The 56,326-nt window shown below is 71.6% G+C and carries 54 protein-coding genes and 1 pseudogene (3 of these 55 cut by a window edge); 31 read left to right on the forward strand and 24 right to left on the reverse strand.

Features of this window, described 5'->3' with window-relative positions:
- Nucleotides 1–10: the final stretch of a hypothetical protein gene (locus tag SNA_RS40850; protein ID WP_078970431.1), read on the forward strand. 200 nt of this gene lie to the left of the window's left edge; 10 of the gene's 210 nt are visible here — the last part of the coding sequence; its start codon lies off the left edge, out of view; it ends in the stop codon at nt 8–10.
- Nucleotides 1–518 carry the 3' portion of a DUF6879 family protein gene (locus SNA_RS35395; RefSeq protein ID WP_030067466.1) on the forward strand. It extends 7 nt beyond the left edge of the window, so the window shows 518 of its 525 coding nt (coding positions 8–525); its start codon lies off the left edge, out of view; the stop codon is at nt 516–518. The genes SNA_RS40850 and SNA_RS35395 overlap by 17 nt, the downstream gene beginning before the upstream one ends.
- On the forward strand, nt 508–1,341 hold the full coding sequence (locus SNA_RS35400; RefSeq protein ID WP_030067467.1) for a helix-turn-helix domain-containing protein: 834 nt from the start codon (nt 508–510) through the stop codon (nt 1,339–1,341). The genes SNA_RS35395 and SNA_RS35400 overlap by 11 nt, the downstream gene beginning before the upstream one ends.
- A gap of 185 nt (nt 1,342–1,526) precedes the next feature.
- Nucleotides 1,527–1,760: a DUF397 domain-containing protein gene (locus SNA_RS40855; protein WP_078970432.1), complete on the forward strand. Its 234-nt coding sequence runs from the start codon at nt 1,527–1,529 to the stop codon at nt 1,758–1,760.
- An 81-nt stretch (nt 1,761–1,841) separates the two neighbouring features.
- Nucleotides 1,842–2,324: a hypothetical protein gene (locus SNA_RS40860; RefSeq protein ID WP_030067468.1), complete on the forward strand. Its 483-nt coding sequence runs from the start codon at nt 1,842–1,844 to the stop codon at nt 2,322–2,324.
- Between the two features lie 292 nt (nt 2,325–2,616).
- On the opposite strand, the gene SNA_RS35410 is transcribed toward SNA_RS40860, so the two are convergent.
- The gene (locus SNA_RS35410; protein ID WP_030067469.1) at nt 2,617–2,826 is read right to left on the reverse strand and encodes a DUF397 domain-containing protein; all 210 of its coding nucleotides are present in this window, start codon (nt 2,824–2,826) and stop codon (nt 2,617–2,619) included.
- Nucleotides 2,827–2,845: 19 nt separating this feature from the next.
- A complete protein-coding gene (locus SNA_RS35415; RefSeq protein ID WP_044368536.1) occupies nt 2,846–3,706 on the reverse strand; it encodes a helix-turn-helix domain-containing protein in 861 nt (286 codons plus the stop codon).
- A gap of 187 nt (nt 3,707–3,893) precedes the next feature.
- Here SNA_RS35415 and SNA_RS35420 point away from each other — a divergent pair, with 187 nt between their 5' ends.
- Nucleotides 3,894–4,361, forward strand: coding sequence for an ATP-binding protein (locus SNA_RS35420; RefSeq protein WP_241779974.1), 468 nt, complete (start codon nt 3,894–3,896; stop codon nt 4,359–4,361).
- Nucleotides 4,362–5,269: 908 nt separating this feature from the next.
- Here SNA_RS35420 and SNA_RS35425 read toward each other — a convergent pair.
- Together SNA_RS35425 and SNA_RS35430 are read right to left on the reverse strand one after the other, a co-directional pair.
- Entirely contained in the window at nt 5,270–5,905 is a 636-nt protein-coding gene (locus SNA_RS35425) for a MerR family transcriptional regulator (RefSeq protein ID WP_044368537.1), read from the reverse strand.
- 77 nt (nt 5,906–5,982) lie between these two features.
- Nucleotides 5,983–6,423, reverse strand: coding sequence for a hypothetical protein (locus tag SNA_RS35430; RefSeq protein ID WP_037791156.1), 441 nt, complete (start codon nt 6,421–6,423; stop codon nt 5,983–5,985).
- Between the two features lie 377 nt (nt 6,424–6,800).
- On the opposite strand from SNA_RS35430, the gene SNA_RS35435 reads away from it, so the two are divergent.
- Nucleotides 6,801–7,034, forward strand: coding sequence for a hypothetical protein (locus SNA_RS35435; RefSeq protein ID WP_044368538.1), 234 nt, complete (start codon nt 6,801–6,803; stop codon nt 7,032–7,034).
- A 238-nt stretch (nt 7,035–7,272) separates the two neighbouring features.
- Here the strand turns inward: SNA_RS35435 and SNA_RS35440 are convergent, their stop codons facing one another.
- Together SNA_RS35440 and SNA_RS45100 are read right to left on the reverse strand one after the other, a co-directional pair.
- Nucleotides 7,273–10,230: an FAD-binding and (Fe-S)-binding domain-containing protein gene (locus SNA_RS35440; RefSeq protein WP_030067476.1), complete on the reverse strand. Its 2,958-nt coding sequence runs from the start codon at nt 10,228–10,230 to the stop codon at nt 7,273–7,275.
- Entirely contained in the window at nt 10,182–10,541 is a 360-nt protein-coding gene (locus SNA_RS45100; RefSeq protein WP_338059854.1) for an FAD-binding protein, read from the reverse strand. Before SNA_RS45100 ends, SNA_RS35440 begins: the two co-directional genes overlap by 49 nt.
- Between SNA_RS45100 and SNA_RS45105 the strand changes: the two genes are divergently transcribed.
- Nucleotides 10,476–10,799 carry a hypothetical protein gene (locus tag SNA_RS45105; RefSeq protein ID WP_044368539.1) on the forward strand — a complete coding sequence of 108 codons (324 nt, stop codon included), beginning with the start codon at nt 10,476–10,478 and terminating at the stop codon, nt 10,797–10,799. The two genes, SNA_RS45100 and SNA_RS45105, sit on opposite strands and share 66 nt — an antisense overlap.
- Nucleotides 10,800–10,913: 114 nt before the next feature.
- A complete protein-coding gene (serC, locus tag SNA_RS35450; RefSeq protein ID WP_030067478.1) occupies nt 10,914–12,032 on the forward strand; it encodes a phosphoserine transaminase in 1,119 nt (372 codons plus the stop codon).
- A 424-nt stretch (nt 12,033–12,456) separates the two neighbouring features.
- On the opposite strand, the gene SNA_RS35455 is transcribed toward serC, so the two are convergent.
- On the reverse strand, nt 12,457–13,662 hold the full coding sequence (locus tag SNA_RS35455) for an RNA-guided endonuclease InsQ/TnpB family protein (protein WP_030067479.1): 1,206 nt from the start codon (nt 13,660–13,662) through the stop codon (nt 12,457–12,459).
- 153 nt (nt 13,663–13,815) lie between these two features.
- On the opposite strand from SNA_RS35455, the gene SNA_RS35460 reads away from it, so the two are divergent.
- Nucleotides 13,816–14,253: a PPOX class F420-dependent oxidoreductase gene (locus tag SNA_RS35460; RefSeq protein WP_030067480.1), complete on the forward strand. Its 438-nt coding sequence runs from the start codon at nt 13,816–13,818 to the stop codon at nt 14,251–14,253.
- 28 nt (nt 14,254–14,281) lie between these two features.
- Here the strand turns inward: SNA_RS35460 and SNA_RS35465 are convergent, their stop codons facing one another.
- On the reverse strand, nt 14,282–15,304 hold the full coding sequence (locus SNA_RS35465; RefSeq protein WP_030067481.1) for a hypothetical protein: 1,023 nt from the start codon (nt 15,302–15,304) through the stop codon (nt 14,282–14,284).
- A 111-nt stretch (nt 15,305–15,415) separates the two neighbouring features.
- Here SNA_RS35465 and SNA_RS35470 point away from each other — a divergent pair, with 111 nt between their 5' ends.
- The 3 genes and pseudogenes from SNA_RS35470 to SNA_RS40880 all read left to right on the forward strand — a co-directional run.
- Nucleotides 15,416–16,159: a GDSL-type esterase/lipase family protein gene (locus SNA_RS35470; RefSeq protein WP_241779975.1), complete on the forward strand. Its 744-nt coding sequence runs from the start codon at nt 15,416–15,418 to the stop codon at nt 16,157–16,159.
- Nucleotides 16,160–16,193: 34 nt separating this feature from the next.
- A complete protein-coding gene (locus tag SNA_RS35475; RefSeq protein WP_030067483.1) occupies nt 16,194–17,192 on the forward strand; it encodes an aldo/keto reductase in 999 nt (332 codons plus the stop codon).
- Between the two features lie 46 nt (nt 17,193–17,238).
- Nucleotides 17,239–17,579, forward strand: a pseudogene (locus SNA_RS40880) (zinc-binding dehydrogenase); the annotation flags it as partial.
- A 172-nt stretch (nt 17,580–17,751) separates the two neighbouring features.
- Here the strand turns inward: SNA_RS40880 and thpR are convergent.
- The 3 genes from thpR to SNA_RS35490 are packed head-to-tail and all read right to left on the reverse strand — an operon-like array spanning nt 17,752 to nt 20,360.
- On the reverse strand, nt 17,752–18,327 hold the full coding sequence (gene thpR / locus SNA_RS35480; protein ID WP_044368542.1) for an RNA 2',3'-cyclic phosphodiesterase: 576 nt from the start codon (nt 18,325–18,327) through the stop codon (nt 17,752–17,754).
- A 51-nt stretch (nt 18,328–18,378) separates the two neighbouring features.
- A complete protein-coding gene (locus SNA_RS35485) occupies nt 18,379–19,899 on the reverse strand; it encodes an MFS transporter (RefSeq protein ID WP_078970434.1) in 1,521 nt (506 codons plus the stop codon).
- A gap of 29 nt (nt 19,900–19,928) precedes the next feature.
- Nucleotides 19,929–20,360, reverse strand: a complete 432-nt coding sequence (locus SNA_RS35490) for a MarR family winged helix-turn-helix transcriptional regulator (protein ID WP_030067487.1) — start codon at nt 20,358–20,360, stop codon at nt 19,929–19,931.
- A 152-nt stretch (nt 20,361–20,512) separates the two neighbouring features.
- On the opposite strand from SNA_RS35490, the gene SNA_RS35495 reads away from it, so the two are divergent.
- The gene (locus SNA_RS35495; RefSeq protein ID WP_030067488.1) at nt 20,513–20,701 is read left to right on the forward strand and encodes a ribbon-helix-helix protein, CopG family; all 189 of its coding nucleotides are present in this window, start codon (nt 20,513–20,515) and stop codon (nt 20,699–20,701) included.
- 42 nt (nt 20,702–20,743) lie between these two features.
- Here SNA_RS35495 and SNA_RS35500 read toward each other — a convergent pair whose 3' ends face one another.
- Nucleotides 20,744–22,216: an NCS2 family permease gene (locus SNA_RS35500; RefSeq protein WP_044368543.1), complete on the reverse strand. Its 1,473-nt coding sequence runs from the start codon at nt 22,214–22,216 to the stop codon at nt 20,744–20,746.
- A 289-nt stretch (nt 22,217–22,505) separates the two neighbouring features.
- On the opposite strand from SNA_RS35500, the gene SNA_RS35505 reads away from it, so the two are divergent.
- From SNA_RS35505 to SNA_RS35515, 3 genes are all read left to right on the forward strand, one after another.
- The gene (locus SNA_RS35505; protein ID WP_030067490.1) at nt 22,506–22,781 is read left to right on the forward strand and encodes a DUF2530 domain-containing protein; all 276 of its coding nucleotides are present in this window, start codon (nt 22,506–22,508) and stop codon (nt 22,779–22,781) included.
- A 74-nt stretch (nt 22,782–22,855) separates the two neighbouring features.
- Nucleotides 22,856–25,261, forward strand: coding sequence for a cation-translocating P-type ATPase (locus SNA_RS35510; protein ID WP_030067491.1), 2,406 nt, complete (start codon nt 22,856–22,858; stop codon nt 25,259–25,261).
- Between the two features lie 42 nt (nt 25,262–25,303).
- Complete coding sequence (locus tag SNA_RS35515; RefSeq protein WP_044368545.1) at nt 25,304–25,483, forward strand: hypothetical protein; 180 nt, start codon at nt 25,304–25,306, stop codon at nt 25,481–25,483.
- Nucleotides 25,484–25,789: 306 nt separating this feature from the next.
- Here the strand turns inward: SNA_RS35515 and SNA_RS35520 are convergent, their stop codons facing one another.
- Both SNA_RS35520 and SNA_RS35525 read right to left on the reverse strand, forming a co-directional pair.
- Nucleotides 25,790–29,080 carry a sacsin N-terminal ATP-binding-like domain-containing protein gene (locus SNA_RS35520; RefSeq protein ID WP_078970435.1) on the reverse strand — a complete coding sequence of 1,097 codons (3,291 nt, stop codon included), beginning with the start codon at nt 29,078–29,080 and terminating at the stop codon, nt 25,790–25,792.
- Between the two features lie 479 nt (nt 29,081–29,559).
- On the reverse strand, nt 29,560–30,462 hold the full coding sequence (locus SNA_RS35525; protein ID WP_044368549.1) for a DUF3027 domain-containing protein: 903 nt from the start codon (nt 30,460–30,462) through the stop codon (nt 29,560–29,562).
- 366 nt (nt 30,463–30,828) lie between these two features.
- Here SNA_RS35525 and SNA_RS35530 point away from each other — a divergent pair, with 366 nt between their 5' ends.
- The 4 genes from SNA_RS35530 (at nt 30,829) to SNA_RS35545 (ending at nt 34,467) form a co-directional block, all read left to right on the forward strand.
- Nucleotides 30,829–32,205 carry an MFS transporter gene (locus SNA_RS35530; RefSeq protein ID WP_044368552.1) on the forward strand — a complete coding sequence of 459 codons (1,377 nt, stop codon included), beginning with the start codon at nt 30,829–30,831 and terminating at the stop codon, nt 32,203–32,205.
- A gap of 125 nt (nt 32,206–32,330) precedes the next feature.
- The gene (locus tag SNA_RS35535; protein ID WP_030073633.1) at nt 32,331–32,840 is read left to right on the forward strand and encodes a hypothetical protein; all 510 of its coding nucleotides are present in this window, start codon (nt 32,331–32,333) and stop codon (nt 32,838–32,840) included.
- A complete protein-coding gene (locus tag SNA_RS35540; protein ID WP_044368629.1) occupies nt 32,837–33,610 on the forward strand; it encodes a futalosine hydrolase in 774 nt (257 codons plus the stop codon). Before SNA_RS35535 ends, SNA_RS35540 begins: the two co-directional genes overlap by 4 nt.
- Nucleotides 33,607–34,467 (forward strand): 1,4-dihydroxy-6-naphtoate synthase, encoded by an 861-nt coding sequence (locus SNA_RS35545; protein ID WP_030073637.1) that lies wholly within the window; start codon nt 33,607–33,609, stop codon nt 34,465–34,467. The genes SNA_RS35540 and SNA_RS35545 overlap by 4 nt, the downstream gene beginning before the upstream one ends.
- 4 nt (nt 34,468–34,471) lie before the next feature.
- Here SNA_RS35545 and SNA_RS44895 read toward each other — a convergent pair whose 3' ends face one another.
- A complete protein-coding gene (locus tag SNA_RS44895) occupies nt 34,472–34,855 on the reverse strand; it encodes a cold-shock protein (protein WP_030073639.1) in 384 nt (127 codons plus the stop codon).
- 221 nt (nt 34,856–35,076) lie between these two features.
- Between SNA_RS44895 and SNA_RS35555 the strand changes: the two genes are divergently transcribed.
- Entirely contained in the window at nt 35,077–35,343 is a 267-nt protein-coding gene (locus tag SNA_RS35555) for a hypothetical protein (protein WP_030073641.1), read from the forward strand.
- Here SNA_RS35555 and SNA_RS35560 read toward each other — a convergent pair.
- Together SNA_RS35560 and SNA_RS35565 are read right to left on the reverse strand one after the other, a co-directional pair.
- Nucleotides 35,292–35,933: an HAD family hydrolase gene (locus SNA_RS35560; protein ID WP_030073645.1), complete on the reverse strand. Its 642-nt coding sequence runs from the start codon at nt 35,931–35,933 to the stop codon at nt 35,292–35,294. The two genes, SNA_RS35555 and SNA_RS35560, sit on opposite strands and share 52 nt — an antisense overlap.
- Nucleotides 35,934–36,358: 425 nt before the next feature.
- A complete protein-coding gene (locus SNA_RS35565; RefSeq protein WP_030073963.1) occupies nt 36,359–37,426 on the reverse strand; it encodes a hypothetical protein in 1,068 nt (355 codons plus the stop codon).
- A 175-nt stretch (nt 37,427–37,601) separates the two neighbouring features.
- Here SNA_RS35565 and SNA_RS35570 point away from each other — a divergent pair, with 175 nt between their 5' ends.
- Entirely contained in the window at nt 37,602–40,118 is a 2,517-nt protein-coding gene (locus tag SNA_RS35570; protein WP_044368555.1) for a helicase C-terminal domain-containing protein, read from the forward strand.
- 153 nt (nt 40,119–40,271) lie between these two features.
- Nucleotides 40,272–41,924, forward strand: coding sequence for a DNA repair helicase XPB (locus SNA_RS35575; protein WP_030072108.1), 1,653 nt, complete (start codon nt 40,272–40,274; stop codon nt 41,922–41,924).
- 96 nt (nt 41,925–42,020) lie between these two features.
- Here the strand turns inward: SNA_RS35575 and SNA_RS35580 are convergent, their stop codons facing one another.
- Nucleotides 42,021–43,307, reverse strand: a complete 1,287-nt coding sequence (locus SNA_RS35580; protein WP_052809028.1) for a glycosyltransferase 87 family protein — start codon at nt 43,305–43,307, stop codon at nt 42,021–42,023.
- 175 nt (nt 43,308–43,482) lie between these two features.
- Nucleotides 43,483–43,692 carry a hypothetical protein gene (locus SNA_RS35585; RefSeq protein WP_030072104.1) on the reverse strand — a complete coding sequence of 70 codons (210 nt, stop codon included), beginning with the start codon at nt 43,690–43,692 and terminating at the stop codon, nt 43,483–43,485.
- Between the two features lie 409 nt (nt 43,693–44,101).
- Here SNA_RS35585 and SNA_RS35590 point away from each other — a divergent pair, with 409 nt between their 5' ends.
- Complete coding sequence (locus SNA_RS35590; RefSeq protein ID WP_030072102.1) at nt 44,102–46,192, forward strand: HelD family protein; 2,091 nt, start codon at nt 44,102–44,104, stop codon at nt 46,190–46,192.
- 101 nt (nt 46,193–46,293) lie between these two features.
- On the opposite strand, the gene SNA_RS35595 is transcribed toward SNA_RS35590, so the two are convergent.
- Nucleotides 46,294–47,037 carry a copper homeostasis protein CutC gene (locus SNA_RS35595; RefSeq protein ID WP_044368557.1) on the reverse strand — a complete coding sequence of 248 codons (744 nt, stop codon included), beginning with the start codon at nt 47,035–47,037 and terminating at the stop codon, nt 46,294–46,296.
- 272 nt (nt 47,038–47,309) lie between these two features.
- Between SNA_RS35595 and SNA_RS35600 the strand changes: the two genes are divergently transcribed.
- From SNA_RS35600 to SNA_RS35615, 4 genes are all read left to right on the forward strand, one after another.
- A complete protein-coding gene (locus SNA_RS35600) occupies nt 47,310–47,777 on the forward strand; it encodes a hypothetical protein (protein ID WP_044368559.1) in 468 nt (155 codons plus the stop codon).
- Complete coding sequence (locus SNA_RS35605; RefSeq protein ID WP_044368561.1) at nt 47,774–48,523, forward strand: hypothetical protein; 750 nt, start codon at nt 47,774–47,776, stop codon at nt 48,521–48,523. The genes SNA_RS35600 and SNA_RS35605 overlap by 4 nt, the downstream gene beginning before the upstream one ends.
- Before the next feature lie 160 nt (nt 48,524–48,683).
- Nucleotides 48,684–49,637, forward strand: coding sequence for a transporter substrate-binding domain-containing protein (locus SNA_RS35610; RefSeq protein WP_051877524.1), 954 nt, complete (start codon nt 48,684–48,686; stop codon nt 49,635–49,637).
- Nucleotides 49,638–49,904: 267 nt separating this feature from the next.
- Complete coding sequence (locus SNA_RS35615; protein ID WP_030072094.1) at nt 49,905–50,582, forward strand: HD domain-containing protein; 678 nt, start codon at nt 49,905–49,907, stop codon at nt 50,580–50,582.
- A gap of 130 nt (nt 50,583–50,712) precedes the next feature.
- On the opposite strand, the gene SNA_RS41840 is transcribed toward SNA_RS35615, so the two are convergent.
- Nucleotides 50,713–51,141, reverse strand: a complete 429-nt coding sequence (locus SNA_RS41840; RefSeq protein ID WP_157880186.1) for a hypothetical protein — start codon at nt 51,139–51,141, stop codon at nt 50,713–50,715.
- Between the two features lie 185 nt (nt 51,142–51,326).
- Here SNA_RS41840 and SNA_RS35625 point away from each other — a divergent pair, with 185 nt between their 5' ends.
- Nucleotides 51,327–52,556, forward strand: a complete 1,230-nt coding sequence (locus SNA_RS35625) for a Cmx/CmrA family chloramphenicol efflux MFS transporter (protein WP_044368634.1) — start codon at nt 51,327–51,329, stop codon at nt 52,554–52,556.
- A gap of 20 nt (nt 52,557–52,576) precedes the next feature.
- Here SNA_RS35625 and SNA_RS35630 read toward each other — a convergent pair whose 3' ends face one another.
- On the reverse strand, nt 52,577–54,784 hold the full coding sequence (locus SNA_RS35630) for an MMPL family transporter (protein ID WP_030072088.1): 2,208 nt from the start codon (nt 54,782–54,784) through the stop codon (nt 52,577–52,579).
- Between the two features lie 168 nt (nt 54,785–54,952).
- Between SNA_RS35630 and SNA_RS35635 the strand changes: the two genes are divergently transcribed.
- Nucleotides 54,953–55,678, forward strand: coding sequence for a TetR/AcrR family transcriptional regulator (locus tag SNA_RS35635; protein ID WP_420823543.1), 726 nt, complete (start codon nt 54,953–54,955; stop codon nt 55,676–55,678).
- A gap of 27 nt (nt 55,679–55,705) precedes the next feature.
- On the opposite strand, the gene SNA_RS35640 is transcribed toward SNA_RS35635, so the two are convergent.
- Together SNA_RS35640 and SNA_RS35645 are read right to left on the reverse strand one after the other, a co-directional pair.
- The gene (locus tag SNA_RS35640; protein ID WP_030072084.1) at nt 55,706–55,972 is read right to left on the reverse strand and encodes a DUF4031 domain-containing protein; all 267 of its coding nucleotides are present in this window, start codon (nt 55,970–55,972) and stop codon (nt 55,706–55,708) included.
- A gap of 1 nt (nt 55,973) precedes the next feature.
- Nucleotides 55,974–56,326, reverse strand: the 3' portion of a protein-coding gene (locus SNA_RS35645) for a hypothetical protein (RefSeq protein ID WP_420823544.1). The gene runs 10 nt beyond the window's last position; only the last 353 of its 363 coding nucleotides appear in the window; the start codon falls outside the window, past its right edge — the gene reads right to left on this strand; its stop codon occupies nt 55,974–55,976.

A 56,326-nucleotide genomic window follows, 5' to 3' on the forward strand; every position in this document is an offset into this window, starting at 1 on the left:
TGGATGGTGAGAGCTGGCGTACGTTCTTCGACTCCTTCGAGCGGGAGGCATGGCGGTTCGAGGCGCAGCCCACCTACACCATGCTCAAGGAGCAGGCCAACGTAGCCCGTTTTCTCCGGGGCGAAGACAAACCCACCGACCACAACGCACGCTGGCATGAGCGAGTAGCCGAGTATGTCGGGTCTGGCCGGAGCGTCGGACGGGTCCGCATCGTGCGCCGGCCGCTCACCGACTACCAGCGGTACCAATTTTCCTGGGGGATACCCGGAAATATCGCGGCCGGAGAGGACATCCGCGTCTTGGACGTCACGGAGTACGATTACGGCTTGCCGCTCTCCGGTCAGGACTGGTGGATGTTCGACGAAACCCGCATCGCTCACCTGAACTTCCGGCCCGACGGTACGCAGATCAACCGCGAGGCGTACGAGGGTGACCCCGCCCCTTATCGGGAGTGGAAACGAATTGCCCTGGAAAATGCCGTGCCCTTCAAGGAGTACGTGAAGCTCCTTGACGCTTGATCCGCGGCAGATGGGCCAGTCGAAAGCCGACCTGGCAGAAACCCTCCGCGCGCTGCGCAAGCGAGCCAGTCGTACGCAAGTCTGGCTCGCTCGGCGTTGCAACATGTCGCAAACCAAGCTCAGCAACGTGGAAACGGGCCGGGTCACCCCGAGCTTGGTGGACGTCGAGCTGATCCTCAAGGTCCTTGACGCTCCACCGGAACTCGTTGCTGAGGTCACGGCCCTCGCACGGCTCGCCCATACGGAATGGCAAGGCAAACGGGCGTCATGGCGACGTGGTTTGGAAAAGAGGCAAGCCGAGCTAGCAAGCCTCGAAGCGGAAGCCACGACGCTCCGTTACTTCCTGCCCGCGATGGTGACCGCCCTGCTGGCGACGCCCGAATACATCAGGGCCAGCCTTGGCCACTCACCGGTGGACATCTCCAAGACGGTGGCACGGAAGCTGGAACGGCAAGCGGTCCTCTATGACATCACGAAGCGGTTCACGTTCTTGCTGACGGAACAGGCCGTCCGTTGGACTGTGCTTCCCCATGCGGCAATGGCAGTGCAGATTGACCGGCTGATTTCGATCTCCCACCTCCCCAACGTACGTATCGGCATCATGCCGTTGGGAGAAGTGACCGGACGCGGCCCCATGAACACCTTCACGGTTTATGACCAGCGACTGGCAACCGTGGAGACTTTCACCGGGCGCATCGTCTTCCAAGATCCCAGGGATATCGCGGAACATCTTGAGGTCTTCGGCCTGTATGAAGGTCATGCGCTGTTCGGCGAAGAGGCCAGGGAACGCCTCGGAGAATGGGCCACTGCCTGCCATTCGTGATCGTCTACCCCACAACGGGAATAACGCTGGAGTGGCCGCGCCGAGCCGCCGAGAATCCTCAGTGAGCAGCTGACGGAAGCCTTGGGCGGTTCACGGTCGATCAGGCAGGCGTACCCGCGCACGCAATGACCAATGGCCCTGGCTTCCCTTTCGTGTCCGAGTTCCGCGAGTAGGAAGGCACATCGATGCAGCACAAAACCGACCTGTACACGCTTGACATCGACGGAGTTACGTTTGCCGCAGCATGCGGAGGCAGCAGCCACCCGGATGGCGAGTCCTGCGTGACCCTGGCCCGGATCGGTGCAGACGCGTGGGCCCTGGGAGACAGCAAGCGCCCGGGAATTGAACCCCTGCGCTTTACCACGGGGGAGCTGAACGCAGCGGGCACCAACCCGGAGCGGTTCGGTCTCCCGGCCTGATCCCCTCTGCCGGCCCCGGCCTCTTTCCGAGGCCGGGGCCACCTCTCTTCCCCCTGCCCTCTGAGCCGAACGGGATGACCGTTGCACCACCATGGCTATCTGTGGACCGGCGCGAAACAACGCTTCGACGACGAAGGATTGCGTCGACCTCCCCACCCCGTGCCACCCCCGGCGGGATTGGCGGGCGAAGGGCAAGGGGGGCGGCTCCAAGAGCGTTACCGGGAAGCAGCCAGGGAATTTTCGACATCTGATCTGCCACCCATCGAAACGGCGCATTGGCTTATGAAGCCGGCAACATGTGTCCTGGGGACGTGGGACGAGCCGAGGCAAGCAGCGACCTGGCTCGGGGAAAGGCTGACCGAACTCGCCCCTCGCTTCGACCCCGACGCCCGTCCGCACACCGCCTCCTTGGACCTCCTGGTCAGTTCCGCAGCGGATCGGCTCCAGTGGGGCGGCGACGTGTCCCTCGGCTTCTATCTCCAACGCCCCTCGTTCCTGTCACTGGCCCTGGTGACCTGCTCCCCGAACAGAGCCGTACCGGAACTCGGCTGCCCGGTCGGGTAGTCCGAGCGCATGACGGACACCTCTGGCGAGCGTCCCCTGTCTTCCACGAGGCGAGCCATGAGTTCGTACCGCTCGCCGAAGAAGCAGTGCTGTACTACAGCATCGGAGACATGGACGCCATGGCAGTCCACTTGCACTACCAGCTTTACGGCCGGCGGTCTTCCGTGTGTCACTCGGGATCGCACGAGCCGCCCACGGCGGGGTCCTGCATCGTCCAACCGCTGCGATCACCGTGCGGCACGAGCCATTTCCGACGTATCCCCCGTCCCCGGCTCACGCACGATCGTGGCACTCAGGAAGTCGCGGTATCGGACGCCTTGAGCATGTCGATGAACACGTACCACGTCTCGCTTCTGAAGCGGAGGACAGGACCGTCACCGTGCTTGCTGTCACGCACAGGTATGACGCCAGGCAAGCCATCCGCGACCTCCACACAGTTGCCTCCTGTGCCGCTGTAGCTGCTCTTACGCCAAGTGGCAGAGTGAAGATTCAGGTTCGCCATCGCTCATTCCCTCTCAACCTCACTGGTCCTCCAAGTCCTGCCTCACCTGGGCGATCAGCTCAAGGCTGTCCCCGGGACTCAAGGCAATTGACCGGAGAGAGTCAAAGATGAGCGTATATTCCGCAGCCTCTTCCGGCGTCTCCATGTAGAGCGTCCCAGTGCGGTGCTCTACGCACACCACATCGGAATAGGTGGGGTTCGGGAAGCTGAACAGCACGAACGAACCGTGGAGCCCTGCGTGCGCGCCCGCCCGGTCAGGGATGACTTGCAACTCAACGGAGGGATGGCCGGCCACCGCTTCCAGATGGGCCAGTTGCCGCAGCATCGCCTCGCGGCCGCCCACCTGGAGCCGAAGCGCAGCTTCCGTCTCGATGACACACAGGCGAGGCGGATCCGTGCGTTCCAGGAGCTCCTGACGCTTTATCCGTGACTCCACCAAGGCCTCGACCTCTTCGTGGCCCAACGTCGACGGTGAAGCCGAGAGCACAGCCCGCGCGTAGTCGGCAGTCTGCAACAACCCCGCGATGAGATTGCTCTCGTACGACCGGATGTAGCCAGCGGTTTGCTCGTAATCGATGAAGTCCGTGAACGAGGGGCGCGCCAATCCCACACGCTGCACCCAACCGGCCTCACGACTGCGCTGTGCGAGCGAGATCATGTCTTCGACCACATCAGGGTCATCAACCCCGTAGAACCGCAACAGGTCGCGCAGCTCGCCGAGCGAGATCCCGAGTCGCGCGTTCTCGATCTTGTTGATCTTCGTCCGATGGCACCCGATGCGCTCGGCCGCATCCTGCGGGGTCTTCTCCGCGCGCTCACGAAACTCAACAAGCTTCGCAGCGAGGCGCCGACGTCGGACCGTGGGACGCGTTCCTGCCATGAAGTACCCCCTTCTTTCACGCCTGTTGGCTGAACACTAGCCGCCATAAAAGATCTTGGCACTTGTGCTAAATGCTCACTTGCCAAACGAGCAATCTCCAAGCACTCTAGGAATGCGTCACTGAGAGTCTCTATCCAAGAGCCATGAGTGACACCCATGCATCGCCATGCGCCCCAAGGGGATAGCAATGTCCACACGCGCCCGGCCCCCGTCAACCCGCCCCACCCTCACCCTGCCGCCAGCCGTGGCGTACCGCTTACCCGGCGACGCGCGGAGCGTCGGGTGGGCCCGTAAGGAACTGCGCCGGCATCTGCGGATCTGGCGCGTGCAGGGCGAACTGGCCTGGACTGCCGAGCTGTTGCTGTCCGAGCTGATCACCAGCGCCGTGCAAGCTCAGGCGTGCAGAGCCCAGACGGTTGGCGTCCGGTTTGCGTTGGCGGACGGTCGGCTGCGCCTGGAGGTGCACGACGCGAGCGACGAAGTACCCGTGATGGATCAAGCCGAGGAGGACGAAGAATGCGGGCGTGGTGTGGTGTTGGTGGACGCCTTGGCCAGTTGCTGGGGCGTCGATCGGGACGTCATCGGAAAGACCGTGTGGGCCGAGGTCGAATTGACCGTTTGCGACGCCTTGGTGCTGCGCCCGCCGTCACTCTGAGTGCGACACCGGCCGCGAAGGCCGCGGGGCACCTGGCGTTCCGAGCGGAGGCCACGGTCCGTTGTCCGGACGCGGCTCCGATCAGCCTCGGCGGCTGGATGTCGTACTCACCGGGTGGCGCCCTGGGCTGGATCCGCAAGCGGGCGGAGCAGGTGGCGCAGCAGTTAGGTGCCCCGTACGACCGGGTGGTGCGCGCATGGTTGGACGAGGCAGCCGAATATCGCTGGGCGGTGGACGGGTTGACGGCCGGGATTCCGTTCGTCCTCAGGGCAGTTGACGGGGAGGGCTGTACGTATGCCTTCGTCGCCCGACCGGATGTGGATGTCGTCCGTACAGTGGCGGATACCGTTCGGGTCCCATGTGGTCAGGGGGCTGCATGGCGCGCGGAGTAGCAGGGGCCGCTGCCCTTGCCACCCCCGGTTTCTGGTGCGAGCGGTTCGTGTACCACTCGGCGGACGCGGATGTTGTGGCTTCCTGGGCGACCGTTGTCACGCACAGCCCAGTACGTGCGGTCCGGCTCATCAGCGCGGACGCGCGATCCATGGCCTCGGGCCTCCCCGAGTACGAGCGAGAGCGCGTGGTGGGACGGGTGAACAGCCTGGGGCAGGTGGACGCCATGGCTGCGCTCGAGCGCAACGACTCCTGCCGTCTGGCTCTCAACTGCGGTGGGACCTGGATCGAATGGTCGGCCAGACCGGTCCTCTTCCTCCCCGTTCTGCCTCTCGTCGCTTGCGCGGAGTCGCCTTGCCCTCTCCCGGGCGAGCGCTCTGGGGCGGGATTCGGCTCGCCCTCGAAGCGCTGCGAAGGCGACGGAGCCATCAGTCAGGCGAGATTTCCGCCCGACGTGATACGCACCGCGGGCTGACCGACGCGGGCGGCGGGGTCGTCGCGGACGGGGCCGAGGCCCCTCAGAACCGCCGGGCCGACTCCTCCGCGTGGGCCATGCGTCGCAGGCTCAGCAGTACCGGTTCGTACAGCACCGTCAGTGCGACGGCCGCCTCGATCTGGCCGGTCGGGGTCGGCTGTTCCTCGACCATGTCCAGGTCGGTGACTGCCAGTTGCGCCGCCAGCTGCCCGTACGGCAGCAATTGCTCGGTGTCGCACGGGTAGCCGAGCCGGGCCAGCGCGGCGACCGAGTCGATGAGCCGCCGGTGGGCGGGATTGTGCATGTCCAGGCCGCCACCGGAGGACCAGCCCAGCCGTTCGAGCAGCGCCTCCACCGAGCGGCGGGCGGTCGCCACCGCCGGGTCGTCCTCGGCCGGCGCCCCGGCGGAGGGCAGCGCGCGGGTCGCCGCGCCCAGCCGCAGGTGGTGGTCCAGCGACTCGTCCTCCGCGGCAGCGATCACCTCGCGCGCGGCGGCCACCGGAACCCCGCCGATCTGGATCAGCGCCCGCACCAGGCGCAGCCGCCGCAGGTGGCCCTCCCCGTACTCGGCCTGGGTCGCGGAGACCCGGCGCCCGGGCTGGAGCAGTCCTTCGCGCAGGTAGTACTTGATCGTGGCGGTGGACACACCACTGCGCTCGCTCAGCTCCGCCAGCCGCATGCTCTTGCACCTTCCCCTTGGATAGTGGCACTACTCAAGCATGGATAGCATCCATATCCAACGAGGGAGGTTCCACGTCATGGGCGGGACGCCGTTGTGGCCAGATCGCCGATCCGCGCCTCAAGGAGGCTGCGCACCCGCGGCATGAGCTCCGGGTCCTTGAGGGTCATCCGGCCCACGTGCAGCTGCTGGTGCCCGTAGACCACCTTCTCCGGCTTACTGCTTCCGTCGACCTCCAGCGCCCAATCCGTGTCCCGGAGGTCCAGCGTTCCCGGTTTGGGCACGACACGGCTGCTCCAGCCGGTGCAGAGAACCCACTCGGTGGTGTGCGCGGTATGGCGCGCCGCCGCGTCCATGAGATGGACGTCCGGCACCTCCGGGACGGGGATGTACCCCACCACGGCCTCGACGCCGAAATGACCTGTCGTGGTGTAGGCGACGGCCCCATAGATATCGGGCCACAGATGCAGCAGCGGGAAGACGGTTACGCGGCCGGTGCCCGTGAGCATCCTTGCCATGACTCACCCTCGTCGGATCGGAAACGGCTTCGGTCCGCCAGTCTTCCAACGTCGGCGTCGTCTCATGTGGTCGATCACCGTGCTCGGGCGGCCGGTTGATGTCACCACCGTGGTGCGCGCCCCCTCGTGCATCAGCGCGCGGTGGAGCGGGCTTCGGCGCCCCCATGCCGTACGCCCGGCCTGGATTCATCTCACTGCGTTTCAGTGGCATGGGGACGAATCAGCGGCAGGTTGGACGAAATCAGCGCTACGGGCAGCAATGAGGAAAGCGGGACGCGCGAACCGGATGCCGTAAAACCAGGTGTCGGATTCCCGTGCGTCACTCGATCGGCCCCGTTCGGGGCGAAACGGGCCACCCGGGCGTGCAAGGTGATTCCATGAACACCACACACCAGAAGCACCAGAAGCGCCCGAAGAAATCCGTTACTCGCATACTCGCGGTGAGCGCGACCCTGGGGATCGCCCTTGCGGCAGGGACGGCGACAGCCGCATCCGCCGAGGCCGCGACGGCGCCCGCCAAGGCCAAGGTCGACCATTCGCGCCCGCTCGGCGGCGAAGGCTGGGGCGGCGGGGACTGCAACGCCGGGCTCCTCAGCCTCCTCTGCCTGTGACCGATGATCCCGCATAGGCGCGGGCCAGGCGGAGGGGAGACATACCCGTGTGATTTCCCCTTCGCCTGGCCCCACGCACCCGCCCATCCGCTCGTCCGCTCGTCCACTCGTCCACTCGCCCAGAAACTGAATTCGATGCCGTCGGGCTTCGGAATTATTCGCCTTCAGCAGATCTGCCCCAGCAGATCTGCTGATCCCTGTCTAAGGAGAGGGTCTTAGGAGAGGGTCTAAGGAGAGGTCAGGTCATCTCCTCGGCACCGGCATTACCCCCTGCATTTCCCGGCGAAGGCGAATTCCCCAACGCCGCCGCCAGTACCTCCGCCATATGCCGCCCCCGGCGTCCGCCCAGCGGCCCGAGCCGCCCCTCCTGCCCCAACTGCTCCAGCTGCGTACGGCAGGAGAAACCGTCCGCGAGGATCTCCACCTCGGGCCCCGACTCCCTTACGGCGGGCAGGAGTTGGTCCTCGGCGCAGGCCACGGAGACGTCGTAGTGGCCGCGTTCGAAGCCGAAGTTGCCGGCCAGGCCGCAGCAGCCGCCCTGCAACTGCCCGGTCAGACCGGCCCGTTCGCGGAGCCGGCGGTCGGCGGCGTCGCCGAGGACCGCGTGCTGGTGGCAGTGCGTCTGGCCGGTGACCGGGCGGTCGATGCGGGGCGGCTGCCAGTCGGGGGCGAGGGTGACCAGGGCCTCGGCGAAGGTCAGGACGGAGGAGGCCAGGGTGGCGGCGCGGGGGTCGCCGGAGAGGAGTTCGGGGAGGTCGGTGCGCAGTGCGGCGGCGCAGCTGGGTTCGAGGACGACGAGGGGGTGGCCGTCCCGGAGCAGGGGGGCCAGGACGTCCACCGTACGGCGCATCACGGCGCGGGCACGGTCGAGCTGGCCGGTGGAGACATAGGTGAGGCCGCAGCACAGGGGGCGGTGGCGGCGGGGCAGGAGGCCGGTGCGGCGCAGCGGCGCGGTCGGGGGGAGGAGGGGGCGCAGGCCGGCTGCCTCCAGGACGCGTACCGCCGCGCGGCCCACCTCGGGGGCGAGGAAGTTGGTGAAGGTGTCGGGCCAGAGGATCACGGTGCGGCCGGCCGTCGGGGCCCCGCGGCGCCACCACCAGCGGGTGAACGGCTCCACGGCCAGCGGCGGAATGGTGCGCTCGGCGGCGATCCCGGCGAGGCGTTTGGCGACGGCGGCCGCGGGGCCGCGGGCGAGCAGGTTGAGGACCGGGGCGGCCGGGGCGGCGGTGTGCAGCCATTGGGGCAGACGGCCCATGGAGTAGTGGGCGGCGGGGCGGAGGCGGCCCGCGTAGTGGTGGTGGAGGAACTCCGCCTTGTAGGTGGCCATGTCGACGCCTACGGGGCAGTCGCTGCGGCAGCCCTTGCAGGACAGGCACAGGTCGAGGGCGTCGTGTACCTCGGGCGAGCGCCAGCCGTCGGTGATCACCTCGCCGGCCAGCATCTCGTGCAGGAGGCGGGCCCGGCCGCGGGTGGAGTGCTGTTCCTCGCCGGTGGCGCGGAAGGACGGGCACATGACGTCCGGAGAGGACGGACTCGACTGCGGCACCCGGCATTTGGCCACGCCGACGCAGCGCCGAACGGCCGCCGTGAAGTCGCCGTTGTCGTGCGGATAGCCGAATTCGACCGGGACGGGGCGCCTGGGCAGGACGTCGAAGCGGAGGTTGTCGTCGAGGCGGGCGGGGCGGACGAGCATGCCGGGGTTGAGGCCGCCCGCCGGGTCCCAGACGTCCTTGAAACGTCCGAACAGGTCGACCAGTTCCTGCCCGTACATCGCGGGCAGGAGTTCGGCGCGGGCCTGTCCGTCGCCGTGTTCGCCGGAGAGCGAGCCGCCGTGGGAGACGACCAGGTCGGCGAGGTCGCGGGAGAAGTCGCGGAAGCGGCGGATGCCGGGGGCGGTGAGGAGGTCGAAGTCGATACGGATGTGGATGCAGCCGTCGCCGAAGTGGCCGTACGGGGTGCCGCGCAGGCCGTGCTGGGTCAGGAGGCCGCGGAAGTCCCTCAGGTAGGGCCCGAGTTGAGCGGGCGGGACGGCGCAGTCCTCCCAGCCGGGCCAGGCTTCGGACCCGTCCGTCAGCCGGGTCGCCGTCCCGGACGCGTCCTCGCGGATGCGCCACAGGGCCCGCTGCCCGGCCGGGTCGGTGACCAGGGCGTGGTCCGTGGTGCCGTCCGCCGCGGCCCGGCACAGCGCCTCGGCACGGGCGGCGGCCTCCTGGGTGCTCGCGCCGCCCATCTCCACGAACAGCCAGGCGCCGCCCTTGGGCAGCCCGGTGGCGGCGCCCACCAGGTCGGCGGCCATTCCCTCGACCGTCATCGGGTCGTGCGGCAGGAGGGTGTGGGCGGCCTCGGCCGCGGCGCTCTCGTCGGGGTAGGCGAGGACGGCGAGCACCCGGGCCGCCGGGGTCTCCACCAGCCGTACGGTCGCCTCGGTCAGCACGCCGAGGGTGCCCTCGCTGCCGGTGAGGGCGCGGGCGAGGTCGGTGCCGGCCTCCGGGAGCAGGGCGTCCAGGGCGTAGCCGGAGATCCGGCGGGGCAGGTCCTGGGGGTAGCCGGTGCGCAGCAGCGCCAACTCGGCGTCCACCAGGGCCTTGACGCCGTCCCGGAGGCGGGGCGGCAGCCCGGTGGGGGCGCCGGTGGGGTCGGTGCCGCGGCCGGCCCGTACCCGTTCGCCGCCGTAGGTCAGCAGGTCCAGCGCGCGGACGTTGTCGGCGGTGGTGCCCCAGGCCACGGAGTGGGAGCCGCAGGAGTTGTTGCCGATCATGCCGCCGAGGGTGCAGCGGCTGTGGGTGGAGGGGTCGGGGCCGAAGGTCAGGCCGTGGGGTGCCGCGGCGGCCCGCAGATCGTCCAGGATGACGCCCGGCTGGACGACGGCAGTACGGGTGCCGGGGTCCAGCGAGGTGATGCGACGCATATGGCGGGTGAAGTCGAGAACCACGCCGGTGCCGGTCGCCTGTCCGGCGATGCTGGTCCCGCCGCCGCGCGGTACGACCGGGACGCCGTACTCCCGGCACACCCGCAGCGCCGCCGCGACGTCCTCGGCGTCCCGGGGCGCGACCACCGCCTCGGGCACCCTGCGGTAGTTGGACGCGTCCATCGTCATCAGCGCCCGGTCGGCGGCGGCAAACGAGACCTCCCCGCGCACCGCCGCCGTCAGTTCCTTCTCCAGTTGCCGCTGCTCGGTCTCGTTGCGCTCAGCCATGTCCCCAAGCCTGCCCACTGGGGCGCGGTCATGCGACGGCCGGTTCGGGCACCGGCGTGGCGGCCGCGGCCGGGTGGAAGCGGAACACGTTGTCCGGGTCGTGGCGGGCCTTCAGCGCGGCCAGCAGTCCGTGTTCGCGGGCGTCGTGCACGCTGCGCGCCGGTGCGGGCCGCCGCATCCATCCGGACGCCGGACATCCGCCGGGTGCTGATCAGCAGCCCGCCGTCGGTGGCCGCGGACAGGCCGTGGCCGGTGGCCTGGACGGCGACCGGGAGGCCGTGGGCGCGGGCGAAGGCGACGGCGGCGACCACGTCGTCGGCGTGCGCCGCACCGACGATGACGGCCGGGCGGTGGCGGTGGGCGGTCTGGAAGCCGGAGCGTTCGGCGTCGTAGCCGTCGTCGCCGGGGAGCAGGACGGGGCCGTGGACCTCCCGTACGAGGGCGTCCGCCAGCTGCTCCAGTTCAGCGACTCGCTGGAGGTCATGCACCCGCCGGAGGCCCGCCGGGTGCTGGCGCGGGCGGCGGCTTCCCTCGGCGAGATCTACGGGGGCGAGGGGACGGGCGCGTAGGACGAGACACCGAGAAACCTCCCGCACCGGACCCGTCTCACCGCACGACTCTCCGTCATCTCATCCGGTGGACGCGCCGCAGGACGGCCCACCGCGACCCTTTAGGCTTCCTCCGTGGCTGATATCCAGATTCCCGCTGACATCAAGCCCGCCGACGGACGCTTCGGCGCGGGCCCCTCCAAGGTGCGTACGGAGGCGCTCAGCGCCCTGGCCGCCACCGGTACCTCCCTTCTCGGTACGTCCCACCGCCAGCCCCCGGTCAAGAACCTGGTCGGCAAGGTGCGCGACGGCATCGGCGAGCTGTTCCAGCTGCCCGAGGGCTACGAGGTCGTCCTCGGCAACGGCGGTTCCACCGCGTTCTGGGACATCGCGACGCACGGTTTGATCGAGAACAAGTCCCAGCACCTGTCCTTCGGCGAGTTCTCCTCCAAGTTCGCCAAGGCCGCCAAGCTGGCGCCGTGGCTGGCCGAGCCCACCGTCGTCTCCGCCGACCCGGGCGACCACCCCGAGCCGCGGGCCGAGGAGGGCGTGGACGTCTACGCCTTCACCCACAACGAGACCTCGACCGGTGTCGCCGCGCCCATCCGGCGCGTCGCGGGCGCCGACACCGGCTCGCTCGTCCTGGTCGATGCCACCTCCGGCGCCGGCGGTCTGCCCGTCGACATCGCCGAGACCGACGTGTACTACTTCGCCCCGCAGAAGTCCTTCGCCTCCGACGGCGGTCTGTGGCTCGGCATCTTCTCCCCCGCCGCGATCGAGCGCGCCGAGCGCGTCCACGCCTCCGGCCGCCACATCCCGGAGTTCTTCTCGCTGCCGACGGCGATCGACAACTCCCGCAAGAACCAGACGTACAACACCCCGTCCCTCTCCACCCTCTTCCTGCTCAACGAGCAGCTGGAGTGGCTCAACGGCCAGGGCGGCCTGGACTGGGCGGTCCGCCGCACCGCCACCTCCGCGCGCACCCTCTACGGCTGGGCCGAGGAGTCCAAGTACGCCACCCCGTTCGTCGCCGACCCGGCCAAGCGCTCGCAGGTCATCGGCACGATCGACTTCAACGACGACATCGACGCCGCCGCGATCGCCAAGGCCCTGCGCGCCAACGGCATCGTCGACACCGAGCCGTACCGCAAGCTCGGCCGCAACCAGCTGCGGGTCGCGATGTTCCCGGCCATCGCCCCGGAGGATGTCGCGGCGCTGACGGACTGCATCGACTACGTCATCGAGAAGCTGTAACCGGATTCGGGCTCAGTCCCAGGAATCTGGCTCAGGCTCAGGAATCGGGCTCAGGCTCCGGGCCCCGGCGGGCGACCGCCGGGGCCTCTTCCTTTTCCCGGGGTTTCCGGGGTTTCCGGATGCGGGCCCCCACGGCAACGGTTTCGCCGCGGTGTGTGCGGTCGCGGCCGTGGGGACTGGCCGTTACGGCGGGGCTGGTGGCAGCGGTGCCGGACAGGGGCCACCAGGCCGAGGTGACTACGGCACCTGGACGGCTTCGCGTCAGGCCATCGCCGCCCCTTACCCTCCGAACGGGTGGCCGAAAGGACGCCTGAACGGACGCATCACGGGAACGGGCGCATCGCGGCATGACGAATGCAATGGGGCCGGATATGCCTGTGTGACTCCACCCGTGACTGAAGTCGCGGGCTTCCTGCGTCGGCGGCTAAGCCGCCGCGCAGAGGGCCAGCCCGGCCCTGTTGAGTACGTTGAGCGCGCCGACGCGGTCGGCATTGGCGACATGGCCGCACTTGACGCACTCGAACTTCGACTGAGTGACGCGGTTCTCCTTGGCAACATGCCCACATTCAGGGCACGTGCAGGAAGTGTTGCGGGCGTCCACCGGGATCACGCGGCGAGCGGCACTCTCAGCCTTCTGCGCCAGGATTCCCAGGAAGAGCCCCCAACCCGCATCAAGGATGCTGCGGTTGAGCCCGGCCTTGGCAGCAGCCCGGTTGGGGAGGAACACGCCGGGTTGCCGGGGGTCGGGCTTGGGTGCGGGCGTCTGGGTCATACCCGCTGCGTTCAGCTTCTCGTGCCCGATCACGTCATGCCCGCGGACCAGGGTGAGAGCGGTCTTGTGGTGGTGGTCGAGCCGCTGACGCCGGATCTTCGCGTGGATCCTGGAGACCTTGCGGGCGGCGGCACGGTGCTTCTTCGTGCGGCACCGCGTGCGCTGGGGGAACGTCGAAAGGCGCTGCTGGGCGGCTGCCAGCCCTTCGGCCATCGACTCCAGGAAGCGAGGGTTGGCGACGTGCACGCCGTTGGAATCGGTGAAGAAGTGCGTGGTGCCCATGTCGATGCCGATGCTGCTGCCGGTGGCGGGCAGAGGCTCGGCAGGCACCTCGTCACAGGCCAGGACGACGTACCAGCGGCGCCCCTCGCGCTTGACCGAGATCGTTTTGACCCGGCCGCGCACGGGCCGGTGCTGGTGGACGCGGACGTGCCCGAGACCTTGCAGACGCACGCGGGTCTGCCCGTTGTGCGGTGTGGAGTCCCAGCGGCAGCCGTCGCCGTCCTTGGGGAACTCGACGGTGTCGAAGTGCCCGATTCCCTTGAAGCGCGGATACCCAGGGGTCTGCCCAGCCTTGACGCGCCGGAAGAACGCGGCGAACGCCTTGTTCAACCGCCGCAGCGTGGCCTGCTGCGAGGAGAACGACCAGCGGGCCTGGTCCGGATCGACGGCGCGAATCTCCTTCAACTGCGCGGACTGCTCCCCGTACCGCACCGTCGTACGCGAAGCGTGCCGGTAGGCATCACGGCGCTCCTGAGGCGCGGCGTTGTAGAGCATGCAGTGATCCCGCAGCATCGCATGCAGCGCGGCTTCCTGCCGCGCCGTCGGCCGCAACACGAACTTGTCAGCGCGGCGCACGGTCGTTCCCCCCTTCGCACAACATGACCAACCGTACGTGCCCCCACTGACAACAGCGCAGATCCATGAAAAAAGTCGAGGTCAGAGCAGTTGAGAGACCCGATTGCCCCTCTCCTGAAGGCGAGGTCCCCTCGCTGGAAGTCTGATGGAGGCATGACGACTCCACCGAGCCCCGGTCTCGCCGAGTTCGAACGTCAGGGGGCGATCCTGCTCACCACGTACAAGCGGGACGGCACCGGCGTCGGCACCCCGGTCAATATCGCCGTCGACGGTGACCACGCCTATATCCGCACCTACGGCAGCTCCTGGAAGGCCAAGCGGATGCGGAACTTCCCCGAGGTGGAGATCTGCGCCGCCACCTGGCGCGGCCGTCCGACCGGGCCCGCCCGCAAGGGGCGGGTGCGGCTGCTCGACCCGCAGACCCGCGAATACCGGCGCGCCGACCGCTCGCTGACCCGGAAGTACCCGCTGATCCACGGGCTGCTGGTGCCGTTGGCCCATCGGCTCAAGAAGGAGCGGACGCTCCATTACGAGCTGCGGTTGGTGGAGAGCGACGCGGCCCCGGGACCGGTGCCCGGAGGGGCACCGTAGCCGCCGCCCGACCGCCCGTCGCCACCGCTCAGTCCTTACGGCGCATCCGCCGCACCCCGACCACCGCCGCCGCGGCCAGCCCCAGTACCAGCACGCTCCTGACGAACGTGGCCTTCGGTGTGAGGGAGCCACCCGGGCTCCCGGGAGCCGCCGGACTCCCGCTCGCCGCACCCTTGTTGTCGCCCGCCCCGCTGCCGGCCGGGCGGTCGCGCTTCGCCGCGTCCGGCAGCTGGTCGCCGCTCAGCCCGACCGGTTCGACCTGGCTGTCGTGGCCCTCCGACCCGTACAGCAGCGTCCGGCCGTCGGGGGTGAAGGTCACCGACTCCCCCTGCTCCTCGACCGGCACGCCCACGCTGCCGATGTCGTCCTTCGGCCGCCCGTTGCGCCAGTGGTACATCCGCGCGCCGAAGTAGCTGCGCAGCAGGAGCCGGGTCCCGTCCGGTGAGAAGGCGCCGTCGGTCACCCACAGGTCGACCGGCGCGACCTTGCGGAAGAGGTTGGTGCCGCCGGTCGTCAACCGCCGCGGGCCCTCGTAGAGCGCGCCGCTGCCGTCCTGCTTCTTGCTGGCGATATAGACCCGGCCGGTCTTGGGGTGCACCATCAGCGCCTCGGCGTCGCGCGGCCCGTCGGCGTACTTCACGGTGAACTGGGTGGCGGTGACGGTGGCGTCGTGCAGCCTCTTGGGTTCGGGGAAGCGGTAGATCCAGACGTGGTCCCAGGCGCCACCCATGTTGTCGCCGATGTCGCCGAGGTAGATGTTGCCGTCGGGGCCGAGGGAGATGGCCTCGGCATCGCGCGGGGTGCCGATGCCGCGCAGCGTGATCTTGGCGACCGTACGGCCGGTCCTGCCGTCGACGCCATAGACGTAGGGGCCGTCGTCGCTGTCGTTGTGGGTCCAGTAGATGCCGGGGTGCGAACGGCTGGCGGCCAGTCCGCTGGACTCGGTGATTCGGGAGTCGCCGATGGTGAAGCCGTCGGGTTCATCGGCCGCGGCGGGTACGGCGGCCCACAGGATCCCCGCGGCACCGGCCGCGCACAGAAGCGAACGCATGGGGACAGCGTGCCATCCCGGGGCGCCGCCGCAGCGTCTCCGTGCGGGCGTGGCCAGCGTCACGTACCCGCGAGTAGGGTCTCGCCGCGGATTCTCCGCCATGATGGCCCGATGAGGATCATGTGCGTCGGCGACTCGATGACGATCGGCACCGCCGGCGCTGTCACGTGGCGCTTTCGTCTGTGGCAGCACCTGAGGGCGACGTACGAGAGCCCTTACCGTTTCGTCGGCCCGCGCCGCGCGCTGCATGACATCCTCCAGGACACGCCCAGCTCGTACGACTACGGCGACCCGGACTTCCCCGAGGACGCACGGGGGCATCTCGCCGGCTGGGGCGAGGGCTGGCTGCACATGGCGCCGCTCATAGAGGACGCCATACGGGACCATGAGGCGGACACGCTGCTGGTGTCGCTCGGCCTGATAGACCTCGGGTTCTACACGAACGCCGAGCAGACCGCGGAGAACGTGCGGCGCTTCGTGGCGGCGGCGCGGGAGGCCGAGCCGCATGTCCGGGCGGTGCTGATGCCCGTGATACGCAATGTGCGCGCGGCAACGGACGCGGCGTTCGCGGCGCAGCGCGAGCGGTTCAACGAGCTGCTGGCCAAGGCCGTCGCCGATCTCTCCACCCCCTCCTCGCCGTTGCTGCTGGCCTCCGAGCCGCCCGCCTGGAGCATCGAGACCGCCACATACGACGGGACGCATCCGTCGGCCCTGGGCGAGCATCTGCTGGCGGGTGCGTTCGCGGAGGCGATGCAGCAGGGGTGGGGCATCGGGGGGCGGTATGCGTATCCCGATACGCATACCGGGACGGGCCCGCACCGCAATGGCTCCCCGACTCCCGCCGGTGCCGCTTGATTCGAATGCCCTCCAAGGCGTTGGCTGGGCAATCATGAAGTACACACAACTCGGACGCACCGGACTCCAGGTCAGCCGACTCGTCCTCGGCACCATGAACTTCGGTCCCCAGACGGACGAGGCCGACAGCCACGCGATCATGGACAGCGCCCTCGAAGCGGGCGTGAACTTCTTCGACACCGCCAATGTCTACGGCTGGGGCGCGGAGAAGGGCCGTACGGAAGAGATCCTCGGCTCCTGGTTCGCCAAGGGCGGCGGCCGGCGCGACAAGACCGTACTGGCCACCAAGGTCTACGGCCATATGGGCACCGACGGCGACCCGGTCTGGCCCAACCACCACAAGCTCTCCGCGCTCAACATCCGCCGCGCGGTCGACGCCAGCCTCAAGCGGCTGGGCACCGACCACATCGACCTCTACCAGTTCCACCACGTGGACCGTGCCACGCCCTGGGACGAGATCTGGCAGGCCATCGACGTCCTCGTCCAGCAGGGCAAGATCCTCTACGCCGGGTCGTCCAACCACGCCGGATGGCATATCGCGCAGGCCAACGAGACGGCCCGGCGGCGCGGTTCATACGGCCTGGTCAGCGAGCAGTGCCTGTACAACCTCGCCGAACGGCGCGCGGAGATGGAGGTCATCCCGGCCGCCGAGGGCTACGGTCTCGGGATCGTCCCCTGGTCGCCGCTGCACGGCGGGCTGCTCGGCGGCGCCCTGCGCAAGGAGCGGGAGGGCGGTGGCGCCCGTTCGACCTCGGGACGCGCCGCCGACGCCCTGGCCGACTCCGCGGTCCGCGCCCGGATCCAGGCGTACGAGGACCTGGTCGAGCGGCACGGTCTGCAACCCGGCGAAGTGGCCCTGGCCTGGCTCCTGACCCGTCCCGCGGTCACCGGCCCGATCGTCGGCCCCCGCACCGGCGACCAGCTCGCCTCCGCCCTGCGCGCGGTCGAACTGACCCTGCCCGAGGAGCTGCTGACCGCCCTGGACGACATCTTCCCGGGCCCCGGCCCGTCCCCGGAGGCATTCGCCTGGTGAACGACGGCGCCCCACGGCCCCGGACGGATCGTCAGACGTCCGGGGCGACGTCGCCGAGACCGTCCGCGACGTGGATGTGGTCCTCGACGGCCTCGGCGGCCCGAACTGGGCCCGTTCCCTGCGCACCCTGCGACCGGGCGGAACGCTGGTCTCGCGGCTGCCGCTGGACGACACCTTCCCGCGCGCGCAGGCCGAGGCGACCGGGGTGCGGGCGGTGTTCATGCTGTCGAACCGGACCGGACCGGGCTGCGCGAGATCGGCACCCTGGTCGAGACCGGCCGGCTGCGGGTCACGGACGCCGTCTTCCCGCTGGAGGAGGCCGCCGCACACCGGCGGGGAGAGACCGGGCGCACCACCGGAAAGATCGTGCTGTCCGTCACCGCATGACCGGAACCCAAGGATGCGCAGGTCAGCGCAGTGCCGCCGCCACGATCACCACGATGAGCAGCACGGCGAGGAGACCGGAGACGATCCGGTTACGGGTTTTAGGGTCCACCCAATGAGCGTAACCGGACCGGATCCGGGCGCAGCGGCGGCCCAGCTCCCGGTCCGGCTCCGGTCAGTGGCCCAGCGGCCACGACGCCAGCTTCTCGTAGTGCGGCTGGCTGCCCCGGACGCCCGGCGCCGGTGGATGGCTGCGCATCAGCGCCAGCTCCCGGACGGTCCACGGGCTGCTCTCGAAGCCGTCCAGAGCGTCCGCGAACGGGGCGAGGTGCAGGCGCTCGATGCGGTTGCGGGCGATCGTGAGGTGCGGGTGGTACGGACGGTGCGTACGGTGCGGGTCCCGCGTCACACCGGCCCGGCGGCCGGCCGCCTCCGCCGAGTCCGCCAGCTTCCGCATCACCTCCAGCTCGCCCTCGGCGCCCATCCACACCACCCGGTCGTCGAACCGGCCGCCGTCCATGATCCGCAGCTCGTACGGGGCATGCCGCCGCGCGGCCCGCGCCAGGCGTTCCGCCAGCTCGGGCAGCAGATCTTCGGCCACCTCCCCGTAGAAGGCGAGGGTGAAATGCCACCCTTCGTGGCCGGTCCAGCGCAGCCGGTCCGCCGCCGGCAGCGCCTTCAACCGCGCCACCGCGGCGGACAGTTCGGTGAGGACGGAGCCGGGCGGCAGCACCGCGGCGAAGAGTCTCATACGGCCAGTCTCACCCAGGGGGCGAGACCGGCGCAGGGATTCCCGCCCGGGTCATGGTGTCGCCGCCAGCCGCCGGGGGTCGCACTCCGCGGGCGCGGCCGGATCCGCGGTGGGGGCGGAAGCCTCCGCGGGCGCGGCGGACGGGGCCGACTGGGCCGACGGGACCGACGGGACGGCAACGCCGTCGACGGAGGGCGCGGCCGGTTGCGCCGGGCCGCCGCGGGCCACGAAGGTCACATGCTGCCGCCCCCGCCGCAGGTCTATCTTCAGGCGCAGCCCGCCCACCCGGGCCAGGATCAGGCCGATGACCGCCGCGGCGCCGGCCGAGACCACGCCGCCCGTGACGAAGCCGATACGGGCGCCGAAGGTGTCCGTGACCCAGCCGACCAGCGGCGCGCCCAGCGGGGTGCCGCCCATGAAGACCATCATGAACAGGCTCATCACCCGGCCGCGCATCAGCGGGTCGGTGGCCATCTGGACGCTGGAGTTGGCGGTGACGTTGATCGTCAGGCCGGCCATGCCGATGGGTGCGAGCAGCGCCGCGAAGATCCAGAAGGAGGGGGACAGCGCGGCGGCGATCTCCAGGGCGCCGAAGAGCAGCGCGGCGCCGACCAGCAGCCGCAGCCGGGAGCCGGCCCGGCGGGCCGCGAGCAGCGCGCCGATCAGCGAACCGGCCGCCATCAGCCCGTTGAACAGCGCGTACGTGCCGGCGCCGGCATGGAAGACCTGGTAGACGAAGGCGGTCAGCCAGATCGGGAAGTTGAAGCCGAAGGTGCCGATGAACCCGACCAGAACGATGGGCCAGATCAGCTCGGGGCGCCCGGACACATAGCGCAGGCCCTCCCGTAGCTGTCCCTTGCTGCGCGGGACGGTGGTGACCTTGTGGAGTTCGGCGGGGCGCATCATCAGCAGGCCGATGACCGGCGCCAGGAAGGACAGGCCGTTGAAGAGGAACGCCCAGCCGCTGCCGAACGCGGTGATCAGCACACCGGCGACGGCCGGGCCGATCAGGCGGGCGGACTGGAAGTTGGCGGAGTTCAGGCTGACGGCGTTGCGCAGGTCCTCCTGGCCGACCATCTCGGAGACGAACGCCTGGCGGGAGGGGTTGTCGACGACGGTGACCAGGCCGAGCAGGAAGGCCACCAGGTAGACGTGCCAGACCTGGACGTGGCCGCTGAGCGTGAGGACGGCGAGTGCCAGGCCGGTCAGGCCCATCGCGGACTGGGTGACGAGCAGCAGCTTGCGCTTGGGGAAGCGGTCGGCGATCACCCCGCCGTAGAGCCCGAAGAGCAGCATGGGCAGGAATTGCAGCGCGGTGGTGATGCCGACGGCACCGGAGGAGCCGGTCAGGCTCAGGACCAGCCAGTCCTGGGCTATTCGCTGCATCCAGGTGCCGGTGTTGGACACCACCTGGCCGGTGGCGAAGAGGCGGTAGTTGCGGATGCGCAGCGAACTGAAGGTGCCCGTGCGCCGCGCGGCGCCGCGTCCGGCGACGGGTGGTGCGCCGTCGGGAGCCGTGTCGTGGTCGGAGTGCGGTGCGGGGGCGGAGTGTGCTCCGGATCCCGTACTCAACGTGGGTTCGCCTCCTTGGCGTTGGGGTTCTACAACTGTGCGAGTTTCTCCAGAACGGGCGCCGCGGCCCGGACCTTGGCCCATTCGTCGTCGTCCAGCCCGGAGGCCAGCTCGGCGAGCCAGGCATTGCGCTTGCGGCGGCTCTCTTCGAGCATCGCCTCGGCCTGTTCGGTCTGGGTGACGACCTTCTGGCGGCGGTCGTCGGGGTGCGGTTCGAGCCGGACCAGTCCCTTGGCCTCCAGCATGGCCACGATGCGCGTCATCGACGGCGGCTGGACATGCTCTTTGCGGGCCAGTTCGCCCGGGGTGGCGCGACCGCACCGGGCGAGGGTGCCGAGCACCGACATCTCGGTGGGGCTCAGCGATTCGTCGACCCGCTGGTGCTTGAGGCGGCGGGACAGGCGCATGACCGCGGACCGCAGAGCGTTCACGGCGTCGTCGCCGTGGGACAGTTCCGGCATGGTCGTTAGCATAACTCATTACCTTTTCTAAGTAAAGCGGGAGTGCGGCGCTTCCCCGATCCGCCGGAGAGATTCCTTATCGCTCACCCATATGGGTGAGGACGCAGCCGAAATCGGCCCACCTGAGCGGCTTCTACCGGGACGGTGTCCCTATGGGATCGCGAGTGCTCAGCCTGCGCGTGGACGGGGAGCTGCTGGAGCGCATTCGGCAGCACGCGGCAAAACGCGGAATGAGCGTCCAGGACTATGTGGTCCGGACGCTCATCCGCGATGACTTCGACGAACGCTTCCAAACGTCGGTCGACGAGACGGAGCGCTTCTACGACGCTCCGCCGTTGTAGCGGCCCGCGAGCGGGCCGCCGCCGGTCAGTCCGCCCGCCCGGTCACTTCACACCCAGCGCCTGCTCGATCGGATGCAGCAGGAAGTAGACGAGGAAGCACAGCCCGACCGCGTTCAGCAGCCACGGAATCTGCCGGAACCGCCCGGTCGCCGTGCGCAGCAGGATGTACGACAGCACGCCGATGCCGATGCCGTTGGTGATGCTGTACGTGAACGGCATCGAGATCATCGTCAGGAACGCCGGGATGCCGACGGTGAAGTCGCCCCAGTCGATGTCCTTGACGTTCGACGCCAGGATCAGGAAGCCGACGACGAGCAGCGCGGGCGTGGCGGCCTGGGACGGGACGACCGTCGCCAGCGGGGTGAAGATCAGCGCGAGCAGGAACAGCCCGCCGGTCATCAGGTTCGCCAGGCCCGTACGCGCCCCCTCGCCCACGCCCGCGGTGGATTCCACGAAGCAGGTGTTGGCGGAGGCGGAGCCGAAGCCGCCGCCGGCGACCGCGATGCCGTCGGCCATCAGGATCCGGCCCATGTTCGGCAGCTGCCCCGTCTCGTTGTTCAGCAGCCCGGCCTCCTCGCCGACGCCGATGATGGTGCCCATCGCGTCGAAGAAGCCGGACAGCAGCACGGTGAAGACGAACAGACAGCCGGTCAGCGGGCCGACTTCCTTGAAGCCGCCGAAGAGGCTGATGTGGCCGATCAGCCCGAAGTCCGGGGCGCCGACGATCTTGTGCGGGATGTCGGGGACGGCCAGGCCCCATGCCGCGTCCGGGATCGTGACGAGGGCGTTGATGATGATCGCGACCACGGCCATGGTCACCATGCCGATGAGGATCGCGCCCTTGGTCTTGCGGACGGTCAGCACGAACATCAGCATCAGGCCGAGGACGAACACCAGCACCGGCCACCCCTGAAGCTGACCGTGCTGCCCCAGGCCCATCGGCACGGTGGTGTGCGCGGCATCCGGATTACGGGTGACGAAGCCCGCGTCGACGAGGCCGACCAGCGAGATGAACAGGCCGATGCCGATGGCGATGGCCCGCCGCAGCCCGTTGGGAATCGCGTCCATCACCCGCTGCCGCAGCCCCGAGGCGACCAGGACCATCAGCACCAGACCGGCGAGCACGACCATGCCCATCGCATCCGGCCAGCTCATCTTGGGGGCGAGCTGGAGGGAGACGACGGCGTTGATGCCCAGGCCGGCGGCGACGGCGATGGGGACGTTGCCCATCAGGCCCATCAGGACGGTGGTCAGCCCCGCCATCAGCGCGGTGGCGGTGACCAGCTGGCCGTTGTCGAGATGGTGGTGGTACTTGTCGACGCCGGAGCCCAGGATGATCGGGTTCAGCACGATGATGTAGGCCATCGCGAAGAAGGTCGCCAGGCCGCCGCGGAGTTCGCGGCTGACCGTCGATCCCCGTTCGGAAATCTTGAAGAAGCGGTCGAAGCCGTTCTTGGGAGGCTGCGGAGCCGGGTTCTCGAGGACATCGACCGGCGTGGTGGCCGAGGGGGGCATGCGGGACCTCAGTCGTACGGGCCTTGGGCAGGCGCAGGGCCCAAGGGCCCGGAGACGAACACGGACGGAAAGCACGGAAGGAGAAGCGGAACGGAAGGGACCGGATCAGCATGGACGGATCACCTTGGATGAATCAACGATCCGATCCGGTCAGATCCAGAAAGGTTCAGTATGAATAAACAATCCGTTGATCGCTATCTCCGCGCGTAGAGCCTTGGCGCGCCCGGCCCGGCCGGAGCCGCACCGGCCCGCACCGGGCCGCCTGCGCCGCCCCCGTAAGCTGACCCCCATGTGGAAGAAGTCCGAACTGCGCGAGGCCCCGGCGCCGCTCGAAGGTCCCGTCGTCGGCACGATCACCGGCGGCACCATCCTCTGGTTCCTGCTCTTCCTCGGCCAGCTGCCCTTCTACGGCTGGTTCGCCGACCACGGTCACGCCTGGTGGGTGTGGACCTGTCTGGCCGGCGGCGGCCTCGGCCTGGTCGGCATCTGGTACGTACGCAAGCGCGATGCGGCCATCAAGCGCGCGGCTGCCGCCGAACGCGCCACCGCGGACGACCCCGCCTGAACCACCGGCCCGAGCCCGCCCCCGGGTCATCCGCCAACGGGTGAACCGGGCCCGCCCCCCGTACCGTCGATGACATGACCGAGCGGGCGCGGACGGATGTCACGGCCCCCGGACCGGGCAACGGCCGGCCCGCGGCCCACCCCGGTCTGACCGCGGCCGAGGTCGCCGAGCGGGTGGCCCGGGGCGAGGTCAACGACGTCCCCGTACGCTCCTCGCGCTCGACGGCCGACATCGTCCGGGCCAACGTCTTCACCCGCTTCAACGCCATCATCGGCGTCCTCTTCGCGATCATCCTGGTCGTCGGCCCGATCCAGGACGGCCTCTTCGGCTTCGTCATCGTCGCCAACACCGGCATCGGCATCGTCCAGGAGCTGCGCGCCAAACGGACCCTGGACAACCTCGCGGTGATCGGCGAGGCCCGCCCGACCGTGCGCCGCGACGGGGTGGCGGCCCAGATCCCCACCTCCGCGGTGGTGCTGTCCGACGTCCTCGAACTCGGGCCGGGCGACAAGGTCATCGTCGACGGCGAGGTCCTGGAGGCCGACGGCCTGGAGGTCGACGAATCCCTGCTGACCGGTGAGGCCGACCCGGTCCTCAAGAAGCCCGGCGACCCGATGATGTCGGGCAGCTTCGTGGTCGCGGGCGGCGGCGCCTTCACCGCCACCAAGGTCGGCCGCGCGGCCTACGCCGCCCAGCTCGCCGAGGAGGCCAGCCGCTTCACCCTCGTCCACTCCGAACTGCGCAGCGGTATCAGCCTGATCCTCAAGTACGTGACCTGGATGATGATCCCCACCGCCCTGGGACTCGTCTTCAGCCACCTCCTCACCCTCGGCCTCCCCGGCGACGAGTCCATCCGCCGGATGGTCGCCGGCATCGTCCCGATGATCCCCGAGGGCCTGGTCCTGCTGACCTCCGTGGCCTTCGCCATCGGCGTCGTCCGCCTGGGGCGCCAGCAGTGCCTGGTCCAGGAACTGCCCGCCATCGAGGGCCTGGCCCGGGTCGATGTGGTCTGCCTCGACAAGACCGGCACGCTCACCGAGGGCGGGATGGACGTCCGCGAACTCCGCCCCCAAAACGGCGCGGAGCGCTCCCGTACCGAACGCGTCCTGGCCGCCCTGGGCACCGCCGACCCGCGCCCCAACGCCTCCCTCCAGGCCATCATCGACGCCTACCCCGCACCCGCCGACGGGACCTGGGACTGCACGGCAGCCCTCCCCTTCTCCTCCGCCCGCAAATACAGCGGCGCCCGCCTGACCTCCCCCGACGGTACGCACACCACCTGGCTCCTGGGCGCCCCCGACGTCCTGCTGCCGCCGGGCGACGGGGCCCTCACCGAAACCGACGCGCTCAACGCCCAGGGCCTGCGCGTCCTGCTGCTGGCCGCCACCGACCGCGCGCCGGACGACCCCCGGGTCACCGAGACGGTCCGCCCCACCGCCCTGGTCGTCCTCGAACAGCGGCTGCGCCCCGAAGCCTCCGCGACCCTGCGCTACTTCGCCGACCAGGACGTCCAGGCCAAGGTCATCTCGGGCGACAACGCGGTCTCGGTCGGCGCGGTGGCCGCCGAACTGGACCTGCCGGGCGCCGCCGATCCCGTCGACGCCCGCACGCTCCCCTCAGACCCCGACGCCATGACCGCCGCCCTCTCCCGGGGCACCGTCTTCGGCCGGGTCACCCCCCGGCAGAAACGCGACATGGTGGCCGCCCTCCAGTCCCACGGCCACAACGTCGCGATGACCGGCGACGGCGTCAACGACGTCCTCGCCCTCAAGGACGCGGACATCGGCGTCTCCATGGGCGCCGGCTCCGAGGCCACCCGCGCCGTCGCCCAGATCGTCCTGCTGAACAACAGCTTCGCCACCCTCCCCGCGGTCGTCGCCGAGGGCCGCCGCGTCATCGGCAACATCACCCGGGTCGCCACCCTCTTCCTCACCAAAACCGTCTACTCGGTCCTCCTCGCCATCCTGGTCTCCTGCTGGCAGATCCCCTACCCCTACCTCCCCCGCCACCTCACGCTTCTCTCCACCCTCACCATCGGCATCCCCGCCTTCTTCCTCGCCCTGGCCCCCAACACCGAACGCGCCCGCCCCCACTTCGTCCGCCGCGTCATGCGCTACGCCATCCCCTCCGGCCTCATCACCGGCGCCGCCGCCTTCACCACCTACCTCCTGGCCCGCAGCTACTACACCGGCCCCGGCGCCCTCCCCGCCCAAACCAGCGCCGCCACCCTGACCCTGTTCCTCACCGCCCTCTGGGTCCTGGCGATCATTGCCCGCCCCTACACCTGGTGGCGTATCGCCCTCGTCCTGGCCATGGCCCTCGGCTTCCTGATCGTCCTGGCCACCCCCTGGCTGCAACGCTTCTTCGACCTCCGCCTGGTCGGCACCACCCTGCCCTGGGCCGCCGTCGGCATCGCCGCAATCGCCTCCGTGGCGCTGGAGTTCACCTGGCGCTGGGTCGCCCGCCGCTTCCCCGCCTGAAAATTTGGCGCTCCCGCGCCCCTCCCCGTACCGTGCATGCCCATGACATTTTCAACGGGGAACCTGACGTACGAGATCCTGGCCCGAGGCCACCATCACCACTACAGCCACTACGGCAGCAGCCACGGCAGCAGCGGCCCCATGCAGTGGTGGATGTGGGCGATCCTCGGCCTCGGCGCCGTCGCCCTGATCTGGAGCTGGGTCAAGAAGCTCACGAACTAGTCCACCACCGGCCCCCGCAACACAACAGCGGGGGCCGACGTGCGCCACGACCCACGGCCGCCGGGTAGAGGCATGGCGCAACCCACCACGGACCCCCAACCCCCCACCCCGGGGTGGCCGCAAAACCGCCGGGAGGGGCCGGGCTGGAGCGACGAAGTCGTGGAAGACCGGCCCCGCACCCACCAGACACAGCCGGCGGCCAACCCCGAAACCCACCCCGATCCCGCCGCCAGGCGGGCACAAAACCACCGCACCAAAAAACGGCGCCGCACCCGGCAACGTGGGGAGAAACCCCCAAACGGCGGGCTAGTCGAACCACCGCGCCTCCGCCAACTCCTCCCCCCGCTCCGGATCCTCCAGGAGCGCCGCGACCTCGAAGCGGCGGGGCCACTGGGCGGCGGCCCAGGCGAGGCCCGCCGCGACACCCTCCAGGGTGGCGGCGTGGAGCGTGCCGTCCGGGGTCAGGCGCCAGTCCAGCTCGGTGCCGTCGTCCAGGACGAGGGACTCGTGCTCGAAGTACGTGTCGGGGGTGGCGGGGCCGAGCAGCACCCGTACCTCGTCGGGGACTTCATGGCGTACGCCCTCGGAACGGACCTCGGCGGTGACGGTCTCACTCAGGCGGCGGACCTGGAGCAGCTCGGCCAGCTCGGCGGCGCGCGACGGGCGGACCGGGAGGAGGGGGTGGCGGACGGCGAGCGGCATCAGATCGGGGGCGTCGGCGACCAGCGCGGTACCGGCGTCCACCACCTCGATCTCGCCGCCGACCACGGCCCGCAGTTCGTCGGGCAGGGTGACGTCGTCGGGGTCGAGATCGGTCAACGCGCCGTAGAGGGCGTGGAGTTGAGCCGGTCCGACGGTCACGTCCGGGTCGGCGAGGCGGGTGAGGAGTTCGGCCGCGCCGCCCGGCTCGTCCAGGAGCGCGGCAACCGACGTCCGCACGCCGAGGGCACGCAGCACCTGGGCGTCGACCTCGCCTGCGTCAGCGGACTCGTACAGGCCGGAGAGGAGAGGGTCGCCGCCGGCGGAGCGGAGGCCGGCGGGGCGGCGGCCGTCGAGTACGGGGTGGCCGCGCAGCCACCAGGCGGTGTAGGGGCGCACGGACTCCGTGGTGCCGTCGGGCAGCAGGACCCGTACGGGGGTGGTGAGGGCGTCGCGCAGCGGCGGCCGGGAAAGCATGGCGAGGACCTGCGGCCAGCAGTCGTCGTCGACCAGGTCGAGATCGCGGACCGCGAGCAGTTCCGTGACCACGGGCGGTACGGGGGTGTCGGGCAGCGCGTCGAGGATGTCCTCGCACCAGACGTCCACGGCATCCAGCAGACCCGGGTCGTCCGGCTCGGCGAAGTCCCCGTCGCGCGGCTCTAGTTCATCGGGGTCCAGGACGACGTCGGCGGCGCGGACCAGGGCGAAGTCGGCCAGCACGCCCACCGCGGTCAGCGGCTGCTCGCCCCAGCGGGCGGCCAACTCGGCGTCGCAGGCGGCGAGTTCGTCTTCCCGGATGACCCGCTGGAAGGGGCTGCCCGGATACACCAGCTCACCGGCGGGGGCCAGCTCGCCCTCCTCGTCCGGCAGGGCGAGGGCGGCGAGCCAGGGCTCGTCACCGGGGGCCAGGTTGGCATCGCGGACCAGGCCGAGGACCGCCTCGGCCAGCTCCTCGGCGCCGAGCGGGGCACCCAGCCCGCCGCCCAGCTCGTCCGCGAAGAGGTCGTAGGCGTCCTCGTCCGCATCCAGCGAATTCTCCACCGCGGCCCGGACCTGGGGGGTGGTGAGCACCGCCCGCGGCGAGGCGGGGGTGGCGCCGAGCTTCTCCAGCAGCGGGTGCACGGCATCCGGGTGCGCGACCTTCAGGCCGAGCCGGGCGAGGGTGCGGTGCCGGTCCTCGGTGTCGCCGTCCTCGTACGGCCCGCCGTCCGGGAGCGGCAGCAGCACCTGACGGGGCCCGATCGTGGTCCGGACGCCGCCCGAGGCACCCGGCTCCCGGCTCCCGCCCGATCCGGCGAGCGGCACCGGCAGCCCGCTCAGCCGGTCCGGGTCCGTGCCGGCCAGCGCGTCGTACAGCCGCCACCACCATGCGGGCGTCCGCTCGACGCCCGCCAGCCGGTCGACCATCTCCCCCAGCGGCACCCGCGCCACGCCCAGCGCCCGCAGCTCAGGGCGGCGCTCCAGACCGGCCGGCAGCAGGCTGGGGAACAGCTCGGCCAGCACGCCGACGGTCGCCGCGCCCCCGCCCTCCAGCAGTTCGGCGTCCACCGGGCGCAGCACATACGGCGAGACGGTGCCCTCGTCCTCGTCCCACGGGTCCGCCGCCCCGTCCGCCGCCTCCGCCTGCGTCCCGGCCTCTGCGGGCGCGGCGGCGCTGGGCAGGAAGCGCACCCGGGGCAGCAGCTCCAGCACCCGGCGGCGCAGTTCACCGTCCAGGCCGCCCTTGCCCAGGGGGCCGGGCACCAGGTCGAGCGTGCCGACGGACACCGGCTGCCAGTCGCGCAGCAGCGCGGTGTAGGTCTCGGCCGCGCGTGCCACCAGGAAGTCGGTCAGCGGACCCGGCGCGACATGGCGGCGGGTCGGGTCGAGCGGGAACGTCGCGATCAGCAGCGCGGGCAGGCCCAGGGCCTCGTCCGTCGGCGTCGGCGCATGCACGACGGCCGCGGTGGCGGGCCGTACCGGCGCGCCCTCCTCGCCCACCGGCACCGCCCAGGTCACCGACCAATGGGGCCGCAGCCGCTCCTCGATGGGCCGGTCGGCGAGCAGGGCCGCATCCAGCGAGCCGCCGTCGCCGGCCACCCGCCACCGGGTGGCCCCCCGCTCGCTGTCCTCGATCAGGACGTACCCGTCCTCTTGACGGCGCCTCAACTCCCGTACACCCGCGGGAGACTCGATGACCACCTCGGCCAGGCCCGGCAGCGTCAGCAGCAGCGCCGCGTCGATCCCGGCCAGCAGCCGCTCGGTGAGGTCCAGCGCGGCGCCGTCGCGCAGCGGCAGCACGACGGCGGTGTCATAGCCCTCGGGCGCGCCGCCCTCCGCGGGCAGCGGCAGCCGCAGCAGCGGTACGTGGCCGTCGCGGCGGCGCAGCTCGCCGCCCAGGCCGGGGCTGTGCGCCGCCACCGCCTCGGTCATCGCCCGCGCCTCGGCCAGCGACCAGCGCACACCGCCGGTACGCCCCACCAGCGCCGGCTCGTCGCTGACGGACAGCACCGCGGCGAACCCGACACCGAACCGGCCCACCGCGCCGACCGCCGCGCTCGCCTCCCGCTTCGCGGAGGCGCGCAGCGTGGAGAGCGACTCGACGCCGGTGGCGTCCAGGGGGGCGCCGGTGTTGGAGGAGACGAGAACGGCGGAGCCGGTGTCGTCGGCCGGGTGCAGGGTCAGGCGCAGCCGGCCGGGAACCTTGGCGCGCGCCGCGGCGTCGGCGGCGTTCTGCGCCAGCTCGACCACGAGGCGGTCGCGGTAGCCGCCCAGCGCGAGGTCCTCCTCCGCGTTGGCGTCCTCCCGGAACCGGGCGGGCGACGCGGCCCACGCATCCAGTACGCCGCGGCGCAGCCGCACGGTCCCAAACGGGTCGCTGCCTTCGGCTGCGCCTCGCACCCACGACCTACCAGCCACGTGTCCGTCTCCCTCTTGGTGGTCCCTGTCCTGACGTTACCGCCCCCGTTTTTGGGCCGTACGTTGCCGGGTGGGGCGCCGTGCTCGTTGCGGTGGTTTTGTGCCCGCCTGGCGGCGGGATCGGGGTGGGTTTCGGGGTTGGTCGCCGGGTGTGTGGTGTGGGTGCGGGGCCGGTCTTCCACGACTTCGTCGCTCCAGCCCGGCCCCTCCCGCCCGGTTCGGCGGCCACCCCGGGGTGGTGGGTGGGGTGCCTGGTGGGTTGCGCAGGGCCTTCGTCCGGCGGCCGTCGTCGTTTGTACCTTCCTCCCCTGGCCGGAGGTCGACGACGGCGGGGAGGCGGCAGGCTGTAGGGACGAAGTCCTGGAAGCCTGACGCCGCACCCACAGCAACGGACAGTCGACCGCGGCGGCCGACCCAACCCCCGCCCGCCGAAGGCGGGCACCGCAACCCCTACGACGCCGCAGAAAACAACGTAGGGCTCAGCTATGACCCAGTTCCTCGGCCGGGGCCGTCTCGGAGACGGAGCCCCCCTCCTCCGGCCGCAAAGACAGCGGCTCGACGACCGTCTCGTCGACCACCGGCGGCGCCGGCCGCGGAGGCGCCGGCATGACGGCGGCCTCGGAGTGGGCCCCGCAGCCGTAGGCGAGGGAGACGACCCGGCCGTCCGCCGGGGAGAACTCGTTGGCGCACACGCCGAAGGCCTGCCGCAGGGAGCCCGTGAGCGGGGACAGGAAGCCGCAGGTCATGCAGGTGGCGGGGGCCGCCTGAGCCATGGGGGTCTTGGCGCCGTACGCCTCCTCCCAGCGGTCGGCCGCGGCGTGCAGGCCGTAGCGGGACAGGACACGGGCGCGGCGCATGCCGAGTTCCTCGGCGATGTCGGCGATGCCGCCCCGGGCGGGGACCGGCTGGGCGGCGGGCGAGCCGGGGACGACGTCCGCCTCCTCGGAGTCGGCGACGTCGGCGGCCATGCCCTCGGCGACCACGGAGTTGGGCGGCGGGGCCTCCTCGCCGGAGTAGCCCGGTTCGAGGCGGAGGTCCTCGGCCTCGGTGGGCAGCAGATCGCCGGGGCCCATGTCGCCGGGGCGCAGCCGCTCGCTCCAGGGCACCCACTCGGGCGCGAGCAGGGCGTCGGGGCCGGGCAGCAGGACGGATTCGTCGAGGGTGACGACCTTGGCGCGGGAGGCGCGGGCGACGGTCACGGCCCAGCGCCAGCCCCGGTAGCCGGGTTCCTTGCAGGCGAAGAGGTGGGTGACGACCCGGTCCGCGTCGGCGACCGCTCCGATGTGCTCGCCGACCGTGCCGGGGAGCGCGGTCTCCTCCGCCGCCGCCCGCGCAAGGTCGACCGCCTCGGCGCACAGGCGGTCAGGGGTACGGCTTCGCATCGCAGCACTCACAAGAATCGATTCTCTCTTCCACGCCGTCTCACGAGTGCGCCAGCCAAGGCTGTCCTGTCTGTCCGGACGACCGGCGGGGCCGGGGCGGGCGGAGCGGACCTGAGGACCGCGTCGACGTCCGCGCCCGATCGGTTTCGGTCGAGCGCACCTCTTACGTCCCATTCTGCGGGATAACGACGAGGCACGCGGCCAAAAACGACCGCCGGTGGCGCGCTACACACGCTACCCCTTCAACGGTGTACGACCCCTCGCGGGAGCGGCAAATGTGAGCGGCGGCCCGACAGGCCCGGTGCGCCTCGCGCGCCAGGCCCGAGAAAGCGCAATCTACCGGGCGAGTTGGGGCAATATGGCCAGGTGGCTGCCGCACGGTACGAAGGTGACCGGGCCCGCCGGGCGGGCCGGGTGGCCGGGCGTGCACTGCGGGTGCCGTTCACCGCGGCGGGCCGGGGCCTGCACCGGGTGACGCATGCGCACGGCGCGGGCGAGTCGGGGCTGAGCAAGCTGATCGAACTGCACGCGGTGAACTCCGCGGGCGACATGATGATCACGATCGCGCTGGCCTCGACGGTGTTCTTCTCGGTGCCGACGGACCAGGCACGGGGCCGGGTGGCGCTGTATCTGGCGGTGACCATGGCGCCGTTCGCGCTGCTGGCGCCGGTGGTCGGGCCGCTGCTGGACCGGGTGCCGCACGGGCGGCGGGCGGCGATGGCGGGCGCGATGCTGGCACGGGCGCTGCTGGCACTGACGATGGCGGACGCGGTGGCGACCGGGGGGCTCCAGCTGTATCCGGTGGCGCTGGGGGTGCTGGTGGCTTCCAAGGCGTACGGGGTGGTGCGCAGCGCAGTGGTGCCGCGGCTGCTGCCCCCGCAGATCTCGCTGGTCAAGGCCAATTCCCGGGTGACGCTTGCGGGGCTGCTGGCGACCGGCGTGGCGGCGCCGGCCGGCGGCGGGCTGCATCTGATCGGGCCGAGCTGGCCGCTGTACGGGGCGTTCGTGGTGTTCGCGACGGGGACGTTCCTGTCGTTCTCGTTGCCGCACAAGGTGGATTCCGCCAAGGGCGAGGGGCGGGCGCGGCTGGCGGCGCGGGAGGCGGCGGCGGTCTCGGGCGGCACACCGCCCAAGCCGGGGCTGCGTACGGTCGGCCCGTCGGTGCTGCACGGGCTCCAGGCCAATGCCGCGCTACGGGCGCTGTCCGGCTTTCTGACGTTCTTCCTGGCGTTCCTGCTGCGGGAGCATCCGCTGGGCGGTCTGGGCCCGGCGGCCTCGCTGGGGCTGGTGGCGGTGGCGGCCGGTACGGGCAATGCGCTGGGTACGGCGGTGGGGGCCTGGCTCAAGGCCCGCGACCCGGAGGCGATCATCGCCGGGGTGCTGGGGCTGGCGCTGTCGGTGATGGTGCTCGCGGCGGTCTTCTACGAGGTGATGGCGCCCGTCGTGGTGACGGCGGCGGCCGCCTGTGCCGGGCTGTGCCAGGCGCTGGCGAAACTGTCGCTGGACGCGACGATCCAGCGCGATGTGCCCGAGGCCGTACGGACCTCGGCGTTCGCCCGGTCGGAGACGGCGTTGCAGCTGTCGTGGGTGGTCGGCGGCGCCCTGGGCATCTCGCTGCCGCTGATCGGCGTGGTGGGCATGGCGGTGGCGTCGGGGCTGGTGGCGCTGGGTGCGGCGCTGGCTGTACGGGGGCTGCTGCACTCCGCCCGGCACGTCGGCGGCCCGCGCGCCCGGGTGGCCTGACCTGGGGCCGCCGGTGGCCGGGCGCGGACGCCGGGTGGCCCGACCGGCGGCCCCCGGTGGCCCGTCCGGGGCGGCGCGCCGTACCCGCGCGTGGCGTGGGCGCAGGCGCCCGATAGCCTGCCCGTATGACCGCTGCGTTGATCTCCCGGGCGAAGGGCCGCCGCGCCGCTGCCGCCATCGGTGCCGTGTCCTTGGGCCTGCTCACCCTCTCCGCCTGTGAGAAGCCGACCGAACTCACGACCGTGACGGTCGGCTCGACGACGCTGACGTCGGAGGCCATTCCCGGCTGCGACGGCGACGGCAAGGCGCTGTCCGAGAAGCAGATCGCGAGCTGTGTGTCGCAGAACGGCGGCAAGAGCGTCGAGGTGCACGCCGGCGAGAAGGTCCGCATCGGCGTCGACCCGGCCATCGCCAAGGCCGGCTGGTACGTCGTCGCCGGCGACCCGGTCCTGCGGGCGCCCAGCAACGACACCTACCGCACCTTCGACGGAGACAAGCTCTTCCAGCGGACGAACCCGCAGACCGGCCAGGTCTCCTACCTCAAGGAGGTCACGCTGCTGATCGGCAAGCTCGCCAAGGGGCAGGGCCAGGGCACGGAGACCATGTGGCACTTCCAGCTCAAGGCGAAGGACTGACCGCACGGCCGCCGGCCGCCGACGGGCCCGCGCGGGTCCTCGTCGTCACGGCGGTGGGCGCCGAGCGGGATGCGGTCTGTGCCGCGGCGGGACCGTACGAGGTCCGGGCGCTGCCCGGCGGCCAGGTGCTGCACCGCACCGGCGCCTTCGATGTGCTCGCCGCCGGTGTCGGCCCGGCCGCGGCGGCTGCCGGTGCGGCCACCGCGCTGACCGCCGCCGCGCTCGCGGACGCGCCGTACGGCCTGGTGGTCTCCGCGGGGATCGGCGGCGGCTTCGCCCCCGGTCCCGGCTCCGCCCGACCGGGGGGAACCCCCGCGCACGCGCCCCTGGGATCGGTGGTGGTCGCGGACGCGATCGTCGCGGCCGACCTGGGCGCCGAGACCCCCGACGGGTTCCTGCCGGTCACCGACCTCGGCTTCGGAACCGTCGCCCACCGCCCCGATCCGGCGCTGGTGCACGCCGTCACCGAGGCGACCGGCGGTGCGTCCGGCACCATCGTGACCGTCTCCACCGTCACCGGCAGCGCCGCCCGCGCCGCCGCGCTGGCGGACCGTCACCCGGGCGTGCTGGCCGAGGCCATGGAGGGCTTCGGCGTCGCCGAGGCGGCCGCCGCGCACGGAGTGCCGGTGCTCGAAATCCGTACGGTCTCCAACGCCGTCGGCCCCCGTGACCGCGCCGCCTGGCGGATCGGCGAGGCGCTGGCGGCGCTGACCGACGCCTTCCGCGCGCTGCCCGCAGCGCTCCCGCCCGCCTTGAGGAGGACCCCGTGACCACGACCCGGCCCCTGGACATCGCGTACTCGCCGTGCCCGAACGACACCTTCGTCTTCGACGCCCTGGCGCACGGCCGGGTCCCAAACGCGCCGGAGCTGGCGGTCACCTACGCCGATATCGACGTGACCAACGGTATGGCCGAGCGCGGCGAGTTCGATGTGCTGAAGGTGTCGTACGCGGTGCTGCCGTGGATCCTCGACGACTATGCGCTGCTGCCCTGCGGCGGGGCGCTGGGGCGCGGCTGCGGCCCGCTGGTGCTGACCCGGGAGCAGGCGACGGCCGCGGACCTCAAGGGCCGGACGGTCGCGGTGCCCAGCGAGCGCTCCACCGCCTATCTGCTGTTCCGGCTGTGGGCGGCCGCCGAAGTGCCGGGCGGCGTCGGCGAGATCGTGGTGCTGCCGTTCCACGAGATCATGCCGGCGGTGCGCAACGGCACGGTGGACGCGGGCCTGGTCATCCACGAGGCGCGGTTCACCTACCAGGACCACGGGCTGACCTGTCTGGCCGACATGGGCGAGCACTGGGAGACCACCACCGGTCTGCCGATCCCGCTCGGCGCGATCGTCGCCAAGCGGTCGCTGGGCGCCCCGGCACTGCGCAAGCTGGCGGACGCCGTCCGAACGTCCGTCCGGATGGCCTGGGACGACCCGCAAGCCTCGCGCCCCTACGTCCTGGAGCACGCCCAGGAGATGGATCCGGCCGTCGCCGACCGGCATATCGCCCTGTACGTCAATGAATTCACCGCCGACCTGGGCGCGGACGGCCTGGCCGCGGTGCGCGGACTGCTCGATCGCGCCGCGGCCGAGGGGCTCGTACCGCCCCTCGGCCGCGATGCGCTGCGTTTCGTGGACTGACCCGTCAGACGTCCAGCTGGTCGGCGACCGCCCGCAGCATGCCGGCGATCTTGGCGCCATGGGCCTTGTCGGGGTAGCGGCCGCGCTCCAGCTGCTGGGTGACGTTCTCCAGCAGGGTGGTGAGGTCCTGCACGATCGAGGCGAGTTCATCCGGCTTACGGCGCTGAGCGGCCGCCACGGAAGGCGCGGGGTCGAGGAGCGTCACGGACAGCGCCTGGTCGCCGCGCTGGCCGGCGACCACGCCGAACTCGACGCGCTGGCCGGGCTTGAGTGCGTCCACCCCGTCGGGAAGCACCGACGAGTGCACAAAGACGTCACCGCCGTCGTCGCGGGAGAGAAAGCCGAAGCCCTTCTCACTGTTGAACCACTTGACCTTGCCGGTAGGCACGTCTGTCCTCGTCCTCGTACTCGTCGGGAAGTGCTGGGAAAAAATACTGGGCGTCCGCTGCGCATCCGCAGCAGACGCGGTCTGGATGGATAAACGGCTCTGGATAGCAGTGCAGCGGGTCACCTGACCCGCCACCACCAAGGCTAATGGTCCGGTGCCTGGTGACAAGACGTCCCAGGGGGGATCCTCGGAACTTCTGGCCCGGCACTTACCCTGGTCAGGTGTCTGATGAAACGCCCCAGGCCGGGGATCTGCTGGTCCGAATCGGCGCGATCATGTTCCTAGTTGGCGCAGTGGCCACTCTCGCCACGGTGGCGCCGCTGTTCCTGGGGACCGAGCCGCTGCCGTCCGTCTTCTACTGGGTCTGCATGCTGATGGGCGCCGGTTTCGCGGTGGCCGCGGCGGGCGTGATCCGGACCGCCAGGGCCCAGCGGCGTCATACGGAAGCCGACGCCGCGCCCTCCCCGTCCGCCCCTTCGGCGACGTAGCGATCCAGCCACCCGGCGAACTCCGTCAGATCGCCCAGCACCACATCGGCTCCGGCCGCGCGCAGCTCCTCGGCCGTGCACGGCCCGGTCGCGACGGCCACCGACAGCGCCTGTGCGGTGCGCGCGCCCCGTACGTCGCCGGTGTGGTCGCCGACGTAGACCGCCGCGCCGTGCTCGCGCAGCGCCTCGGCCTTGGCCTCCGCCCACAGCGAGCCGATGACCGCGTCCGCGTCGATGCCCAGATGGGCCAGATGCAGCTTGGCGCTGGGCTCGTACTTGGCGGTGACGACTATCGCGCGCCCGCCCGCCGCGCGCACCGCGGCCAGTGCCTCCCGGGCACCGGGCATGGCCCGCGTCGGCGCGATCGCGTGATCCGGATACAGCCCGCGGTAGACCGCACACATCTCCACCACCCGCTCCGCCGGGAACCACCGCCGGATCTCCTCCTCCAACGGCGGCCCCAGCCGACCGATCGCCGCCTCGGCATCCACATAGGTGCCGGTCCTGGCCGACAGCTCCTCGTAGGTGGCCTTGATACCGGCCCGGGAGTCGATCAGCGTCATATCAAGATCGAAGCCGAAGGTGCGCATGGGGCTATTCTCCCCACGTTGTTTTCTGCGGCGTCGTAGGGGTTGCGGTGCCCGCCTTCGGCGGGCGGGGGTTGGGTCGGCCGCCGCGGTCGACCATCCGTTGCCATGGGTGCGGCGTCAGGCTTCCAGGACTTCGTCCCTACAGCCTGCCGCCTCCCCACCGTCGTCGACCTCCGGCCAGGGGAGGAAGGTACGGACGACGGCCGCCGGGTCAGCGTCCACCGCAACCCGCCAGGTACCCCCACCCCGGGGTGGCCGCCGAACCGGGCGGGAGGGGCCGGGCTGGAGCGACGAAGTCGTGGAAGACCGGCCCCGCACCCACACCACACACCCGGCGACCAACCCCGAAACCCACCCCGATCCCGCCGCCAGGCGGGCACAAAACCACAGAACCAAAAACGGCGCCGCACCCGGCAACGTGGGGCCTAAGCCGACCGGCGCAGGCGCAGGCGCCACAGCACGTACCCCGACGACAAGACGGCCGCGACCCGAGCCACCCCGGGCAGGCCGTCCAAAAGGGCCTGCCCGACCGCACCGGGGGCAACCCGGTCGCCCCAGCGACCACCCGCACGCCCCCAGAGCCACACCAGCAGGCCGCACAGGGCGACCCCCGGCACGCCCAGGACCGCGAACTTGACCTCGGCGCGGGTCAGCCGCCGCGACACGTACAGCAGCCCCCAGCCGCCCGCCAGCGCGAGCCAGGAGCCGACCACGGCGCCGGCGAGCAGCAGCACCACGGCCAGCGCGGGGACGGGGCTGAGCCACGCCCAGGGGGACGCCGGGGGCTCCTCGGGGGCGTCCTCCGGGTCATCGGTCGCCTCGGCGGCCGGGGTATCGGGATCGGGCGCGCCACCACGGCGCGCGAGTGCACGCCGCAGGAGTCGCGGGAGGCGCCGCCTGCCGTCCTCCGGGTCGGCATCGTCGGCGCCCTCCGGCTCATCGGCTGAACCGGCCGCCTCGGCGGCCTCCGCGGCCTTGGGCCGCTCCCAGACCTCCGGGAGCTCGATGCCGCCGATGAACCCGGGCACGCTCTCCTGCGCCGCGTACGGCGACGCCTCCACCCGCCACCAGTCCGGCGGATCGTCCGCCTCGCCCAGCTCGTCGGCGCCCGCCAGATGCGGCGGCGCGCCGCCCGGATCCGGCTCCGGTGCGGGCCGGGCGGGCTTGCGCAGAAAGCCGGGGCGCGGCGCGCCGTCCCGTGGCCCGGGGATCTTGCCGAGGAGACCGGTGCGCCAACCTGGGCGGCTGCCGGCGGCCTCCGCCTCCGGGGGCGCGTCCCCGGTGCGCGCGGCCGTCACCACCGCCTCCGGCGTGCCCAGCCGCGCCAGCATCCGCTTCACTCCGGGGACGGTGTCGGGTTTCTGGGCGTCGATCCGGGCCCGCAGCCCGGCCACCAGCTGCATCCGTGCGGCGGCCGGCAGTCCGCGCTGCTGTGCCAGGTCGCCGACCCGGCTCAGATAGTCGAAGACCAGCTGATCGCTTTCGATCCCCACGGCATAACCCCAATAACCCCACGAAGTCCCCTGCGGCGCCCGCCGGTTGCGCCTCCGACCGTACCGCCGCCCGGCCCGGCCCGCCGCCCCCGACGGGCGCGCCGGGCGTGCGCCCCTCGGCGTCGTGGCCGCCGGACGGTGCCCTGGGATCCATGGCCCGGCTAACGTAAGACGAATGACCGATACACCCCGCACCCTGGCCGAGGAGCTCAGAACCCGCACCGACAGCGGGCTCGCCGGCCTGCTGCGGGCCCGGCCCGATCTGCTCTCCCCGGTGCCGGGGGACGTCACCCAGCTCGCCACCAGGGCCGGCACCCGCGCCTCGGTGGCGCGGGCGGTCGAGCGGCTGGACCGCTTCGCGCTGCAAGCCGCCGAGGCGCTGGCCGTGGCGCCCGACCCCTGTCCGTATGCGGCGCTCGACTCGCTGATGTGCGGGGACGCCGGGGACCCGGCGGTCGCCGCGGAGCTGCCCCGGGCGGTGGCCACGCTGCGGGCGCAGGCGCTGGTGTGGGGGCCGGACGAGCGGCTGCGGCTGGTGCGTACGGCCCGTGAGCTGCTCACACCGAGCGCCACCCATCCCTCGCCCACCGGGCTCGGCCCGACCGTCGCGGAGGCCACCGCGGGGATGTCGCCGGGTCGGCTCCAGGAGATCCTCGCCGCGGCCGAGCTGCCCGCCACCCACGATCCGGTCACCGCCGTCGCCGCGCTGACCTCCCTCTTCTCCGATCGCCCCCGAATGGCACGGCTGCTGGACACCGCCCCGGCCGAGTCCGTCGCGGTGCTCGACAAGCTGCTGTGGGGGCCTGCGTACGGCGGTGTCACGGACCGCCCGGCCGCGCATCTCCAGTGGCTGCTCGACCGCGGGCTGCTGCTCCCGGCGGGCGGGCGCAATGTCGTGCTGCCCCGGGAGGCCGCCCTGCATCTGCGGGCGGGCCGCGCGCACCACACCCCGGAACCGCTGCCGCCCAAGCTGGCACCCGCCACCGAGCGCGATCCCCACCTTGTGGACAACGCCGCCGCGAGCGCGGCGTTCACCGCGCTGGCGACCGTCGAGGAGCTGCTCAAGGAGTGGGACCTGGGCGGCCCGTCCGTCCTGCGTGCCGGGGGCCTGAGCGTGCGCGACCTCAAGCGGACCGCGACCGCCCTGGACACCACCGAGCAGCTGGCCGCCTTCTGGCTGGAACTGGCCTACGGGGCCGGGCTGATCGCCTCCGACGGCGAGGCCGATGAGCGGTATGCGGCCACCCCGGCCGCCGAGGAGTGGCTGCAACTGCCCGACCACGAGCGCTGGGCGGTGCTGGCGGCCGCCTGGCTGCCCGCGACCCGTACGCCGGGGGTGGTCGGCGCCGCCGACGCCAAGGGCCGCACCCTCGCCGCGCTGGGGCCGAACGTGGACCGCTCCCCGGCCCCTGAGGTCCGCCGGCGCACCCTCGCCCTCCTGGCCGCTCTCCCGCCCGGGACGTCCGTACCGTCCGCGGCGGTGCTCGCCCGGCTCCAGTGGGAGCGGCCGCTGCGCGGGGCGGCGCACACGGGGGCGGCCGCGGCGAAACCGGAGGAGGGGGCGGCGGCCCCGGTGGAGGTCGATCTGCGGACCCGGCTCGCCCAATGGACGCTCAACGAGGCCGAGTTGCTGGGCGTGACCGGCCGCGGTGCGCTCGCCACCCACGGCCGCGCACTGCTCGGCAGCGAACCGGAGGATGACGCTCCGGCGCCCGTCCCCACCCCCGCCGAGGCCACGGCCGCCGCGGGCCGCGCCGCCGCCCTGCTCGCCCCGCTCCTGCCCGAGCCCCTCGACCACGTCCTGCTCCAGGCGGACCTGACCGCCGTCGCCCCAGGGCCGCTGCACCGCCCGCTGGCCGAGGCGCTGGGCGTCCTGGCCGACGTCGAGTCCAAGGGCGGCGCGACGGTGTACCGCTTCACCCCGGCCTCCGTACGCCGCGCCCTGGACGCCGGGCGCTCCGCCGCCGAGCTCCAGGAGTTCCTGGCCGCCCACTCCCGTACGCCGGTCCCGCAGCCGCTCAGCTATCTCGTCGACGATGTGGCCCGTAAGCACGGCCGGTTGCGGGTCGGCGCGGCCGCCGCCTATCTGCGCTGCGACGACGATGCGCTGCTGTCCGAGATCCTCGCCGACCGCCGCGCCGTCGCCCTGCGCCTGCGCCGGCTGGCCCCCACCGTGCTGGCCGCGCAGACCGCCCCCGACCAGCTCCTCGAAGGGCTGCGGGCCATGGGCTACGCCCCCGCCGCCGAGTCCGCCACCGGCGATGTCCTGATCGCCCGCAGCGACACCTACCGCACCCCGCCCCGCACGGCCCCCGTCCCGGTCCCCGAGGGCCCGCCCGCCCCCGACGCCACCCTCCTGACGGCGGCCGTCCGCGCCATCCGCGCCGGCGACCTCGCCGCAACCGCCGAACGCAAACCCGTCCACGCCGCCCCCTCCCCGGCCCCCGGCGGCCTGCCCCGCACCACCTCCGCCGAGACCCTCGCCACGATGCAGGCCGCGGTGCTCACCAGCTCGGCCCTGTGGATCGGCTACGTCAACGCCGACGGCGCCGCCAGCCAGCGGGTGATCGCCCCCGTACGGGTCGAGGGCGGCTTCGTGACGGCCTACGACCACACCGCCGACGAGGTCCGCACGTATCCGCTCCACCGGATCACGGGCGTGGCCGAACTGGCGGACGAATCCGCGTCCTGAGCAGCCCGTTCCTCGTATGCCGCCCGGCCTCCGGCCGTCCATCGCTAACGGGTCGGTGCGCCCATGCGGCAGACTGGACGTTTGGCCGTATGTACGGCCGATGGCTGCGGCCGGTCCCTGCGTCCGGCGGCCGGGAAGCGAAAGGCGAGGCGCGTGAACGGACCTCTCATCGTCCAGAGCGACAAAACGCTGCTCCTGGAGGTGGACCATGAGCTGGCGGACGCCTGCCGGCGGGCCATCGCGCCCTTTGCCGAGCTGGAGCGGGCGCCGGAGCACATCCATACCTACCGGGTGACGCCGCTGGGGCTGTGGAATGCGCGGGCGGCCGGGCACGACGCCGAGCAGGTCGTCGATGCGCTGGTGCAGTTCTCGCGGTATCCGGTGCCGCATGCCCTGCTGGTCGACATCGCCGAGACGATGTCGCGTTACGGGCGGCTGACGCTGGTCAAGCACCCGACGCACGGGCTGATGCTGACCACCACCGACCGGCCGGTCCTCGAAGAGATCCTGCGGTCGAAGAAGGTGCAGCCGCTGGTCGGGGCGCGGATCGACCGGGACAGCGTGGCCGTGCACCCCTCCGAGCGGGGGCAGATCAAGCAGACGCTGCTCAAGCTGGGCTGGCCGGCCGAGGACCTGGCGGGTTACGTCGACGGCGAGGCGCATCCCATCGAGCTGCGCGAGGACGGCTGGGCGCTGCGGCCGTATCAGCAGCAGGCCGTGGAGGGCTTCTGGCACGGCGGCTCGGGTGTCGTCGTCCTGCCGTGCGGTGCGGGAAAGACGCTGGTGGGGGCCGGTGCGATGGCCGAGGCGAAGGCCACCACGCTGATTCTCGTCACGAATACGGTCTCGGCACGGCAGTGGAAGCACGAGCTGGTGAAGCGGACCTCGCTGAGCGCGGACGAGATCGGCGAGTACAGCGGGACGCGCAAGGAGATCCGGCCGGTCACCATCGCCACCTACCAGGTGCTGACCACGAAGCGGAAGGGCGTCTATCCGCATCTGGAGCTCTTCGATTCCCGGGACTGGGGCCTGATCGTCTATGACGAGGTGCATCTGCTGCCCGCGCCGGTCTTCAAGTTCACGGCCGATCTCCAGGCGCGGCGGCGGCTGGGGCTGACGGCGACGCTCGTGCGGGAGGACGGGCGGGAGTCGGACGTCTTCTCGCTCATCGGGCCGAAGCGGTTCGATGCGCCGTGGAAGGAGATCGAGGCGCAGGGCTATATCGCCCCGGCCGACTGTGTCGAGGTGCGGGTCAATCTGACCGAGTCGGAGCGGCTGACGTATGCGATGGCGGAGACCGAGGAGAAGTACCGTTACTGCGCGACGACGGCCAGCAAGCAGTATGTGACCGAGGCGCTGGTGCGGCGTCATCAGGGCGAACAGACCCTGGTCATCGGGCAGTACATCGACCAGCTCGATGAGCTGGGGGAGCATCTGGACGCGCCGGTGATCAAGGGGGAGACCACCAACGCGCAGCGGGAGAAGCTCTTCGATGCGTTCCGGGAGGGCGAGATCTCGGTGCTGGTGGTCTCGAAGGTGGCGAACTTCTCGATCGACCTTCCCGAGGCCACGGTGGCGATCCAGGTGTCCGGCACGTTCGGGTCGCGTCAGGAGGAGGCGCAGCGGCTGGGGCGGGTGCTGCGGCCCAAGGCGGACGGGCACGAGGCGCGGTTCTATTCGGTCGTCGCCCGCGACACCATCGACCAGGACTTCGCCGCGCACCGCCAGCGCTTCCTGGCCGAACAGGGGTATGCGTACCGGATCGTGGACTCCGATGAGCTGCTGGCGACGGAGGAGGAGTGGTGAGGCGCAGGGGCCCGGCCCGTCCCTGAGGCGGGCGCGCGGCTGGACGGGCCGCCGGGCTGCCGCGCTCAGCCCGTACGGGTGTGGGTGCGGGTGCGCTCAGCCCGTACGGGTGTGGGTGTCCAGCGGCTCGGCGCCCGTACGGGGCGGTGGGATCCGGCCGGGGGTCGCGGGGTGGCCCGGGGAGCGCCGGGTCCACCACACCAGGGCGGCCAGCAGCGCCAGGCCGAGCGCCGGGTAGGGCGAGGTGAGCGGCTGCTGCCACCAGGAGAGGTGGAGATCGAGGTCGCCGGTGTGCGGCACGATCCACAGGGTGCGGGCGGTGAAGACCAGGGTGACGGCGGCCAGCAGCGCCCGGCGCCAGGGGATGCCGCGGGTGTGCGAGGCCAGGACGGCCAGCAGGGGCACGCACCACACCCAGTGGTGGGACCAGCTGATCGGCGAGACCAGCAGGGCCGTGACGGCGGTGACCAGGACGCCCCAGGTGTCCAGGCCACGGCGCAGATAGACCCGGCGGGCGGCCCAGAGGCCGGCGACGGCGGTGAGCAGCGCCGCCACGGCCCAGATGAGACCGGGCTCCGGGTTGTGCAGCACCCTGGCGATCATGCCCTGGAGCGACTGGTTGTCGACGATCCATGCCGTGCCGACCCGGCCGGTCTCGAACATCCGCCGGGTCCAGAACTCGACGCTGGCGTGGGGCAGGAACAGCAGCCCGGCCAGCACCGATATGGCGAACCCGGCGAGGGCGGTGGCGGCGGCCTTCACCCGGCCGGTGATCAGGAGATAGACGGGGAAGATCGCGGGGGTGAGTTTGATGCCTGCCGCGAGGCCGGTGGCGAAGCCCTTGAAGCGGGCGCCGTCCGGGCGGGAGAGGTCCCACAGGACCAGGCAGGCGAGGGCGAGGTTGACCTGGCCGAAGACGAAGGTCTGGAAGACCGGTTCGAGCCAGAGGCCGAGGGCGGTGGCGGTCAGCAGGGCGGGCGCGGCGCCGGCGGCCTTGCGCAGGCCGGCGGCCTTGACGGAGAGGTGGATCAGCAGGGCGAGCAGGACCGCGTTGACGAGTACGCAGACGACCTTGAGGGTGGCGAGCGGGAGCCAGCTGGTGGGGATGAACAGCAGGGCGGCAAAGGGCGGGTAGGTGGCCGGAAGGTGCCATTTGGTGACCGTGAACCCATAGAGGTCACTGCCGGTCGCGGCGGCATCGCCCTCCGCGCGGTAGACGGCTATGTCGGACATCGGGAGCGGCTGGACCTCGTAGAGCACCCACAGCCCGGCGAACGACACCAGGAGCAGTGCGGCCGCGATCACCAGCTTGCGGCGGGCCGCGATGCCCTGCGCCCAGGTACGTATTGCCGTCCAGGTCCCCGTCCCGTCCGCGGCAGACACCCCTCGACCCCTCCGTCATAGACCCGAGCGCGCCCTTGGCGGCGACGCTAGCGGACCGAGGCCGACGGCCCGTAACGGTTTTCCGGTCATCCGGATGTCAGGACGGGGTGGGGCGGGACGAGGCGGGCCGGACGCCGTGGTCCGGGCGGTGGTCGGTGCGGTGGACCGGGCGGCCTCAGTCCTCGCCGTACTCCCCCAGGACCGCGACGCTGAAGGCCGCCGCGACGAAGACCCGGACCGCGCGGAGGGCGTTGCCTATCACATGGCGGCTGTCGTGGACGCGGTCCGCGGGGTGCACGGGGTCGGGGCCGAGGGCGGTGGCGCCCTTGACCGGGTACAGGGACGGCGGGTGGACGGATGCGGAGTGAATCGCTGCGCTGCTCATGCCTCAATGATGAATTTCACGCGATTGCCGCACATCGGTCCATGGGTCCATCCTTCTGCGGCCGGACGTCAGCCTCTGGTGCCATACGGCCCCTGAGGGAGACCCACGGGTCCAGGCGCCGTCCATCCCAGGTACTACCCGGCACGGGCCGGTCCGGACCGGCCCGTGCCGACGCGTCAGCGCCGGACAACCCGACCGCCGGGCCGCCGGGCCGCGGGACCGCGGGACCGCGGGATATTCCGTTGGCGCCCCAGATAGGTGCTGGCTACAATCGCGCGTCTGCCCCGCCTCCCGTCGAGGAGCGCCGCCGACCGGACGGAAACCGGCCGGCCCCGCCGTGCCCGCTCACCGCGCGCACGCGCGCCCGCCGCAGTACGTCCACCGGACACTTCCCACCGGAGGCAACGCCGTGCCCTCGCCTGCCCACCCGTCCCCGAACGACCCGTCCGATCCGCTGGCCCGCGAGCGCGCCCACCTCGCCGCCTCCCGCTCCGCCCTGCGCGCCATGCGCAAGGACGCCGAGGAGCTCAACATCGCGGACGTCGCCGCGAACTGGGTCAACGCGAAGGTGCTCCAGGGCGAGATCGAGGCCCGTATCAAGGCCCTCGCCGATCTCTCCCACACCCCGCTGTTCTTCGGCCGCCTCGACTATCTGCACGCACCCGGCGTCGACCTCGCCGAGGGCGCCGCCGGGGAGAACTTCTACATCGGCCGCCGCCATGTCCACGACGCCGACGGCGATCCCATGGTCATCGACTGGCGCGCCCCCGTCTCACAGCCGTTCTACCGGGCCTCCACGAAGGACCCGATGGACCTGAAGCTGCGCCGCCGATTCGGCTACACCGGGGGCGAGTTGACGGCGTACGAGGACGAGCACCTCACCGACCCGGCGGAAGCGGACCGGACCAGTGCGCTGCTCCAGTCGGAGATCGAGCGGCCGCGCGTCGGCCCCATGCGGGACATCGTCGCCACCATCCAGCCGGAGCAGGACGAGATCGTACGGGCCGGGATCGGCGGCTCGGTCTGCGTCCAGGGGGCGCCCGGTACGGGGAAGACGGCGGTGGGCCTGCACCGGGTCGCCTACCTCCTCTACGCGCACCGGGAGCGGCTGGCGCGCTCCGGCACCCTCGTCATCGGCCCGAACCGCTCGTTCCTGCACTACATCGAGCAGGTACTGCCCGCCCTGGGCGAGCTGGAGGTCAAACAGGCCACGGTCGACGACCTGGTGGCCCATGTGGAGGTGCGCGGCACGGACGAGGCGGCCGCGGCGACGGTCAAGGGCGATGCCCGGATGGCGCAGGTGCTGCGGCGGGCCGTCCGTGCGGGCATCACCCCGCCCACCGAGCCGTGCGTGGTCGTGCGCGGCTCCCGCCGCTGGCGCGTACCGGCGTATGAACTTGAGGACATCGTGCGGGAGTTGATGGAACGGGACATCCGCTACGGCGCGGCCCGCGAGGCGCTGCCGCAGCGGATCGCGCATGCCGTGCTGGTGCGGATGGAGCAGGCGGGCGAGGCGCCGGACGACCGGGTGCAGGATGCGGTGGCCCGTAACGCCACCGTGAAGGCCACGGTCAAGGCGGTCTGGCCGCCGGTGGATCCGGCCAAGCTGGTGCTGCGGCTGCTGGGCGACGCGGAGTTCCTCGCCGAGCAGGCGGACGGCATCCTCACGCCCGAGGAGCAGAAGGCCATCCTGTGGGCCAGGCCGGCCCGCAGCGTGAAGAGCGCCAAGTGGTCCGCCGCGGATGCGGTGTTGATCGACGAGGCGACGGACCTGGTGGAGCGCACGCCGTCGCTCGGCCATGTGGTCCTGGACGAGGCGCAGGACCTCTCCCCGATGCAGTACCGCGCGGTCGGGCGCCGCTGTACGACGGGCTCGGCGACGATCCTCGGCGATATCGCCCAGGGGACGACTCCTTGGGCGACCGACACCTGGGAGGAGGCGCTGGCCCACCTGGGGAAGCCGGGGTCGGCCGTGGAAGAGCTGACCCAGGGCTTCCGTGTGCCGCGCGAGGTCATCGCGTACGCCTCCCGGCTGCTTCCGGCCATCGCCCCCGATCTGACGCCGGCCACCTCGATCCGCGAGTCCGCAGGCGATTTCGAGGTCCGCCGGGTCGCGACCGAGGACCTGGACGCGACCGTCCTGGCGGCGTGCGACCGGGCGCTGGCGAACGAGGGGTCGATCGGCCTGATCGCGGCGGAGGCGCGCATTCCGGCGTTGCGTTCGGCCCTGGAGGCGGCGGGCACGGCCTGCCTGGCCCCCGGCGAGGAAACCTCCGCCGAGTCCCGCCTGACCCTGGTGCCCGCCACCCTCGCCAAGGGCCTGGAGTACGACTACGTGGTCCTGGACGAGCCCGCCGCCATCATCGACGGCGAACCGGACGAACGCACCGGCCTGCGCCGCCTGTACGTCTGCCTGACCCGCCCGGTGTCCGGCCTGACCGTCATCCATGCCACGGACCTGCCGGAACTGCTGGGGGCCGCGTCGGCCGCCACCAGGTAGCGGCCCTACTGGCCGGTCCGCCCGCCGCCTGTTGGCCGCGCCGTCGCCCGTTGGCCGCGCCAGGGCCCGTCGGCCGCTCCCCCCGCCCCGTCAGAAGCCCCCTAGGGCCCAGAAGGGCCCTGGACGCCCACCCCGTCCAGCACCCCGTCGAGCGCATCCCGCCACTCCCGTACGGCTGCCGCGTCCACCGGGGCGGACCAGCCGGCGGGGCGGGCGGCGCCGCCGATGTGGAAGGCGTCCAGGCCCGCCGCCCGCAGCCGGGACAGATGCCCGAGGGTGAGCCCGCCGCCCACCAGGATGCGCGGCGCGTATCCGGCCTCGCCCGCCGCCGTACGGGCCTGCTCGGCGACCAGCGTCTCCAGGCCCGCGTCCACGCCCTGGGCGGAACCGGCCGTCAGGTAGGTGTCCGGGCGCCCGCCCCCGGGGAGCTGCGCCAGCTCCTTGCGCAGCGCGTCGCGGTCGGCGGCGTGGTCGAGGGCCCGGTGGAACGTCCAGCGGCAGCCGTCGATCGCCGCCGCGACGGCCCGTACGGCCACGAGGTCGGGCCGGCCGTCCGGGGCCAGGAAGCCCAGGACGAATTCCTCCGCGCCCGCCGCCCGCAGCGCCGCCGCCTGCGTGCACAGCGCCGCCACATCCCCGGCCGCGAAGCCGTCGGCGGCCCGCAGCATCACCCGTACCGGGATGTCGACGGCCGCTCGGACCTGCGTAAACGTGGTCAGGGTCGGAGTGAGCCCGTCGGCCGCCATATCGGTGACCAGCTCCAGACGGTCGGCACCACCGGCCTGCGCCGCGATCGCGTCCTCCGGACCGAGCGCGATGACCTCCAGGAGCGCGCGCTTGCTCATATGACCCCAATCCAGGCGATGACGACGGCAACGGGACCACACCGAGGCCGAGGACAGGTCTAGTCCAATAAGTAGCGTACGGCCTGGTCGGCGCCCCGGTGGTCACAGCGCCGCCGAACGCGCCCGGCAACCACCCGTACGCGCCCGGAACATCCGTTACAAACCCGGCACGAAACCCCTCATTGGTGCGGGTATGGAACAGCCCGCACATGGGTAACACGCCTTCCCGATAAGGCTGTTGCGGCCGAGTCCGATGAGCGTGGGGGGAATCGATGTCCGACCTGGTGACCGTATCCGCCGAGATTGCGCCGTATCTCACCCTGGCCGCGAACAGCCTGGGGACCGCCGTGATCGCCACCGCCCAGCAGCGGATCGCCGACCGCACGGTGACGGCCGGAGAGGGCTTCTTCCGGCGGCTGCTGCACGGTCGCGGCCGGCTCGGCGGCGGCAACGGCGAGCCGGTCCTCGACACCCGCCGCGCGGACGCCCTCGACCAGCTGCTGGCGGGCCTCGACGACGAGCAGTGGCGGCGACTGTTCGGCGCAGTGGCCACCTGGCTGGACGACTCCGACGGCCCGCGAGACGCCGAACGCCTGCTGGCCCACATATCCCGGCAGGCCCCGGCCACCGTCACGAAGAACAACACCGTGACGGTGCACGGCCATCACATCGTCGCCGCCAACGAGATCCACGGCGCCGTCACCCTCAATGACGGCAGCGCCCCGCAGGACGGCTCATGACCGGCCCCGGGGCCACCGGCACCGAAAACAGCCACGTGGACGGGCGCGGCAGTCACTTCGTCGCCGCCAACGCCATCAGGAACGTGATCATCAAGTGGGTGATGCACCCCAGCGCACGCTGGGCGCCCCTCCTGGCGGCCTGCACGGGCCTGGTGATCGCCGGCAGCACCTGGCCGGACGGGCCCGCGAGCCAGTACGCCCTGTGGGGCACGCTCGCCGGTCTCTCGGTCGCCTCCGCCGCCGCCCGTGTGCTCCACGGAAAACCGCAGCAGGGCACCGCAGATTCGCGGCATGTCCGGGTGGTCGGCATCCTCTCGCTGTTCTCCGTGCTGGCAACGGTCGGCGCCTGGCTCGCGTTCCAGCACGTGGTCACCCACGGCGAGGTCGATGTCACCGGGCAGGTCCACACCCGGGGCGTGCAGCCCCTGGACGACACCGGGCACCGCACCCTCTCCCTCCTCCTGGACGCCCCCGCCCTCCGGGAGCCGCGCAATGCCCTGCGCCTGACGCTGGCCATCGACGATCACGACCCGGCCGGGCCCACCTGCCTCCCCGACACCAGCGCCACCGTCTCGCTGCTCACCTCGGGCGTTGCCGCCCAGACCAGGACCGTCCGCCCCGGTGACACCGTCGACTTCACCCTGGGCGCGCGGGCCCGCTCCGTACGGATCGATCTGCTGCTGCACACCGCCCACGGCTGCCGGATGGACGTACGGGCGACCGGCGCCGTACTGCACGACATGTGACGGCAGCCGCCGGGCGGCCGCCGCCGTACCGCGCATGAACCCGTACTGCGCACGAACCCGTACCGCCGTACCTCGCACAAACCCGTACCTCGCACGAACCCGTACCGCCGTACCTCGCACGAACCTGTACCGCCGTACCGCATATGAACGGGGGACCCGCATGACTGTCAGGACCACCAGGACCACCAGGGCCGTCAAGACCGTCAGGACCACCAGAACGGTCAGGCCCAGAATCACGACCGGAACCGCCGGGCCCGGCCGCCCCGCCCTCGCCGCCGGCGCGCTCCTCGCCCTGCTCGCCCTCTCGGCGACCGCCTGCGGCGCCGACCAGCCGCCCTCGCTCTTCGCGGACGGCACGGTCCAGGTGGGCACCAAGAACGACCAGCCCGGCACGGCCGTCGTCCGCAACTACAAGTTCTCCGGCTTCGACACCGCCGTCGCCCGCCAGGTCCTCAAGGCGGTCGACGCCAAACCGGACTTCGGGATCGTGCCGTCCGAGGACCGTCGCGCGGTGCTCACCGACAAGACGAAGGACCTGGTCGTGGCGACCTATTCGATAACCGTCGACCGGATGAAGGACCTGGACTTCGTGGGACCGTACGCAACCACCTACGAGGGCCTGATGGTCCGCAAGCGCGACAACCGGATCAAGAAGCCCGACGACGTCAACGGCAAGCGGGTCTGCACCTGGCCGGGGACAACCGCCGCCAACACCCTGGAGAGCCCGCGGTACAACCGCATCCAGGTCTACGAGGCGCCGGACGCCTCCACCTGCATCAACGATCTCAAGGTCAAGAAGACGGCCGACGCGGTCTCCATCGACCAGATGATCCTCTACGGCTTCACCCAGGAGAACCCCGATCTCAAGGTCGTCCCCGACATCACCTACGGCTCCGCCAACCAGTACGGCATCGCGATGGCCAAGGGACACCGCCAGGACTGCCTGAAGTTGCGGGACGCCCTGCGGAACTACCTCGGCGACAATGCCTGGAGCCAGGACTTCGCGACCTCCCTGCCGTCGATACCGAAGGCCGACGCCACCTGGGAGACCGACTTCAAGCCCCGGCTGGAGACGGTCGACTCGCTGTCCTGCCGCGATCGGCCCGGGACCTGATGTGACGTGGCCTGATGTCCTGACCTGATGTGACGTGACCTGATGCGACGTGACCTTATGTGACGTGCGGCCCGGCCTGACGTGCGCCCGGCCTGACGTGCGCCCGGCCTGACGTGCGCCCGGCCTGACGTGCGCCTGGCCTGACGTGCGCCTGGCCTGACGTGCCGTCATGCGGGTGGGGCCCCCGCCCCGCCGGCGACGATTCCCGGTACCGCCGACGATGCCCACACCGCCAGGGATCTTGACCCACGGGGCACAATGACTGCCATGAGCCCCGAGTTCCCCATGGCGCACCCGACCGCCCCGGCGGAGCTGGCCCGCCGCTGGGCCCTCGCCGTCGCCGAGGCCCGCGGCCCGCACGCCGCCGGGGGCCCCGACCCGGCCCCGTACGCGGACAACCTCCTGTCCCGGTGGGCCGAGCCGCAACGCCGCTATCACACCGTCGCCCATCTGGCCGCCGTCCTGGAGCGCATCGACGAACTGGCCGAGCACGCCGACGATCTGCCCGTCGTCCAGTTGGCGGCCTGGTTCCACGACGCGGTCTACCGCCCGGACCGCTCCGAGAACGAGGAGCGCAGCGCCGCCCTCGCCGAACGCGCCCTGCCCGAACTCGGCGTCGGCGTGGCCCGTACGGCCGAGGTGGCCCGGCTGGTACGGCTCACGGTCACCCATGACCCGTCCCCGGACGACCCGGACGGCGAGGTGCTGTGCGACGCCGACCTGGCCGTACTGGCCGGCGCCCCGGACGACTATGCGGCGTATGCCGCCGCCGTCCGTGAGGAGTACGGCTTCGTTCCCGACGCCGATTTCGCCGCGGGCCGCGCCGCCGTGCTGCGCCAACTCCTCGCCCTGCCGAGGCTGTTCCGGACGCCGATGGGCTACGACCGGTGGGAACACACCGCGCGGCGGAATCTGACGACGGAGCTGGAGCTGCTGACGGGGTGATCGACCGTCGGCGGGGGGATCAGCCGTCGGCCGGGTGGTCGACGGCCGACGGGTGGTCGACGGCCGGCGGGTGGTCGACGGCCGGCGGGTGATCGGCTGCCAACGGGTGCTCGGCCGCTGACGGCGCGCGTCACTGCTGGCCGGTGCGCCGTCGCAGCCTCGGCAGTCCGTCCTCCCCCAGCACCACCCGCGCCTCGTCCTGGTCCACCGCTGCATGCCGCTCGTTGCGCAGGACGCCATGTGCGGGGCACTGGCAGCGGTGGGACAGCGGATCCGGGCAGTCGGCGAGCCCCTGCCGCAGCCGGGCGAGATCCTCCGGCTCCAGCCGCCATGTCCAGTCCATGTCCCAGGGCTCGTCCGTCTCCCACGGCTGGAGATAACAGTCGTGGCTGAAGGAGTACAGCACGCCGTGCCCGCACCCCGGGCATTCCAGGATCCGCACATAGTCGTGCACCTGGCGATGTTCCGGCCCGGCCCCGTGCGGCACTCCCCGCTCGTTGATCTCCGCCACCGGCCGCCGCTCGGCCCCGCACCGCTCGCATTCCCGTTTCGGCCCCATCGCGGCAGCCTACGGGCGGACGGCCGGAGGCACGGGTGGGATCACGCCCTCGAACGACATATCGGACACCGGGAATGTCAGCTGTGCTACCGCTGTTAGTACCTGTCATGCCAGCTCGACCCGAACGCACTGTGTCCAGCCCGCCCGAGAACCGCAGCCCGTCCGATCGCGCCGACCGCGCCCGTATGCCCATCGCCGTCTACGTCCTCGGGCTGTCCGTATTCGCCCTGGGGACGTCCGAATTCATGCTCTCCGGCATCCTCCAGCCGCTCGCCCGTGATCTGAAGGTCTCCATTCCGCAGGCCGGGTTGCTGGTCTCCGCGTTCGCGATCGGCATGGTGGTCGGTGCGCCCGTCCTCGCCGCGGCGACGCTGCGGCTGCCGCGGCGTACGACCCTGATAACCCTGCTCGGCCTCTTCGGGCTGGGCCAGGTGGCCGGTGCGCTGGCGCCGACGTATGGCGTGCTGTTCGCCTCGCGCGTGGTGAGCGCGCTGGCCTGCGCCGGTTTCTGGGCGGTCGGGGCGGCGGTCGCCGTCTCGCTGGTGCCGGTGACCGCACGCGCCCGTGCGATGGCCGTGATGGTCGGCGGGCTGAGCATCGCGAATATCGCGGGCGTCCCGGCCGGCGCCCTGCTGGGGCAGCACGCCGGGTGGCGCTCGGCCTTCTGGGCGGTGGCCGTGCTGGCCGTGATCGGTCTGGTCGGGGTGATCACGCTGGTGCCGAGCACGCCCGTGCCGACCGGTGACGAGCGTCCCCGGCTGCGTCGCGAGCTGACCATCTACAAGGACAAGCAGGTCTGGCTGGCCCTGACCGCCACGGCCATGAACGGCGCGGCCGTCTTCGCACTCTTCTCCTATCTCTCGCCGCTGCTGACCGATACCGCCGGGCTGGCCGAGAGCTGGGTGCCCACGGTGCTCGCCCTCTTCGGCGTCGGCGCGCTGATCGGTACGTTCATCGGTGGCCGGATCGCCGACGCACGCCCCTTCGGCACGATGTTCATCGGCATCTCCGCCTCCACGGCCGTCCTGGCCCTGCTGGCCCTGACCGCCCACAGCCCGGTCGCCGCCGTCGCACTCTCCCTGATGCTCGGCGTGACGGCCTTCACCACGGCCCCGGCGCTCAACGCCCGGATGTTCAACGTGGCCAATGCCGCCCCGACGCTGGCGGGCGCGACCACCACCGCGGCCTTCAACATCGGCAACACCCTTGGTCCCTGGCTGGGCGGCCTGGCCATCGGCGCGCACTGGGGTTATCCGTCCGTGGCCTGGACCGGTTCGGCGCTGGCGGCGGTGGCCGTCGCCGTGACGGCCGTCGCCTTCCGTCTCCACCGCTCGGCGGCTCACCGCTCCAAGCTGATCGCCTCCTCGGCCGGTGTCCCCCTCGCAAAGGAGAGCGCACCGGCCGAACAGCACTGAGGCGCGCCCGGACCGCGCATCTAGGGCACGGGCTGCGGTTCCCGGGGCTTTGCCGCCACGGGGGCCGGGGCCGGCTCGCCCTCCGATATGCCGAACCGTTCGTGGAAGCGGCGCAGCGGCCCCGGGGCCCACCAGGTGGCGCGGCCCGTCAGGCGCATGACGGCGGGGACCAGCAGACTGCGGACGATCATGGCGTCCATGAGGACCGCCAGCGCGATGCCCAGGCCCAGCATCTTGGTGTTGGTCACCCGGGAGGTGCCGATCGCGACCATCACCACGGCGAGGATCACGGCGGCCGCGGTGATCAGTCCGCCGGTGCGCTGGAGTCCGTACCGCACGGCGTGCGGGTGGTCGCCCGTGTGGTCGTACTCCTCCTTGATCCGGGAGAGCAGGAAGACGCCGTAGTCCATGGAGAGGCCGAAGGCGACGCAGAACATCAGCACGGGGAGCGTGGTCTCGATGTCTCCGGTGCTGGTGAAGTCCAGGACGCCGGAGAGATGGCCCTCCTGGAAGACCCAGACGACGGCGCCGAACATCGCGGTGAGACTGAGGGCGTTGAGCACCACCGCCTGGACCGGTATGAGCACGCTCCCGGTGAGCAGGAAGACCAGCAGCAGGGTCACCACGGCGATGATGCCCGCGGCCCAGGGCAGCCGTTCGCCGATGGCGTGCTGGGAGTCCACCAGGACGGCCGCCGTGCCGGTGACCGAGGTGCGGAACGGGGCGTGGGTGGCGCGCACTTCGCGGACCAGGTGCTGGGTGTTCTGGTCGACGGCCTCGCCTTTGGGGAGCACCGTGAAGTAGGCCGAGTCGCCCTTCACCAGCGGTCCGTCCACCCTCGTCACGCCGGGCAGGCCGGCGAGCCGCGTGCGGTAGTCGGCGTACTGGGCGCGGGTCGCCCTGCCCTCGGCGAGGACGTCGAGGCCGCCGCCGGGGCTGCCGGGGAAGCCGTCGCGGATGTGCTGCTGGACGGTATGGGACTCGGCGGTCGTCGGCAGCTGGCGGTCGTCGGCGGTGCCGAACTTCACGCCGAGGAAGGGGAGTCCGAGAAGGACGAGGCCGACGGTGGTGGCGAGGGCGAAGACCGGGGCGCGCCGCATCACCAGGGAGGCGACGCGGGCCCAGCCGGTGCCCGGCGACGCGCGGCCGGGTGCGCCGCGGCGCAGGAGCCGTCGCAGGTCCAGGGCGTTGACGCGGTGGCCGAGCAGGGCGAGCGCGGCCGGGAGAAGGATCAGCGCGGCGGCCGCGGCGAGCAGGACGACAGCGATGCCGGCGTAGGCGAAGGAGCGCAGGAAGTACTGCGGGAAGACCATCATCGCGGCGAGCGAGACGGCGACGGTCAGCGCGGAGAAGAGGACGGTGCGGCCGGCGGTGCGCAGCGTGGTCCCGACCGCCGCCAACGGCTCGGCGCCCGTGGACAGTTCCTCGCGGAAGCGGCGGACGATGAACAGGGCGTAGTCGATGGCGAGGCCCAGCCCCAGGGCCGTCGTGAGGTTCAGGGCGAAGACCGATACGTCGGTGAACTCGGTGAGGCAGCGCAGGACCGCGTTCGTCCCGAGGATGGCGACGATGCCGATGCCGAGCGGGAGCAGGGCGGCGACCGCGCTGCCGAAGACCATCACGAGCAGTACGAGGGTGATGGGCAGGGCGATGGTCTCGGCGCGGACCAGGTCCTCCTGGATCGTCGTCTGGATCTCGTGCCGCACGGCGACCGGGCCGCCCACCGAGACCCGCACCGGGCCGTGCTCACCGCGCAGTGACGGTGTGATGCGGTCGAGGGTCTCGCCCGCGGTCGTGTCGTCGCCGGTGATCCGAGCGGCGATCAGGGCCTGGTGTCCGTCCTTTGCGCGCAGCTGCGGGGAGCGCGTCTGCCAGTACGAGCCGACGCCCGTCACGCCCCGCTCGTCCGCGAGCCGGGCCGTCAGCCGCGCGGCCTCGGCGGCGACCGCGCGATCGTCGACGGATGCCCGCCCGCTGTCCACGAGGAGCAGCAGATTGGGCTGCGAACCGGGGAATTCCCGCTCCAGCGCCTTGGTCGCATGGGTGGACTGTGCGGCCGGGTCCTCCCAGCCGCCGGCGCCCAGGCGCTTCTCGACGCCGCTGCCGGCGAAGACGGCCAGCGCGGTCAGCACCAGCGCCACCAGCAAGGAAAGGCGTGGCCGGGCGGTCACGAAACGGGTCCAGCCGCCCGGCTTCGGGTCGTCCGGCGGGCTGTTGACTTCGGTCATGATGCGGTGTCCCCTTCACCGTGATCCGTGCGCCTGTGCATCCGTGCGTCCGTACGTCCGCGCAGGCAGCATGGGTCGGTCATTGCCATAGACTGGCAAACACGAGCGGCCGCTCGCGTTTTTCAAGAATGCGAGCGGGCACTCGCGTTTGTCAATCGCGTTCGGGAGTTGGGGAAAACCGTGGTCGACAAGCAGCAGACGGAGGACGGGCGGACGCAGGCCTCTGCGCCCGAGGACGGGCGGGACGAGAAGCCGCGCCGCCGCCAGGCGCGGGGCGAACGCCGTATCGCCCAGCTCCTCGACGCCGCGGCGACCGTTTTCTGCACGAGCGGCTACACGGCCGCCTCCACCAACGCCATCGCCCGCGAGGCCGGCGTCTCGCCCGGCACGCTGTACCAGTTCTTCCCGAACAAGGAGGCCATCGCCATCGAGCTGGGCGACCGGCTCATCCACAAGATGCGCGACACCTACGGCGAGGTGCTCACCCCCGCCGACACGGCCGCCCCGCTGCGCGAGCTGCTGGACGGCATCGTGGACCGGTTCATCGACTTCAACTGCCAGCACCCGGCCTTCTTCGCGCTGATGCACGGCCCGGACGTCCCGGGCCGGATGGCCGAGGCGCACGACGCGCTGCATGCGGCTCTGCTGGCGCGCCTCCAGGACCTGATCGCCTTCTACGCGCCCGACGCGCCGAGGGCCGCGACCGCCCGCATCGCGGAAATGTGCTTCGGCCTCTTCAAGGCGGGGCTGGAACTGATCCTGGCGCACGAGGGCGCCGAGCGGGACGGCTACGTCACGGAGCTGAAGAACGCCCTGTTCCGCTATCTCGATCCGGTCATCGGCGACGCCGTGGGCGCCGTCGCGCAGCCCCCCGGCGCAACGTCGGGCGGGTAACGCCGCACACCCCGGGCGGGCAGCGCCTCACGCCTGCCGGTTCTTGGGCCGCCGCAGCCCCGCCGCCGTCAGCCGGCGCAGCAGTTCCTTGCAGCCGACCTCCAGCGCCCCGGCCCGCACCGCGTCGGCGTAGCACTCCGCGGGCAGGTCGTAGTGGTCGCGCTCGAACGCCCGCGGCGGTGCGCCTATCGCCGCCGCGAACGCATGCAGCTCGTCGTACGAGGTGTCGCTGACCAGGTGCGACCACATCCGGCCGTGCCCCGGCCAGGTGGGCGGATCGATATAGATCGCCACCTCAGGTCTCCAGCGGCGCCCGCAGCCGCCCCACGCGCGCCACCGCGACGGCCGTCTTGGGGCAGACCCAGTGCGGATCGGGCCCCAACTCCGGCTCGACGTCGAGGGCATGCGGGTCGCCGGAGGTGGTGCACACCGGGCACAGCGGCCAACGGCCGTAGCGTTCGAGCAGCGCGTCCTGCACGTCCTGGGCTATCAGTCCGGCGACGAATTCCGCGCCCTCAGGCCACTGCTCCACCCACCACCGGCGGTGGGAGACCGCATCCTCGACGAGCGAGACGATCTCGGCGTCGGCCACTTCGTCCGCGACCAGGTCGGCGAGCACCAGCGCCCGCGCGGCATGCAATGCCTGTT

The sequence above is a fragment of the Streptomyces natalensis ATCC 27448 genome (assembly GCF_000935125.1).
Taxonomy (GTDB): Bacteria; Actinomycetota; Actinomycetes; order Streptomycetales; family Streptomycetaceae; genus Streptomyces; species Streptomyces natalensis.

Bases quoted from the DNA above. Each gene is read 5' to 3' on its own strand.
- SNA_RS35440 (WP_030067476.1), bottom strand. From the start codon at position 10,230: ATGGCTGAGCGCAACGAGACCGAGCAGCGGCAACTGGAGAAGGAACTG.
- SNA_RS35625 (WP_044368634.1), top strand. From the start codon at position 51,327: ATGCCCATCGCCGTCTACGTCCTCGGGCTGTCCGTATTCGCCCTGGGG.
- SNA_RS35415 (WP_044368536.1), bottom strand. From the start codon at position 3,706: ATGGCAGGAACGCGTCCCACGGTCCGACGTCGGCGCCTCGCTGCGAAG.
- SNA_RS35465 (WP_030067481.1), bottom strand. From the start codon at position 15,304: ATGCGTTCGCTTCTGTGCGCGGCCGGTGCCGCGGGGATCCTGTGGGCC.
- SNA_RS35435 (WP_044368538.1), top strand. From the start codon at position 6,801: ATGAACACCACACACCAGAAGCACCAGAAGCGCCCGAAGAAATCCGTT.
- SNA_RS35475 (WP_030067483.1), top strand. From the start codon at position 16,194: ATGAAGTACACACAACTCGGACGCACCGGACTCCAGGTCAGCCGACTC.
- SNA_RS35500 (WP_044368543.1), bottom strand. From the start codon at position 22,216: ATGCCCCCCTCGGCCACCACGCCGGTCGATGTCCTCGAGAACCCGGCT.
- SNA_RS40855 (WP_078970432.1), top strand. From the start codon at position 1,527: ATGCAGCACAAAACCGACCTGTACACGCTTGACATCGACGGAGTTACG.
- SNA_RS35585 (WP_030072104.1), bottom strand. From the start codon at position 43,692: ATGAGCAGCGCAGCGATTCACTCCGCATCCGTCCACCCGCCGTCCCTG.
- SNA_RS35560 (WP_030073645.1), bottom strand. From the start codon at position 35,933: ATGCGCACCTTCGGCTTCGATCTTGATATGACGCTGATCGACTCCCGG.
- SNA_RS35570 (WP_044368555.1), top strand. From the start codon at position 37,602: ATGACCGATACACCCCGCACCCTGGCCGAGGAGCTCAGAACCCGCACC.
- SNA_RS35430 (WP_037791156.1), bottom strand. From the start codon at position 6,423: ATGGCAAGGATGCTCACGGGCACCGGCCGCGTAACCGTCTTCCCGCTG.
- SNA_RS35600 (WP_044368559.1), top strand. From the start codon at position 47,310: ATGTCCGACCTGGTGACCGTATCCGCCGAGATTGCGCCGTATCTCACC.
- thpR (WP_044368542.1), bottom strand. From the start codon at position 18,327: ATGAGACTCTTCGCCGCGGTGCTGCCGCCCGGCTCCGTCCTCACCGAA.
- SNA_RS35505 (WP_030067490.1), top strand. From the start codon at position 22,506: ATGTGGAAGAAGTCCGAACTGCGCGAGGCCCCGGCGCCGCTCGAAGGT.
- SNA_RS35420 (WP_241779974.1), top strand. From the start codon at position 3,894: ATGTCCACACGCGCCCGGCCCCCGTCAACCCGCCCCACCCTCACCCTG.
- SNA_RS35535 (WP_030073633.1), top strand. From the start codon at position 32,331: ATGACCGCTGCGTTGATCTCCCGGGCGAAGGGCCGCCGCGCCGCTGCC.
- SNA_RS35470 (WP_241779975.1), top strand. From the start codon at position 15,416: ATGAGGATCATGTGCGTCGGCGACTCGATGACGATCGGCACCGCCGGC.
- SNA_RS35630 (WP_030072088.1), bottom strand. From the start codon at position 54,784: ATGACCGAAGTCAACAGCCCGCCGGACGACCCGAAGCCGGGCGGCTGG.
- SNA_RS35495 (WP_030067488.1), top strand. From the start codon at position 20,513: ATGGGATCGCGAGTGCTCAGCCTGCGCGTGGACGGGGAGCTGCTGGAG.
- SNA_RS35510 (WP_030067491.1), top strand. From the start codon at position 22,856: ATGACCGAGCGGGCGCGGACGGATGTCACGGCCCCCGGACCGGGCAAC.
- SNA_RS35460 (WP_030067480.1), top strand. From the start codon at position 13,816: ATGACGACTCCACCGAGCCCCGGTCTCGCCGAGTTCGAACGTCAGGGG.
- SNA_RS35595 (WP_044368557.1), bottom strand. From the start codon at position 47,037: ATGAGCAAGCGCGCGCTCCTGGAGGTCATCGCGCTCGGTCCGGAGGAC.
- SNA_RS35490 (WP_030067487.1), bottom strand. From the start codon at position 20,360: ATGCCGGAACTGTCCCACGGCGACGACGCCGTGAACGCTCTGCGGTCC.
- SNA_RS35525 (WP_044368549.1), bottom strand. From the start codon at position 30,462: ATGCGAAGCCGTACCCCTGACCGCCTGTGCGCCGAGGCGGTCGACCTT.
- SNA_RS35610 (WP_051877524.1), top strand. From the start codon at position 48,684: ATGACTGTCAGGACCACCAGGACCACCAGGGCCGTCAAGACCGTCAGG.
- SNA_RS41840 (WP_157880186.1), bottom strand. From the start codon at position 51,141: ATGGGGCCGAAACGGGAATGCGAGCGGTGCGGGGCCGAGCGGCGGCCG.
- SNA_RS35425 (WP_044368537.1), bottom strand. From the start codon at position 5,905: ATGCGGCTGGCGGAGCTGAGCGAGCGCAGTGGTGTGTCCACCGCCACG.
- SNA_RS35410 (WP_030067469.1), bottom strand. From the start codon at position 2,826: ATGGCGAACCTGAATCTTCACTCTGCCACTTGGCGTAAGAGCAGCTAC.
- SNA_RS35605 (WP_044368561.1), top strand. From the start codon at position 47,774: ATGACCGGCCCCGGGGCCACCGGCACCGAAAACAGCCACGTGGACGGG.
- SNA_RS35615 (WP_030072094.1), top strand. From the start codon at position 49,905: ATGAGCCCCGAGTTCCCCATGGCGCACCCGACCGCCCCGGCGGAGCTG.
- SNA_RS35515 (WP_044368545.1), top strand. From the start codon at position 25,304: ATGACATTTTCAACGGGGAACCTGACGTACGAGATCCTGGCCCGAGGC.